This is a genomic window from Mycobacterium sp. IDUB_37 (genome assembly GCF_055419245.1).
In genome coordinates this window covers 743959-801629 of sequence record NZ_JBVAXG010000002.1, presented here as the reverse complement: position 1 = coordinate 801629, position 57671 = coordinate 743959, and the positions used below count along the sequence as shown (strand labels likewise).

General features: G+C 66.0%; 48 protein-coding genes, 2 pseudogenes and 1 riboswitch (1 of these 51 running past the window's edge). Of the genes and pseudogenes, 27 read left to right on the top strand and 23 right to left on the bottom strand.

Features of this window, described 5'->3' with window-relative positions; all coding sequences use genetic code 11:
• Positions 1-1124, bottom strand: the 5' portion of a protein-coding gene (locus tag ACZY1I_RS10380) for a thiolase family protein (RefSeq protein WP_463754249.1). It extends 25 nt beyond the left edge of the window; only the first 1124 of its 1149 coding nucleotides appear in the window; the start codon lies at positions 1122-1124; its stop codon lies beyond the left edge, outside the window.
• Positions 1125-1361: 237 nt separating this feature from the next.
• Between ACZY1I_RS10380 and ACZY1I_RS10375 the strand changes: the two genes are divergently transcribed.
• Positions 1362-1619, top strand: coding sequence for a hypothetical protein (locus ACZY1I_RS10375; RefSeq protein WP_463754248.1), 258 nt, complete (start codon positions 1362-1364; stop codon positions 1617-1619).
• A gap of 14 nt (positions 1620-1633) precedes the next feature.
• Here ACZY1I_RS10375 and ACZY1I_RS10370 read toward each other — a convergent pair.
• Positions 1634-2474: pseudogene (locus ACZY1I_RS10370) on the bottom strand (cytochrome P450); the annotation flags it as partial.
• A 271-nt stretch (positions 2475-2745) separates the two neighbouring features.
• Between ACZY1I_RS10370 and ACZY1I_RS10365 the strand changes: the two are divergent.
• A complete protein-coding gene (locus ACZY1I_RS10365; RefSeq protein WP_463754247.1) occupies positions 2746-4080 on the top strand; it encodes an HNH endonuclease signature motif containing protein in 1335 nt (444 codons plus the stop codon).
• On the opposite strand, the gene ACZY1I_RS10360 is transcribed toward ACZY1I_RS10365, so the two are convergent.
• The 9 genes from ACZY1I_RS10360 to ACZY1I_RS10320 form a co-directional block, all read right to left on the bottom strand.
• The gene (locus tag ACZY1I_RS10360; protein WP_463754246.1) at positions 4019-4321 is read right to left on the bottom strand and encodes a hypothetical protein; all 303 of its coding nucleotides are present in this window, start codon (positions 4319-4321) and stop codon (positions 4019-4021) included. The two genes, ACZY1I_RS10365 and ACZY1I_RS10360, sit on opposite strands and share 62 nt — an antisense overlap.
• Before the next feature lie 12 nt (positions 4322-4333).
• Positions 4334-4789 carry an alpha/beta fold hydrolase gene (locus ACZY1I_RS10355; protein ID WP_463754245.1) on the bottom strand — a complete coding sequence of 152 codons (456 nt, stop codon included), beginning with the start codon at positions 4787-4789 and terminating at the stop codon, positions 4334-4336.
• Positions 4790-4799: 10 nt separating this feature from the next.
• On the bottom strand, positions 4800-6284 hold the full coding sequence (locus ACZY1I_RS10350; RefSeq protein ID WP_463754244.1) for an aldehyde dehydrogenase family protein: 1485 nt from the start codon (positions 6282-6284) through the stop codon (positions 4800-4802).
• Between the two features lie 134 nt (positions 6285-6418).
• Positions 6419-7636, bottom strand: coding sequence for a cytochrome P450 (locus ACZY1I_RS10345; RefSeq protein ID WP_463754243.1), 1218 nt, complete (start codon positions 7634-7636; stop codon positions 6419-6421).
• A gap of 12 nt (positions 7637-7648) precedes the next feature.
• The gene (locus ACZY1I_RS10340; RefSeq protein WP_463754242.1) at positions 7649-8632 is read right to left on the bottom strand and encodes an SDR family oxidoreductase; all 984 of its coding nucleotides are present in this window, start codon (positions 8630-8632) and stop codon (positions 7649-7651) included.
• The gene (locus ACZY1I_RS10335) at positions 8625-9755 is read right to left on the bottom strand and encodes a spirocyclase AveC family protein (protein WP_463754241.1); all 1131 of its coding nucleotides are present in this window, start codon (positions 9753-9755) and stop codon (positions 8625-8627) included. Before ACZY1I_RS10335 ends, ACZY1I_RS10340 begins: the two co-directional genes overlap by 8 nt.
• A 2-nt stretch (positions 9756-9757) precedes the next feature.
• A complete protein-coding gene (locus tag ACZY1I_RS10330; RefSeq protein ID WP_463754240.1) occupies positions 9758-10876 on the bottom strand; it encodes an ABC transporter substrate-binding protein in 1119 nt (372 codons plus the stop codon).
• Positions 10877-10963: 87 nt separating this feature from the next.
• On the bottom strand, positions 10964-11854 hold the full coding sequence (locus tag ACZY1I_RS10325; protein ID WP_463754239.1) for an AAA family ATPase: 891 nt from the start codon (positions 11852-11854) through the stop codon (positions 10964-10966).
• Positions 11855-11962: 108 nt separating this feature from the next.
• The gene (locus ACZY1I_RS10320; protein WP_463754373.1) at positions 11963-13609 is read right to left on the bottom strand and encodes a nitric oxide reductase activation protein NorD; all 1647 of its coding nucleotides are present in this window, start codon (positions 13607-13609) and stop codon (positions 11963-11965) included.
• A gap of 198 nt (positions 13610-13807) precedes the next feature.
• Here ACZY1I_RS10320 and ACZY1I_RS10315 point away from each other — a divergent pair, with 198 nt between their 5' ends.
• The 10 genes from ACZY1I_RS10315 to ACZY1I_RS10270 all read left to right on the top strand — a co-directional run bounded on the left by ACZY1I_RS10315 (position 13808) and on the right by ACZY1I_RS10270 (position 25315).
• Positions 13808-14371, top strand: a complete 564-nt coding sequence (locus ACZY1I_RS10315) for a nuclear transport factor 2 family protein (protein WP_463754238.1) — start codon at positions 13808-13810, stop codon at positions 14369-14371.
• On the top strand, positions 14364-15368 hold the full coding sequence (locus ACZY1I_RS10310) for an SDR family NAD(P)-dependent oxidoreductase (RefSeq protein WP_463754237.1): 1005 nt from the start codon (positions 14364-14366) through the stop codon (positions 15366-15368). Before ACZY1I_RS10315 ends, ACZY1I_RS10310 begins: the two co-directional genes overlap by 8 nt.
• An 11-nt stretch (positions 15369-15379) precedes the next feature.
• Complete coding sequence (locus ACZY1I_RS10305) at positions 15380-16531, top strand: acyl-CoA dehydrogenase family protein (protein ID WP_463754236.1); 1152 nt, start codon at positions 15380-15382, stop codon at positions 16529-16531.
• Positions 16528-17625: an acyl-CoA dehydrogenase family protein gene (locus tag ACZY1I_RS10300; protein ID WP_463754235.1), complete on the top strand. Its 1098-nt coding sequence runs from the start codon at positions 16528-16530 to the stop codon at positions 17623-17625. Before ACZY1I_RS10305 ends, ACZY1I_RS10300 begins: the two co-directional genes overlap by 4 nt.
• Positions 17622-18284 (top strand): nitroreductase family protein, encoded by a 663-nt coding sequence (locus tag ACZY1I_RS10295; RefSeq protein ID WP_463754234.1) that lies wholly within the window; start codon positions 17622-17624, stop codon positions 18282-18284. The genes ACZY1I_RS10300 and ACZY1I_RS10295 overlap by 4 nt, the downstream gene beginning before the upstream one ends.
• A gap of 158 nt (positions 18285-18442) precedes the next feature.
• On the top strand, positions 18443-19705 hold the full coding sequence (locus ACZY1I_RS10290; protein ID WP_463754233.1) for a TetR/AcrR family transcriptional regulator: 1263 nt from the start codon (positions 18443-18445) through the stop codon (positions 19703-19705).
• A 98-nt stretch (positions 19706-19803) separates the two neighbouring features.
• On the top strand, positions 19804-20451 hold the full coding sequence (locus tag ACZY1I_RS10285) for an SDR family oxidoreductase (RefSeq protein WP_463754232.1): 648 nt from the start codon (positions 19804-19806) through the stop codon (positions 20449-20451).
• Positions 20452-20566: 115 nt separating this feature from the next.
• Positions 20567-21850 carry an Rv1453 family transcriptional regulator gene (locus tag ACZY1I_RS10280; protein ID WP_463754231.1) on the top strand — a complete coding sequence of 428 codons (1284 nt, stop codon included), beginning with the start codon at positions 20567-20569 and terminating at the stop codon, positions 21848-21850.
• Between the two features lie 365 nt (positions 21851-22215).
• Positions 22216-22445: riboswitch (cobalamin riboswitch) on the top strand.
• Between the two features lie 100 nt (positions 22446-22545).
• Positions 22546-24873: a 5-methyltetrahydropteroyltriglutamate--homocysteine S-methyltransferase gene (gene metE, locus ACZY1I_RS10275; protein ID WP_463754230.1), complete on the top strand. Its 2328-nt coding sequence runs from the start codon at positions 22546-22548 to the stop codon at positions 24871-24873.
• Between the two features lie 13 nt (positions 24874-24886).
• Positions 24887-25315, top strand: a complete 429-nt coding sequence (locus ACZY1I_RS10270; protein ID WP_463754229.1) for a hypothetical protein — start codon at positions 24887-24889, stop codon at positions 25313-25315.
• An 11-nt stretch (positions 25316-25326) separates the two neighbouring features.
• On the opposite strand, the gene ACZY1I_RS10265 is transcribed toward ACZY1I_RS10270, so the two are convergent.
• Positions 25327-27051, bottom strand: a complete 1725-nt coding sequence (locus ACZY1I_RS10265) for a DUF3556 domain-containing protein (RefSeq protein ID WP_463754228.1) — start codon at positions 27049-27051, stop codon at positions 25327-25329.
• Positions 27052-27180: 129 nt separating this feature from the next.
• On the opposite strand from ACZY1I_RS10265, the gene ACZY1I_RS10260 reads away from it, so the two are divergent.
• Entirely contained in the window at positions 27181-27354 is a 174-nt protein-coding gene (locus ACZY1I_RS10260) for a hypothetical protein (RefSeq protein WP_463754227.1), read from the top strand.
• Positions 27355-27549: 195 nt separating this feature from the next.
• Positions 27550-29682 (top strand): PE family protein, encoded by a 2133-nt coding sequence (locus tag ACZY1I_RS10255; RefSeq protein ID WP_463754226.1) that lies wholly within the window; start codon positions 27550-27552, stop codon positions 29680-29682.
• 6 nt (positions 29683-29688) lie between these two features.
• Here the strand turns inward: ACZY1I_RS10255 and ACZY1I_RS10250 are convergent, their stop codons facing one another.
• Together ACZY1I_RS10250 and ACZY1I_RS10245 are read right to left on the bottom strand one after the other, a co-directional pair.
• Positions 29689-31161 carry a cobyric acid synthase gene (locus ACZY1I_RS10250; RefSeq protein ID WP_463754224.1) on the bottom strand — a complete coding sequence of 491 codons (1473 nt, stop codon included), beginning with the start codon at positions 31159-31161 and terminating at the stop codon, positions 29689-29691.
• A 2-nt stretch (positions 31162-31163) separates the two neighbouring features.
• Positions 31164-31646 carry a MarR family winged helix-turn-helix transcriptional regulator gene (locus ACZY1I_RS10245; protein WP_463754223.1) on the bottom strand — a complete coding sequence of 161 codons (483 nt, stop codon included), beginning with the start codon at positions 31644-31646 and terminating at the stop codon, positions 31164-31166.
• A 95-nt stretch (positions 31647-31741) separates the two neighbouring features.
• On the opposite strand from ACZY1I_RS10245, the gene ACZY1I_RS10240 reads away from it, so the two are divergent.
• The 5 genes from ACZY1I_RS10240 (at position 31742) to ACZY1I_RS10220 (ending at position 34444) form a co-directional block, all read left to right on the top strand.
• The gene (locus ACZY1I_RS10240; RefSeq protein WP_463754222.1) at positions 31742-32365 is read left to right on the top strand and encodes an NADPH-dependent F420 reductase; all 624 of its coding nucleotides are present in this window, start codon (positions 31742-31744) and stop codon (positions 32363-32365) included.
• A 64-nt stretch (positions 32366-32429) separates the two neighbouring features.
• Complete coding sequence (locus ACZY1I_RS10235) at positions 32430-33329, top strand: TIGR03619 family F420-dependent LLM class oxidoreductase (RefSeq protein ID WP_463754221.1); 900 nt, start codon at positions 32430-32432, stop codon at positions 33327-33329.
• Positions 33330-33460: 131 nt separating this feature from the next.
• Complete coding sequence (locus tag ACZY1I_RS10230) at positions 33461-33760, top strand: PE family protein (protein WP_463754220.1); 300 nt, start codon at positions 33461-33463, stop codon at positions 33758-33760.
• Positions 33761-33833: 73 nt separating this feature from the next.
• Positions 33834-34127: a type VII secretion system protein EsxG gene (gene esxG, locus ACZY1I_RS10225; protein WP_463754219.1), complete on the top strand. Its 294-nt coding sequence runs from the start codon at positions 33834-33836 to the stop codon at positions 34125-34127.
• A gap of 26 nt (positions 34128-34153) precedes the next feature.
• Complete coding sequence (locus ACZY1I_RS10220) at positions 34154-34444, top strand: WXG100 family type VII secretion target (RefSeq protein ID WP_463754218.1); 291 nt, start codon at positions 34154-34156, stop codon at positions 34442-34444.
• A gap of 49 nt (positions 34445-34493) precedes the next feature.
• Here the strand turns inward: ACZY1I_RS10220 and ACZY1I_RS10215 are convergent.
• The 4 genes and pseudogenes from ACZY1I_RS10215 to prpD form a co-directional block, all read right to left on the bottom strand.
• Positions 34494-35005 (bottom strand): annotated as a pseudogene (locus ACZY1I_RS10215) (biotin carboxylase N-terminal domain-containing protein); the annotation flags it as partial.
• Entirely contained in the window at positions 35002-36135 is a 1134-nt protein-coding gene (locus ACZY1I_RS10210; RefSeq protein ID WP_463754217.1) for a bifunctional 2-methylcitrate synthase/citrate synthase, read from the bottom strand. The pseudogene ACZY1I_RS10215 and the gene ACZY1I_RS10210, both read right to left, overlap by 4 nt.
• Positions 36132-37049: a methylisocitrate lyase gene (gene prpB, locus ACZY1I_RS10205; protein WP_463754216.1), complete on the bottom strand. Its 918-nt coding sequence runs from the start codon at positions 37047-37049 to the stop codon at positions 36132-36134. The genes ACZY1I_RS10210 and prpB overlap by 4 nt, the downstream gene beginning before the upstream one ends.
• Positions 37046-38554 (bottom strand): 2-methylcitrate dehydratase PrpD, encoded by a 1509-nt coding sequence (prpD, locus tag ACZY1I_RS10200; RefSeq protein ID WP_463754215.1) that lies wholly within the window; start codon positions 38552-38554, stop codon positions 37046-37048. Before prpD ends, prpB begins: the two co-directional genes overlap by 4 nt.
• Before the next feature lie 111 nt (positions 38555-38665).
• Here prpD and ACZY1I_RS10195 point away from each other — a divergent pair, with 111 nt between their 5' ends.
• Together ACZY1I_RS10195 and ACZY1I_RS10190 are read left to right on the top strand one after the other, a co-directional pair.
• Positions 38666-40090, top strand: a complete 1425-nt coding sequence (locus tag ACZY1I_RS10195; protein WP_463754214.1) for a short-chain fatty acyl-CoA regulator family protein — start codon at positions 38666-38668, stop codon at positions 40088-40090.
• A gap of 100 nt (positions 40091-40190) precedes the next feature.
• Positions 40191-41555: a flavin monoamine oxidase family protein gene (locus tag ACZY1I_RS10190; RefSeq protein ID WP_463754213.1), complete on the top strand. Its 1365-nt coding sequence runs from the start codon at positions 40191-40193 to the stop codon at positions 41553-41555.
• 9 nt (positions 41556-41564) lie between these two features.
• Here the strand turns inward: ACZY1I_RS10190 and ACZY1I_RS10185 are convergent, their stop codons facing one another.
• Entirely contained in the window at positions 41565-42737 is a 1173-nt protein-coding gene (locus ACZY1I_RS10185) for a PPE family protein (RefSeq protein ID WP_463754212.1), read from the bottom strand.
• 229 nt (positions 42738-42966) lie between these two features.
• Positions 42967-43128: a hypothetical protein gene (locus ACZY1I_RS10180; RefSeq protein ID WP_463754211.1), complete on the bottom strand. Its 162-nt coding sequence runs from the start codon at positions 43126-43128 to the stop codon at positions 42967-42969.
• A gap of 513 nt (positions 43129-43641) precedes the next feature.
• Between ACZY1I_RS10180 and ACZY1I_RS10175 the strand changes: the two genes are divergently transcribed.
• The 4 genes from ACZY1I_RS10175 (at position 43642) to ACZY1I_RS10160 (ending at position 52429) form a co-directional block, all read left to right on the top strand.
• A complete protein-coding gene (locus ACZY1I_RS10175; RefSeq protein ID WP_463754210.1) occupies positions 43642-44859 on the top strand; it encodes a PE-PPE domain-containing protein in 1218 nt (405 codons plus the stop codon).
• A 92-nt stretch (positions 44860-44951) separates the two neighbouring features.
• Positions 44952-48200 carry a LuxR C-terminal-related transcriptional regulator gene (locus ACZY1I_RS10170; protein WP_463754371.1) on the top strand — a complete coding sequence of 1083 codons (3249 nt, stop codon included), beginning with the start codon at positions 44952-44954 and terminating at the stop codon, positions 48198-48200.
• A gap of 181 nt (positions 48201-48381) precedes the next feature.
• Positions 48382-51117 (top strand): PE family protein, encoded by a 2736-nt coding sequence (locus tag ACZY1I_RS10165; RefSeq protein WP_463754208.1) that lies wholly within the window; start codon positions 48382-48384, stop codon positions 51115-51117.
• A 79-nt stretch (positions 51118-51196) separates the two neighbouring features.
• Positions 51197-52429 carry a PE-PPE domain-containing protein gene (locus ACZY1I_RS10160; RefSeq protein ID WP_463754207.1) on the top strand — a complete coding sequence of 411 codons (1233 nt, stop codon included), beginning with the start codon at positions 51197-51199 and terminating at the stop codon, positions 52427-52429.
• On the opposite strand, the gene ACZY1I_RS10155 is transcribed toward ACZY1I_RS10160, so the two are convergent.
• Complete coding sequence (locus ACZY1I_RS10155; protein ID WP_463754206.1) at positions 52426-52935, bottom strand: DoxX family protein; 510 nt, start codon at positions 52933-52935, stop codon at positions 52426-52428. The two genes, ACZY1I_RS10160 and ACZY1I_RS10155, sit on opposite strands and share 4 nt — an antisense overlap.
• Before the next feature lie 143 nt (positions 52936-53078).
• Here ACZY1I_RS10155 and ACZY1I_RS10150 point away from each other — a divergent pair, with 143 nt between their 5' ends.
• Both ACZY1I_RS10150 and ACZY1I_RS10145 read left to right on the top strand, forming a co-directional pair.
• Positions 53079-54722, top strand: coding sequence for a pyruvate, phosphate dikinase (locus ACZY1I_RS10150; RefSeq protein ID WP_463754205.1), 1644 nt, complete (start codon positions 53079-53081; stop codon positions 54720-54722).
• Positions 54719-55324, top strand: a complete 606-nt coding sequence (locus tag ACZY1I_RS10145) for a helix-turn-helix domain-containing protein (RefSeq protein ID WP_463754204.1) — start codon at positions 54719-54721, stop codon at positions 55322-55324. Before ACZY1I_RS10150 ends, ACZY1I_RS10145 begins: the two co-directional genes overlap by 4 nt.
• A gap of 13 nt (positions 55325-55337) precedes the next feature.
• Here the strand turns inward: ACZY1I_RS10145 and ACZY1I_RS10140 are convergent, their stop codons facing one another.
• Complete coding sequence (locus ACZY1I_RS10140; protein WP_463754370.1) at positions 55338-56561, bottom strand: wax ester/triacylglycerol synthase domain-containing protein; 1224 nt, start codon at positions 56559-56561, stop codon at positions 55338-55340.
• 19 nt (positions 56562-56580) lie between these two features.
• Positions 56581-57486 carry an alpha/beta fold hydrolase gene (locus tag ACZY1I_RS10135; RefSeq protein ID WP_463754203.1) on the bottom strand — a complete coding sequence of 302 codons (906 nt, stop codon included), beginning with the start codon at positions 57484-57486 and terminating at the stop codon, positions 56581-56583.
• Positions 57487-57671: the final 185 nt, after the last annotated feature.

The following is a 57671-nucleotide window of genomic DNA, read 5'->3' as shown; positions in this document are numbered from 1 at the left end:
TTGGCCTGACCGCCGCCTTCACACATCGTCTGCAATCCGTAGCGAATTCCCTTGTCCCGCATGTGGTACAGCAGTGTGGTCATGATGCGGGCGCCCGAGCCGCCGAGCGGGTGGCCGAGCGCGATCGCACCGCCGTTGGGGTTGAGCTTCGTCTCGTCGGCGCCGATGTCCTTGAGCCAGGCCAGCGGAACCGGGGCGAACGCCTCGTTGACCTCGTAGGCGCCGATGTCGCCGATGGACAGGCCGGACCGCTTGAGCACCTTCTGGGTTGCCGGGATCGGCGCGGTCAGCATGATCACCGGGTCGGCGCCGGCCAGCGTGGCGGTGTGCACCTTGGCGATCGGCGTCATGCCAAGTTCTTTCGCCTTCTCCGCGGACATGAAAAGCAGTGCGGCTGAACCGTCGGAGATCTGCGAGGAGTTGCCCGCGTGGATCACGCCGTTCTCCTTGAAGGCCGGCTTCAGCGATGCCAACTTCTCGATCGGAGTGCCGCGGCGGATGCCTTCGTCCTTCAAGACGACGTTGCCGTCCTGGTCTTTGATGCCGACGATCTGGTCATCGAAAGCGCCGGAATCCTGTGCGGCAGCGGCTTTTTCGTGTGAGTCCAGGGAGAACTGGTCCAGCTCGAGGCGGGACAGGCCCCACTGCTCGGCGATCATCTCGGCGCCGATGCCCTGGTTGGGGATCCTGCCGTCGTAACGACTGAGGAACTGCTCCGGGTAGGGCCGGCCGCCGTTAGCCAGGGACGCACCCATCGGGGTCCGCGACATCGACTCCACACCACCGGCGACGACGACGTCATAGTGCCCCGCGACCACGCCGGCCGCGGCGAAGTGCACGGACTGCTGGCTCGAGCCGCATTGCCGGTCGACGGTCACGCCGGGCACGGTCTCCGGCCAACCGGCGGTCAGCAGCGCGGTGCGGCCGATGTCGAGGGCCTGCTCACCGGCCTGCATGACGCAGCCCCAGATGACGTCGTCGACGAGTTCGGGGTCGATGCCGGCCTTGGTGACCAAACCATTGAGGACCTGGGCAGACAGCTCAGCGGGGTGGACTCCGGATAACCCGCCGTTGCGCTTGCCGATCGGGGAACGCACTGCCTCGACGATGACGGCTTCAGCCATGAGAATGTCTCCTTTGACACGTGTTATTTCTTCGATTGTCAACCAACGCGTTGGCCGGGGGCGTAGCGGGGTGCCATTTACCTATAAAACCTATGCTTTTGAACTTGGTTTGTTAGCTCTGTGCACTGTCTGCCCGGCTTGCGAGCCCCGTCTTTTCCAGGTCTTATTCCCGGCGTCCGGCTTTGGTCATGTCTCATTCATTTATCCGCCGGTTTCAGCGAAGTAGGGTGCCGCGATATGACCACCCCCACACCCGCTCACCAGCAGCGATGGGAAACCACCTTCATCTCCCACACCCACGAGTCACTGCAGTCGGTACTGGAAGAGGCGAACCGGGCAGCGAACACCTACGGGGCCCAGGGCTGGGAGATCGTGAACTCTTCGGTGCAGCGCACTCAGGTGTCCCACCACTTCAAGGCCTATGACAAGGGTGGCGACAACTTCTTCGAGTGGAGCATCGTGTCGACGTTGAAGCGGCCGTTGCCGCCTGAGTAACAACCAGCCGACTATCAGATCGGCCTGAAGCCCAGGTGCAGTTCGGTGAGCCCGCGCATCTGCCAGGTGGGTTCGTAGGCGTAGCGGCGCGCGTCGGGTGGCCCGTGCTTGTCCTCGACGAGGACGATGTCGGACATCCGGTCCGGGATGCGGTTGATCGATATCCGACCCTCCGTGCGCGCCAACGGCGCTCCCGGGCAGGAATGACTCCCCCGCCCGAACGCCACGTGTTCTCGCACATTGTGCCGGTCGACCCGAAATTCGTTGGGCTGCTCGAACTTAGGTTCGTCTCGATTACTCGCGCCGGGTAGCAGCATCACCGTGCTGCCGGCCGGAACTTCGACGTCACCCACGGTCACCGAGGTGCGGGCCATCCGGAAGTGGCATTTGACCGGGCTCTCCATTCGGAGTGTCTCTTCGACGAATGCCGGTATACGGCTGCGGTCTTCGCGCAGCTGTGCCTTGTATTTCTGGACGGTCGGCGATCATCCGCAGGCCGAAGCTGAGCAATTTGGTGGTGGTTTCCTGGCCGGCCGCGAAGAGGAATGCCGCGAGCCGGACGACATCGATGACCTCAGGCGTCGAGCCGTCGGGATACTTGGCCTGCGCCAGTTCGGTCAGCACGTCGGAGCGCGGTTCGCGACGGCGTTCGGTGATGTACGTCGAGAACTTGTCATCGAGGTATTCGAGCGGGTTGTGGGTACGGGACAGCGAATCGTCCTCGATGCTGCCGACAACCTTGCCGGAGAACACAGCCCGGAACTCGTCGTGATCCTCGGTGGGCACTCCGAGCAGATCGGCGATGACCAAGCCCGAGAATGGCTGTGCGTACTCGTCGAGAAACTCGCACGTTCCACCGCGGCAGCACCGGGCATTGCGACCGCAGATGGTCGAAATATGGATAAGGATCGGGGATTAGCGTCGGGTCGGCGAAGAAGTCGGCTGTGTCGAAATCACGCGCACTCTGACCGTCACTCGTCACGCCCTCCATTCTCGATCGGAACAAACTTTAGGTCAAGTCAGGAGCCAGTGCGATTCTCATCTGACGCACGAAAAGCTCTGCACCACTTATATTTACGTAGTTGTCAGAAATTAACTTGTCGGTGGCCTTTCGTAGAATTCGGGTATGTCGTGCAGCACGCGTGAGGAGATCGTCGAGGTCTTCGCCGCGTGCGACGCGGCGCGCGATCGTCAGTGTGAATTGTCTTTCGAGTCGCTGACCACCCCGGAACTGCTGCGGGTCCTCGATCGGATGGAACGCGACGAGCGGCGATCGCGGGCGGTCCGGCACGCGGTGATCAATCAACTCGGCTCCCAGGCCACCAACGAAGAACTCGGCGGCACACTGCCCGCCGCGCTGGCCGAGCGGCTGCGGATCACCAAAGCCGAAGCCTGCAGTCGCGTCGCCGATGCCGCAGACCTCGGCCCACGGCGCGCGTTGACCGGGGAGACCCTCGCACCGCTGCTGACCGCGACCGCCGCTGCCCAAGCCGCCGGCCTGATCGGCGACAGCCATATCCGCGTAATCCGCAGCTTCTTCGCCCACCTGCCCGCCCACATCGACCTGGGCACCCGCGAAGCCGCCGAAGCCGACCTGGCCGGCAAAGCCCGCGACTACCGGCCCGAACAGGTCGCCAAATACGCCCACCAGATCATGAACCTGCTCCACCCCGACGGCGACTACAGCGACGAAGACCGCGCCCGCAAACGCGGCATCGTATTGGGCAAGCAGGAATTCGACGGCATGAGCCGCATCAGCGGACTAATCACCCCGGAGTTGCGCGCCACCATCGAGGCCATCTGGGCCAAACTCGCCACCCCCGGCACCGCCAACCCGCACGGCGACACCCCTGAACGCGGTGACACTCGCAGCCAAGCCCAACGTCAACACGACGGACTACTGACCGGCCTGGTGGGGCTGCTCGACTCCGAGACGCTGGGCCAACACAACGGCCTGCCGGTGACGATCGTCGTCACCACCACCCTCAAAGAACTCGAGGCCGCCACCGGCAGAGCCATCACCGGCGGCGGCACCGTGATGCCGATGTCGGATGTGATCCGCTGGGCCGGCCACGCTCATCACTACCTGGCACTGTTCGATGGATGCAAGCCGCTGGCGCTCTACCACAGCAAACGGTTCGCCTCACCGGCGCAACGAATCATGCTCTACGCCAAGGACCTTGGCTGCTCCATGCCGGGCTGCGACGCCCCTGCCTACCACAGTCAAGTCCACCACGTCACCGGCTGGACGAATACCCACACCACCGACATCAACGACCTCACCCTGGCCTGCGGAATCCACAACAGACTCGCCGAAAACGGCTGGACCACCCGCACCAACGCTCGCGGCGAAACCGAATGGCTACCCCCAGCCCACCTCGATCACGGACAACCACGCATCAACACGTACCACCATCCGGAGAAACTGCTGGCACTCGAAGATGATGACGAACCCGATTAGCGGCCAACGCCATGAGCTTCTCGGCGACCCAACCGGGCTCGGTGATCATCATGTCGTGGCCGGTGTCCAGGTCCCAGAGCCTGCCGTTTGCCTTCTGCCGCAGGCTATCTACATCGCGCCATCGCATGTACAGCGTGGTGCACAGGTGCGATTGCGGGATCGATTCCAGCGCGACCTCGTTGGTCAACCGCAACGGTTGCTCGAAACACTTCCACGGATGCGGCGTCAAACGCGCCTTCATCCACTCGACCTGCTACCGATCGCGGACACCGTAGTACGCGAGCATGGCATCGGTTGGGTACAAACACATTTCGACACCGTCGACCATGCGGCCCTCGGCGCGGGCCACCGCCAGCATCGCGGGAGCCACCTCGACGAGTGCCTGGCCGTTGACCGGCGTGGCGGCGTCCAGATAAACGAGGTGACCGACGCGGTCGGCGGCCCGGTCGGCGGCGCCGGTGATCACCATGCCGCCGTAACTGTGTCCAACCAGGACTACGTCACGCAGATCCTCGAAATGCAACAGGTTGACGATGTCGGTGATGTGGCAGTCGAGATCGACATCGCAGCGAAAGAGGTGCGCCCGTTCGCCCAGTCCGGTCAGGGACGGGGCGTAGACCTCGTGCCCACCGGCCCGCAGCAGTCGTGCGACGGCTTGATAGCACCAGCCGCCGTGGCCGCCGCCGTGCACCAGGACGTAGGTAGTCACGGCCGGCGTGTCAGCCGGCGGGGTAACCCACCGTCTTGACCTCGGTGTACTGGTCGAAGCCGGCGATGCCGTTCTGACGGCCCACCCCGCTGTCTTTGTATCCACCGAACGGTGCGTCGGCGGCGTAGGGAGCGCCACCGTTGACTCCCATGAACCCGGCCTTGATTCGGCGGGCGACCGCCAGGGAACGCTCCAGCGAACCCGACATCACATTGCCGGCTAACCCGTAGACGCTGTCGTTGGCGATCCGGATCGCGTCTTCCTCGTCGTCGAACGGGATGACCGACAGCACCGGACCGAATATTTCTTCTTGGGCGATGGTCATCTTGTTGTCGACGTTGGTGAAAAGCGTTGGGCGGATGAAGTATCCCTTGTCGAAGCCGGTCTCGGCACCGGGTCCGCCGACCAGCGCGGTGGCACCTTCCTCGACGCCCTTCTTGATGTAGTCGGAGACGCGGTCGAACTGTCGCTTCGAAATCACTGGGCCGCAGAGCGTTCCGGGATCCTGCGGGTCGCCACAGGTGACGTTGTCGTAGATGCTCTTGAGGATCGCCACACCCTCCTCGTAACGCGACCGGGGCAGCAACATCCGGGTCGGGTTCGCGCACCCCTGACCGGCGTGCATGCACGGGGCGATGCCGATCGCGCAGGCCAACCCGAAGTCGGCATCTTCCAGAACGATGGTGGCCGACTTGCCGCCGAGTTCGAGGAACAGCCGCTTCATGGTCGCGGCGCCCTTTTCCATGATCCGTTTGCCGACCACCGTAGAACCGGTGAACGAGATCAGGTCGACCTTCGGCGACAGTGTGAGCTCTTCTCCGACAAAGTGATCCGATGCGGTGACCACATTGACCACGCCGGCCGGGATGTCGGTCTTTTCGGCGATCAGCCGGCCGAGCCGGGTGGCGTTGAACGGCGTATTGGGCGCCGGCTTGAGCACGATGGTGTTGCCGGTGCCCAGTGCCTGGCCGAGCTTGTTGATGGTTACTTCGAACGGGAAGTTCCACGGCACGATGGCGCCGACGACGCCCACCGGCTCCCGCCAGACCTTGATGCTGGTGTTCGCACCGGTCAGACTGATCACCCGGTCACCGAGGTCGGTTTCCCACGCGTACTCGTCGATCAGCCGGGCCGGATACTTCAGGCCATCCGCCAAGGGAGCGTCCAACTGCGGGCCGAACGTGATGGCACGTGGAGAGCCGACTTCGAGGATGAGCTCCTCGCGCAGCTCTTCCTTCTCAGACTCGATCGCGTCGTGCAGCTGCAGCAGACAACGCTTGCGCAACTCCTTGTTGGTCGACCAGTCCGTCTCGTCGAAGGCCCGCCGGGCGGCGTCGATGGCCCGGTGCATGTCCGCCTTCGACGCGTCGGCGACCTCGCCGAGCGACTCCTCGGTCGCCGGGTTGATATTGGTGAAGGTGCCGGCCTGTCCATCGACGAGTTTACCGTCGATCATCATCTTCGACTCGAACTGGACCTTTACAGTATTTGTCATATTTGTTCAGCTCTCTTTCGACGAGGCGCTGGTTGAAGCGCCGGGACACAAAAAATGGTCGGCGGGCGGGCCGCCCTATAGTGAGCCTTACTGGAAACTAGCCGATTGGCAAGTTGCAACTTCAAAGCACCCCGTTACTGGGGGTCGAACAGCACCGGAACAGACGTCGGCGAGCGGAAAACCTGCCCGCGTACGTGCGGGTCGTCGCCGTCGGGATCCAGTCGCAGGTTCGGCAGCCGGTCCAGCAGCAGGTTGATGGCGGTGCGCATTTCCAGTCGCGCCAGGTGCATGCCGAGGCAGACGTGCACACCGTGCCCCCACCCGAGGTTTGACCTGGCCTGCCGGTGGATGTTGAACGTGTCCGGATCGGGATATCGATCTTCCTGCCGGTTTGCCGAACCCAACATCGGCATCACCGTGGCGCCGGCCGGGATTGCCACCCCGCCGAGTTCGGTATCCCGGGTGGTCACCCGGGTGATGGTCAGCAACGGCGACTCCCACCGCACGCCTTCCTCGATGGCCTGTGGCAACAGCGACCGATCCGCGCGGATCGCCTCCAACTGCTCCGGATCCTTCAGCAATGCGAGCAGCAGGCTGCCCAGCGAGCGATACGTCGTCTCGACGCCGGCCGGCAGCAGCAGCCTCAGGAACGAGAAGATCTCCTCGTCGGCAAGCTTCTCGCCGTCGATCTCGGCCGCACCGAGCGCACTGATCAGATCGTCTTTCGGGTCGGCGCGGCGAGCCTCGAGGATCGGCGCGAAATACTCACACAGCGCCGCCGCTGCGGCGAGGCCACGCTCGGGGTTCATCAGCCAGCTCAGCAACGAGATCGACCAGCGCTGGAATTGTGGGTAGTCCTGCTCCGGGAGACCCAGCAGGCCCGCGATGATCTGGCTCGGATAGTCGAAGGTGAACTCCTTCACCAGATCCGCTTTGCCGTTGGCGGCGAAGTTGTCAATCAGACTGTTCGCCACCCGACCGACCAACTCGTCCTGCCAGCGCGCTAATGACTTCTGCGAAAACGCCTTTGACACCAATGACCGCAGCCGGCCGTGGATCGGCTCATCCATTCCGAGCATCACGCGTTCACCCAGCACCGGACCGAACGCCGCGATGACTGCCGCGGAGGAAAAGGTTTCGTTGTCGCGCAGCATCTGCTGAATGTCCTCGTGGCGGTAAACGATGAACATCGGCAGCGATTCCTCGTGTGGAAGCGCTCCCGAAATGTCAAGCCGCTGAACAGGTTCCTCGCGCCGCAACCGAGCCAACTCGGTGTACGGGTCACGTACGTCTCCGGAGATGGCATCGTCGAAGGCGCCGAAATCTTCCAGATCGTCGAAAAGTTGTTCCATAGTTAGTCCCCTTTACTCCCCGTTGCGGCGTCGTGCCGCGAGTGCCGCCAAGCGCTGCAGCACCGGCTGCGGAAGAACGCGTGCGACAAAAACCATCGCTTTCTGGCTGGACGTCAGTGGCCACGCGCCGTCGCGCATCGAACCCTGCCTCGGTATGCCCAGTACGACTCGGGACATGTGGTGCACGCCCGCCGCCGGAAGAATCCGGTTGGCCACCAAAAGCATTGACGCGTCCGGGCCCACTCCGCGACGGCGAAACGGCTTCTGGTCTGCCAGCGCCTTGAGCAGGCCGTCGGTGAACCGCTCCGGTGGCCTCGCCATTTTCATCGCGAACCGTCCGCGGGTGTTCATGGTGTTGTGCAACCGGGCATAGGGGCCGTCGAACTTGCGGTCGTCGATGGTTCCGGCGTCGGTGATGATGTCGGTGTCATAAGTGCCCGTCACCAGGACAGTGACGCCGAGACCGAAAGGCGCGATCTCGCACGCCAAGGACTCGCCCCACCGTTCCATGGCACCTTTGGACGCTGAGTACGGTGCGGTGGCAGGCTGGCCGCGCACTCCGGCCGTGCTTGCAACCAGCAAGATGCGCCCCTCCCCCGCCGCCCGCATCGACGGCAGCAGTGCCTGGGTAAGGGCAACAGGGCCCATGACGTGGGTGGTGAACATCTTCTGCCACAACGCCATATCCGTCTCCTCCACCATCCCGGCGGCGGAGATACCCGCATTGTGTACCAGCGCATAGGGGGCGCCGACGGCTTCCTCGATCACCTTCGCCGCGGCCGAGATGGACGCGGCATCGGCGAGGTCGAGTTGAACCCCGATCAACCGGTCGTCGTCATCAACTGCCCCAGTTGCGTTCCTTAGCAACGGCATACCGTGTTCAGGTGTCCGCATGGCCGCGACCACGCGCCACCCCTCGCGATACAGTCGCACGGTCGATGCGAAACCGAGCCCACGGGACGCGCCGGTGATGACGACCGTGCGCGGCTCAGCCATTCTTACTCGCACAGGCGCCTTGGCCGGGCGGTGGCGGGTCAACGTGTGGCCGCCCGTTCGGCTCACCGCTCGCCCAGGTCGACCAGATGCCGACCGAGTACGGCCCCGGTGCGCCGGCCTTCTCGTAGAACCCCTGCGGGTCATACACTTTGGCTTCCGGGTAGGGCCACGGGCAGGCCACCGAGGTGGCGGCATGGCTGACCTTGATCGCCCAGAACCAGGTCCCGTAAGCGAAGTACGACACGTTGATGATGGCGAACATCACCAGGAACGTGCCCAGCACGGGCCGACTCGGGAAGATCTTTGCTTTCGCGGCCATCTTCTCCGCCACCGACTTCCCGGTGTCGTCGCGGTAGCACAGGATCGCGGCGGGAACCATCACGAAGGTCACCGAGAACGACTCCCAGATCAGCGGGAACTGGAAAGTGGTGCCGGTGAATATTGAGCCCCAGGGAATCACCTGCGAGTAGATGTACATCCCCCAGTGGATCAACGTGTTCTCCAGGAACGCGTCCATCACAAAGCCGAACACACAGGTGATCAGACCGAGGGTGACCAGCGGATGCCTGGACACGAAATGCTCGGGCCCCTTTTTGGCCTGCCATTTGCGCAACAACCAGACGGCCGGGAAGTAGGGGCCGAAGTAGAACATCACGTAGCCGAAGACCACGAACGGTTCGACCGACGGTGACAACGAAACCAGCGGCCACGACTCCGGCCAGTGGATGAGATCAGGGTTGTAGACCGCGAACGGCGCCCAGTTCATGATCGGGTCCTGCCACACGATCAGCGTGGTGCACAGGAACATCAACATCGCCGGACTGCCCGGATTGCGCCGCCAACCCCTGATGAACACCACGAGCAGTACCACCAACGTGAAGGCGGTCGCAGAATCCAAGAAGGTGATGTAGTCCAGGCCGAACGTGAACGGGACCGGACGTGGCCTGCCCTGCACGTTCGGGTTGGCGACCCGTGGATCGAGGTCGGTGCGGCAGACGGCGATGAACATCAGCGCGAACGCCGCCAGCGCGGTGCCGGCTACCCAAGGGCCCCAGCGGCGCTTTTCGCCTGACCCATGGGTTTTCTTTGCCGCGGCAGGCGAAGTGGATTCTTTGGTTGCCACGTTCAGCCTTCCTCTCCGAAGCGATCGACCAAGTGCGAGTTGATGCCGTCGGCGTCGAGTGTGCGGGCCACCAGGTAGCCGGCCCCCATCCACGCCCGACGGGTCCATTTGCCGAAGGACACCCGAGTGCCGGGCGCGCCCGATGCGGCGGGCATCATCTTGACCCGCTCCAGGGCCTCCTTGACGCCGCGCGGACTGAGCGGATGCGCGTCGCCGAACGCCCGGACCAGGGTGGCGGCGACATCACGGTTCACCACCGTCACGCAGAACTCGGGGCGACTGCCGTCGTACTTCTCCGCGTAAGCGTCCAGGAAGTCCTGCCCGATCTTGTTCGCTTCGTCGTACTGGTCGACACCGGTCCAGCCCATGAATGCGTTCCACATGATCGGGTTGACCCAAGCGTTCTGCCAGGCGGTGGTAGTGAAACGGGGCGGGTCCCAGCCGAGGGCCTCGAGCGCCGGGTTGATGAAGACGATCCCGAACCCGAATCCCAGGTGCACGATCGCCTCGGCTTTGGCCTCATGGAGACTGTGCACCGCGGAGTTGATGTCCTGCGCCGTCTGGGCGATCGCAACTTCGGCCACGATCCGAATGCCCTTGCGCCGGCACGCGCTTCGCAAGTTCTTCAGGTAGCTCTCACCGATGAGGCTTTTTTCCACCAAGACTCCGATCTCCGCGAGTCCCTTCTTGGCGATGAGGTCGGCCAGGAAGATCGGTTCATCGGTCATGGATCCCTGGGGGAATGCGAACGTCCACTCCCCTAGCCAGTCGTCGGTGCCGGTCACGCTGATGGCTGGAACCTTGAATCGGTCCTCGATCGCTTCGCGCAACGGCACGCAGTTGTCGGTGATGTTCGGACCGAAGACCACCAGGCAGCCCTCGTCGACCAGTTCGCCGTACGCGTCGATCACCGCCTTGACCGAACCCTTGGGCAGACCCTCCACCTCGCGATAGATCATCTGCACCGGACGGTCCATCAGGCCCTGCGCGACGGCCTCTTCGAAGATGAGGTCGAAAGTCTGGGTGAACGAGGCGAACAGGTCCTCGGGAAAGCCCGGCGGAAGTTTGAAGTCCATCAGGTAGCCGACCCTGATCGGTTCTGCGGTGCTTTCGTAGGACATCTGACCTCCCGGGTGTCGAGCGCACTCCGTAGCGTGCCCGACCGAATATTTGTTCCGAATCTAACCTCGACGTTTTTGGACCGTCAATCATCGCAAGTCCGCCCTGCTGCTCGCCGACGGTGCGCGCTTGCGATCGCCATCGCCCAGATACAACTCGATCATCTCGTTGAGCGCCCGCCCGACCGCCGCGTCGTCGGTGAGCGGTCCGGCGATCGCGGCCCGCGCCGCCTCCGACCTGGTGAGTCCCTCCGCGATCAACCTGCCGGCCGCGATCAGAACCCTGGTGGACGCGACCTCGCGCAGTCCGCCGGTCTCCAACCGTCGGATGGCCTGGCCGAGCCGCACCAATTCAGCCGCGGTGTCGTCGTCCACACCGGCTTCGTGCTTGACGATCCCTCTTTCGACTTCGGCTGCGGGAAAACCGAATTCGATGGCGACCATGCGCTGCCGCGTCGAATCCTTGAGGTCCTTGAGCACGCTCTGGTAGCCGGGGTTGTAGGACACCACCAGTCCGAATCCAGGTGCCGCATCCAGCGTGATGCCGAGACGCTCGATGGGTAGTTGTCGCCGGTGGTCGGCGAGCGGGTGCAGCACCACGGTCGTGTCTTGCCGGGCCTCGACCACCTCGTCCAGGTAGCAGATCGCGCCCTCGCGGACGGCTCGGGTCAACGGTCCGTCCACCCACACCGTCTCGTCGCCCCGCAGCAGGTAGCGGCCGACCAGGTCAGCGGTGGTGAGGTCGTCATGGCAGGCGACGGTGATCAGCGGCCGGCCGAGATCGTGGGCCATGGCCTCGACGAAGCGGGTCTTGCCACAACCCGTCGGTCCTTTGAGCACGAGCGCCAGACCCTGCCGATAGGCCGCCCGGAAGACGGTCTCTTCGCTGCCGACCGCTTGGTAGTAGGGCCGCAACGATTCCCTTCCGCCCGTATCGGCGGCAGCGCCGTTCCGGTGGACCAGCCCGGGCTCGTTGGCCATAACTTCCCTTCTGTTCACCGCAGCCTAACCGGAACAGATGTTTGTTTCAAGCGCGCTGACGAGCGGTTTTGCGAAGACAAACGTCGAGTCGCGGTCTGCGGCATGGCGTCAGGACACCTTCCGGCGGACCTCTGCCGAGCGCAGCGCGGACCGAAAAAGCGGTCCCACCACGCCCGCGAGCTGCTCGGGACGGGCAATGATCGCGTGTGCGGTATTGCCGAACACCCGCCGTAACGACGGCACATCGGTGCCGGCGCCGATGGTCAGGCACACGCACCCGGTACCTCGACGGCGGGCCTCGGTCAGAGCGCGCCGCGCGTCCGCCGCGCCGTAGTCCCGCTCATAGCCGTGGTCGTAGGCCAGACCGTCGGACAGCACCACCAGCAGGCGCCGCGAGGTGCCGCCGCGCACCTCCAGCACGGCGGCGCCGTGCCGGATCGCCGCGCCGAGGCGGGAGTAGGCACCGGGCTCCAGGCTGTTGAGCCGCCTGAGGACCCGGGAGTCGAGGTGGTCGTCGAAGCGTTTGACGGGGACCATACTCACCGCTCCCCTGCCCTGGGAGTAGTACGCGAAGAGGGCCACCCGGTCACCCAGATCATGCAGCGCGACAGCGAGATTGGCGACGGCCGCGCGTTGCTGCTCATGAACCGTCCGCCCACGTGTTCCGGGCTCCGCGGCCGACCCGGACACATCGAGAAGAAGTAACACGGACAGATCACGTCGGCGCCGCAGGCTGTCCAGGTACACCGCCTCGTCGGGCACCGACCCGGCCCGAATCTCGACGCGGGCTTCCACCGCCGCGTCGATGTCGATGTCGTCGCCCTGCGGTTGGCGGTGGCGGCGGTGCAGGCCCATGCCCAGCCGCGACAGCGGGCGGCGCACGCCGATCGCATCGTCGATGGCTTGGGTCGCGGTGCCCTTGATCCTGGGCTCCACCTCCCGCACCGTGCACCAGTCCGGCCGATAGCGCTTACGCGTCACGTCCCATTCCGGGTACCGCAGGCCGTCCCCGCGTACGTCACCGTCATCGACGTCAGCCCCGGAGGCCGAAGCCAGGGACGACACCGCGTGCCGCCCCCGATTCGCCGAATTGGTGCGGTGCGTGGGGCTGTCCGCACCGGGTGGTCCGCCGCCGCTGCCGGTCTTACGCGCTGATGACAGGAACTTCTTGAACCACTTGCCGATGAAACCGCCGCCGCCGACCGGACTGGTGAACAGGTCCGGGTCGTCGGAGTCGTCGGCCTCGCCGTCGTCGAGGTCCTCGAGTTCTTGCTGGCCCGGTGTGCGCGGCACGTGTTGCGGAGCCGCCTGGTCCTGCTTTTCGGCTTTGGCGCCGACCGCCAACACCTTTGCCGCCCGGATCACCCCGAAGACCGGCGCCGGGTCGTCGATCGGCACTTTCCCGGCCGCGATCTTCAGCGAGCAGGCAGGCGAGTCGCTGTGGCTCGCGATGTCGCGGTCACCCAGCTCCGCCAGCACCGGCGGCAGCAACTCGGCGTTACTGACCAGGGCGCGGTGACCCTCAATCGCCAGATAGCGCCTGGCGAGCCGGCGCTGGCGCACCAAGTCGCGCACGGCATCCGGCTCGAGGCTGCCGGCCGCAATCAAGGACGCCTGTACCGCCAGGGCTCGCAGCGCTTCCAGCCTTGCTCCGTCCCCGTCCACGTAGATGGTTTGACCGTCGGTCCAGGGCAGTTCCCCGGTCGACAACGGGGCAACCGCCACGGGCCGACCCGCGAGTGCCGAAGCGAACATGCCGAATGCCTGGAACAGCTCGCCGGGAGCGTCATCCGCCACCGTCGACCTCCGCAAGTATCGGCGACCATCTTGAACTCGATTGACCAAATATCTGTTCCACCGTAGAGTTCGAATCCATCGCAAGTCAATGCGACGGTCGCGACGCTTGGCGGCGGGCAGCGGCGGATCGTCGAAATAGGCATCAGGACAACACATATGACGGTGGACGGCGGGCTACGAGACCAAATCAGGCGGCTGACCGACCGTGCGGAGATCTACGATTGCATGCAGCGGTACGCGCGCGGAATTGACCGACAGGATCGCGCGCTGCTGCGATCGGCGTACCACGACGGCGCGGTCGACGACCATGTCGGGTTCGTCGGCGTGGTAGACGATTTCATCGACTGGGCACTCGCGTATCACAGCACGCAGACCCGATACCAGCACTACTTGCTCAACCACAGGGTGGACATCAACGGAGACGAAGCCCACGCCGAGACGTACTACCTGTTCGTCGGGACCGACCGCGAACCGGCAAACCACATGACCACCTCGGGTGGCCGCTATATCGATCGCCTGGAACGGCGGGACGGACGCTGGGCGATCACCGATCGCGTCTGCCTGGTGGAGTTCATCAACGAATCAGAGTCGCTGCTCACCGACCAAGCCATCGCGATGGTCCCGGGATCTCGAACCGCGCAGCACGGTACGACGGACCCCTCCTACGATCGGCCTCTTGCCGCGTCACGCACGGTCGCCTCAGGAGCAGAACATGATTGATTTCACCGACCGGGTCGCCGTCGTCACCGGCGCGGGACGCGGACTCGGCAGGCTGTACGCCCTCGATCTGGCGCGTCGCGGCGCTGCCGTCGTCGTCAACGACATCGGCGGCTCCATGCGCGGCGCGGGCAGCGATTCCAGCGTCGCCGACGAAGTGGTCGAGGAGATCAAGACGGCCGGGGGCACCGCGATCGCCTCGTACGACTCGGTCGACAGCCCCGAAGGCGGCCAGGCCATTATCGACACCGCCGTGCAGACATTCGGGCGAGTCGACGCGGTCGTCAGCAACGCGGGGATCTTCGGCAGTGTGGCGTTCGAAGATCTCTCGCAGGACGAGTGGACGCGCATGTTGCGCGTACACCTCGACGGCGGCTTCTATCTGTCCCAGCCTGCGTACCGGGTGATGAAGAACAACGGGGGCGGACGATTCGTGTTCATCTCGTCGTCCGCGGGGATCTTCGGTCAGCCGATGGAGGCGCACTACGCTGCGGCGAAGGCCGGCCTGGTGGGGTTGACGAACGTGATTGCGATCGAGGGTGAGGCGCACGGAATTCTTGCCAATTCCGTTATGCCTAACGGCTTTTCGCGGATGGTCACCGAGACCGTCGGTGACGAGAAGTTCCTCGCCGAATCCGGCTTCATGCAGGCCATCCGGCCCGAACTCGTGGTGCCGCTGGTCAGCTTCCTCGCAAGCAGTGCCTGCACGTTCACCCACCGCAACTATTCGGCCGCCGCCGGACGCTACGCGCGGATATTCGTCGGATTGACCGAGGGCTGGTTGGCTGACGTCGACAGCCGGCCGACGGCAGAAGATATCGAAGCCCACCTCGAGCAGATGTCCTCGACCGACAGATTCATCGTGCCGGCGACGATCGTCGATGAGGTGCTGGAAGTGTGTGCGCGGCGCGGTGTCAGCCCGATGCCAGGGGGCGCCCCCATCGAATTCCCGCCGCCAGAAGGCAGCAGGCTCGAACCCGTCCCCGATGAGCCCAGGTAAAGTCACGAAAAGTGGACTTCTCATACCCCCCAGAGGCGGAGCGATTCCGTACCGAGCTACGCGAATGGCTGTCCGCCAATCTGACCGACGAGCTGATCGCCGCGCGCCGCCCGTCCGGACGCGACGACGCCACGTTCGAAATGCTGCGCGCCTGGAATCGCACGATGGCCGATGCCGGTTGGGCGGCAGTCTCCTGGCCCGAGGAGTACGGCGGTCGTGGGGCGACGGTGCTGGAGCAACTGGTTTACACCGAGGAGACCACACGCGCGCGAGTGCCGATGCCGCTCAACGTCATTGGGCTGAACAACATTGCTCCCGCCCTCATGCAATACGGCACCGAAGCCCAGAAGAAGACGCTGCTGCCACGGATGATGCGTGCCGACGACATCTGGTGCCAGGGGATGTCCGAGCCCGAAGCGGGATCCGACCTCGCTGCACTGCGCACCCGAGCGACACGCGACGGCCCAGAAGGTGGGGACTTCGTCGTCAACGGCCAGAAGATCTGGACATCGCTGGGACACCGGGCCGACTGGTGCCAGCTCTACGTGCGCACCGATCCCGAGGCTCCCAAGCACAAGGGGATCTCGTGCCTGATCGTTGACATGTCGCTGCCTGGCATCGAGGTCCGCCCTCTGGTCACGCTCAACGGCGACACCGACTTCGCCGAGGTCTACTTTCACGACGTACGGGTCCCGGCCGACGCATTACTCGGGCCGCTGAACGCGGGTTGGCAGGTGGCCACCACCACACTGAGCCACGAGCGGGCCGGGGCCGCAAGGCTATACGCGGAGATGCACGTGCGACTGGACGAACTGGTGTCAGACCTCGTCGCTGCCGGTGCGGCTGATGACCCCGTGACTTTGCGGCGACTCGGCGAGATCGCGGTCCGCATCAAGTATCTCGAAGTGCTCTGTCAGCGATCCATCTCGGCGTCGCTGCATGGTGGTGATGCCTTCGGTTCGGCGAGCCTGGCGAAGACCGTGTGGGGTGAGATCGGGCAGGATCTGGCCGCCTTGGCCTTCGACGTGCTGGGCACCGCGATGGGCAAGAGCCAATGGGTGGACTACCGCCTGACCTCGCGGTCGCTGACCATCGCGGGCGGCACCACCCAGATCAACAAGAACATCACCGCCCAACGGGTACTGGGGCTGCCGCGCAAATGAATCTCGAACTGACTGCAGAGCAAGTCGCACTCCGTGACACGGTACGGCGCTATCTTGCTGAGCGAGCACCGATTTCGGGACATGTGCGTCCACTGCTCGACGAACCCACTGGAACCACCGACGCGGTCTGGCGCGGCCTCGCCGACCTCGGCGCGACCGGCCTGCTGGTACCGGAGGAATACGGCGGCGCAGGCTTGACGATGGTCGAGGCCGGCATTGTGGCCGAAGAAGCCGGCGCCGCGTTGCATCCTGGGCCGTGGTTGTCCACCGCGGTCGGCGCGGTACGCATCCTGACCCGACTGGGCAGCGAAGCGGCAGCCGAGATCCTCACCGAGATCGCCGACGGCCGAGCCATCGTCACCCTTGCTCTGGCCGATACCGGCAGCGTGACAGCGGTCGAAAGCACCGATGGCGCCATAGCCCTGACCGGCGAGATCGGCCTTATTCCCGACGCCGCCGCCGCAGACCTGCTACTCGTGTCGGCACAAGATCGCGACGGCACCGGACTGTTCGCGGTCAAGACCGATGCCGCCGGCATCTTGGTGACCGGTGAACGCGGTATCGACAAGACCCGCAAGCAGTTTCGGGTCGAATTAGACGGCGTGGCGGCGCAACGACTCGGGGCGGCGACACCGGAATCCATCCAGGCGGCAACCGATGACGTGCTCATTGCGATGGCGGCCGACGCGCTGGGAGCGGCGCGCTCCCTGCTGGACATGGCCGTCGAATATGCAAAGACGCGAGAGCAATTCGGCCATGCGATCGGATCGTTTCAGGCGATCCAGCACCTGTGTGTCGACATGTACGAGACAGTTGAGTTGGCGCGCAGCGGGGTGATCCATGCGTTGTGGGCGGCTGACCACGCAGACGCCGCCGAGCGCCATCTCGCTGCAGTCCGCGCCAAGGCTTTCAGCGGCCGGTTGGCCGGCGTCGGCGACACCGCGATACAAGTTTTCGGCGGCATTGGTTTCACCTGGGAACACGATGCGCACCTCTATTTCAAACGGCTGCTGAGCTGGAGCGCGTTTCTGGATGGACCGGACCGATATCTCACCGAAGTCGGTGCGTGCCTTGTCAAGAGGGGACAGCAATGACCTCAGTCGATCCGGGCATCTCGTACCTGCTCAACGCCACCCGCTCGGCGCGCAAGTCGCTGGACCTCGATGCGCCCGTCGATCTCGCCGACATTCGCGAATGCCTGGGGATCGGGTTGCAGGCGGCCAACGGCTCGAATCAACAGACCTGGCGCTGGCTGTTGATCACCGATCCCGAATTGCGGAACGAGGTTGCGCGGCTGTACCGCGAGGCGTATCTGCTCAGGGTCGGCGGACAGCTTCTGGCTGAGCTGATGCCGGCCGGCACGCCGGAGACCAGGCTGATGTCGTCGACGGAGTGGCTGGTCGAGAACATGGCATCGGTCCCGGTGCTCGTCATTCCCTGCTATCGGCCGTACCTGCCGCGCATCGAAGGAGACGAGTCCTTTCATCTGGCCACGTTGTACGGGTCGATCTTCCCCGCGGTGTGGAACTTTCAACTCGCGCTGCACACTCGCGGCTACGGCACCTGCATCACCACCTTGCACCTGCACCACGAGACCGCCGTCGGGGAACTGCTGGGAATCCCGCCGGACTATGTGCAGGGCTGTCTACTGCCCGTCGGGCGGTTGCGTGCGGGGCACACCTTCCGGCCGGCCCGCCGGCTGCCCGTCGACGAGGTGGTCGCCTTGAACGGCTGGCGCGGGGGACCCGACTAACCGGGACAGTCGCGACCCGCTGCGCCCATCCCGGCTCCGTACGCAGCGCTTTTGCCGCGATCAGTCTGATAATCTCTGACAAAGATTTGGTTCATCAGGAGGGCGAATCTTCCCATGGTGCCGACACCGCGATCCTCCGGACCAGCGGCCGTCGAACCATGACGGACAGCACTACCGAATCCGGGACACGCCGAACCGAGATCCTCGAAACGGCGGCATCACTCATCGCATCGTCAGGGTTGCGTACCTCACTGCAGGAGATCGCCGAAGCGGCAGGCATCCTGCCGGGTAGCTTGTACCACCACTTCGAATCCAAAGAAGCGATCCTGGTCGAGCTCATCCGCCGCTATCAGGCCGACCTGAACCGCGTCGGGCTCAGCGCCCAAGCCCGTTTGGACGCCCCGGACTCGCGGCCCCCGGCCGATCAGATCATCGAGTTGGGCCAGGCGATCGCCAATTGTGCTGTGCGACACCGTGCGGCACTGCAGATGTCGTTCTTCGAGGGCCCCTCAGCGGATCCCGAGCTGATGAAGCTGACGCAGCAGCGGCCCAACGCAATACAGGAAGCGATGCTGCAAACGCTGCGCGCGGCCCGGTGGAGCGGCTACATCAAGGCCGACGGTGACCTGCCCACGCTGGCCGACCGGATCTGCCAGACCATGCTGCAGGTGGGCCTGGACGTCATGCGGCACAACTCCTCCGCAGATCAGGTAGCCGGGCTGTTGTGCCGAATAATTCTGCAGGGCTTGGCTTCCCGGCCACCCGCAGACAGGGCGCTGGACCGGTCGAAGGCATTCGCGGCGGCCGCCAAGGTGATCGAAAGCTGGGCCGACGACAGCGAAGCAGACCCCAGCGACAAAGCGGCACACCTGCGGGCGGTGGCTCGAACAGAGTTCGGCCGCAAGGGATATGAAGTCACCACAATCAGAGACATCGCGTCGGCGGCCGGCTTGGGCACCGGAACGGTCTATCGGGTGATCGGCTCCAAAGACGAACTGCTGGCGTCGATCATGCGTTCGTTCGGCCAGAAGGTCGAAGCGGGATGGATCGACGTACTGCGTTCGGACGCAACACCGATCGAGAAGCTGGACGCGCTGAGTTGGGTCAATGTCAATGCATTGGACCAATTTTCCGACGAGTTCCGGATTCAGCTCGCCTGGATGCGCCAATCACCTCCCCGGGACACGGTGAACCCGGGCTGGTCGTATACGACGCGGCTGCGTCAGATGAAATCCTTGCTCTCCGAGGGCATTCGGTCGACGGAGATCCGGACTGAAGCACCGTCAGCCACCATGCTCGCCCGGTGCACAATCGGCATGCAGTGGATACCGGAGAACATCCTGCGCGCGGTGGGCACTCGGACGTCGCTTATCCTCGCGCGCGACACGGTCCTGCGCGGTGTCGCCGTACGCGGCAAATAACCCACGGACCGGACCAAACAGATGTTCCGCACGACGTTGCGGTACCCGGTGTCCGGTGCGGTGGGTCACCCGGTCGAGTTCCGCGCTAGCGTCGAAGAATGGCGAACATCATCGTTATCGGCGGCCACGGCAAGATCGCGTTGCAGCTGTCCCGCATCCTGACCGACCGCGGCGAACAGGTGACCTCAGTCTTCCGCAACCCCGACCACACCCAGGACATCGCTGAAACCGGCGCCAAGCCGGTGCCCGCCGACATCGAGAATCTCGCCACGGACGCGTTGGCGGATCTCTTGGCCGGGCATGACGCGGTGGTCTTCTCGGCCGGAGCAGGCGGCGGCGACCCGGCCCGCACCTACGCCGTCGACCGCGACGCAGCGATCCGGGTGATCGATGCGGCGTCCCAGGCGGGTGTGCGCCGGTTCGTGATGGTTTCCTACTTCGGCGCCGGCCCGAACCATGGCGTGCCCGCGAGCGACTCTTTCTTTCACTACGCGGAAGCCAAAGCGGCCGCAGACGCTCATCTGCGATCCAGCGAACTGGACTGGACCGTGCTCGGGCCGGGCCGGCTCACCTTGGAGCCGGCCACGGGGCGGATCGCGGTCGACGAGGACAAAGGTCAGGTGTCGCGCGCGGACGTCGCACTCGTCGTTGCCGCCACGCTGCAAACCGACTCGACCATCCACCGCACCATCAACTTCAACGGCGGCGATGTGCCCATCGCCGAGGCACTCGCGGGAGTCGACTAGTCGGGCCAACACCTGCGGCGCCCGACATCGAGTCTGCGCTGAACGCATCGAGACGAGCGTGCCCGGCAGCAATTGGGCGGGCTGCAACCAGCACATAAGCCCTAAGATCAGGGTCGTGGCAGTGCCGGAACCCTCACCTCGGGTTCAAGAGTTGATTCGCAAGGCGGCGTGGGTCGCGCTGAATCCGAGCCGGGAGTGGCTCGACGAATTCGATCGCAGCGTGCTGCAAACTCTGGCGCCGATCTCCAACGATCCCAGCCTGGCGACAATTGTTTCGCGGGCCAACCGGGCAACCTTGATCTATTTCGCATCCGCGATGCTGCGCAGCCCGGGCGCCCCGGTGCCGCCCAATCTGGGTGTCGAGACCATGCGGATGGCTCGGGACCTGGTGCGTCGAGGATTGGACACTTCAGCGCTCGAGGTCTACCGCGTCGTGCAGAACGTCGCCTGGCGGCGCTGGACGGAAATCGCCTTCGAACTCACTTCCGATCCGGATGAGTTGCGACAGCTGCTCGAGTTGCCCTTCCGGTCGGCCAGCGACTTCGTCGATGACACGGTCGCCGGCATCACCGCGCAAATGCAGCTGGAATACGCCGAGCTGACCCAACACAAGACGGCCCGGCACCGCAAACTCGTCGAGCTCATCCTCAACGGGGCCGCCGTCGACGTGGAGCGGGCCGAACAGCAACTGGGCATCGTTTTCGAGCAGCCGCACACCGCCGCCATCATCTGGTCCGACGGACCCGACATCGACGCGACCCGCCTGGACCAGCTCGCCGAAGCGGTCCAGCAGGCCGTCGACAGCAAGCGCGCGATCACCGTCGTCGCCAGCGCGTCCACCCGCTGGGTGTGGGTCAACGATGTGGTTTGCGTCGACCCCGAACAGCTCCGCGACGTGGTCAAGAATTCACCGGACGCACGAATAGCGCTCGGAAATACCACCGCCGGATTCGAGGGGTTTCGGCGTAGCCACCGCGAGGCGATGACTGCGCAACGCACGCTGGTCCGGCTGCGGTCACGTCAGCAGATCGCCTCCTTCACCGATATCCAGTTGGTCGCCTTGCTCACCGAAAGCCCCGAGGGCGCGGACGAATTCATCAGGGCTACGCTCGGCGACTTCGAGTCGGCAAGCCCGACGCTGCACAAGACGTTGTTGGTGTACATCAACGCGGAATGCAATGCCTCACGCGCCGCCAAACGGCTTTACACCCACCGCAATACGTTGCTGCACCGACTCGACGCCGCCCAACGACTCCTGCCCCGGCCCCTGGACAACAACCTGGTCGAAGTTGCCGCGGCCATCAAGGCCGTGCTGTGGCGCGCGCCGCAATCCGGCGATTTGGCGGAGGTCAACCCTGAACCCTACGACCCCGCCCTGGCACCTGTGCCGGAGCCTTAACAGGCAGACCCAACGTTCCTAACGCTGAAGCGCTAGCGACTTGACGAATTAAGGTTCAGATCGCGCAGTTGTGCTGCCAACTGCTGCGGACGCAGGAGTGGCGCGTTGTGGTCCAGCCCGGGGAGGACGTGCGCCTGTGCGTGCGGCGATATGTCAGCGATAGCGCGTGCGGCGGTGGCGTCAGGACGACCAGCCCAGGCCCGGAACCAATGGTGTCGATGGCGATCGAAGTGCCATCTGCCGAATTGACGAACGACTGCTTGAAATCACGCGCCTTCATTCCAACTCCGATCCGCGGCAAGCGGCCCGCTCAGGCGGGATTTTAGCCGCGACCACCCCGCGGAGTAGCGTTGACCACGCAACTGGTCTGCCGTTGCCCACGTGGTAGCGGCATCGAGCGGCGCATCGAGGCGTCGTGAGAGGGAATCCGGTGAGAATCCGGAACTGTCCCGCAGCGGTATGCAGGAACGAACGCCGTATTCGATATGAAGAAGCACTGGTCTCGATCTTGGGGCTGGGAAGCGACGGCCAGTAGGAGCACCTTCGAAGGTGCGCGCCTGTGAGTCCGAAGACCTGCCAGCTGTGTCGGACGCGCCGCGTCCGGCGGCACATCGCCTCGTGGAATGGGCGTTTGGCCAAGCTGTTTCGGTGGTATGCGGGCTCGAGTACAGAAAGCTGGCGCACCCCCGAACGGAATGGCTGCGCGTCCGCGGGCGGTGACCCACCCGTCAATTGAAGGACGACCAGCAGTGAGCGCTCAACCATTTTCCGCAACCGTCACCGGCTCCCCCCGCATCGGTCCGCGCCGCGAACTCAAGCGCGCGACCGAAGGCTACTGGGCGGGACGCAAAAGCCGATCCGACCTTGAGTCGGTCGCCGCGACTCTCCGCCATGACACGTGGTCGGACCTGGCCGCCGCCGGCCTGGATTCGGTCCCGATCAATACCTTCTCCTACTACGACCAGATGCTGGACACCGCGGTGCTGGTCGGCGCGCTCCCGGACCGGGTCAGCGGTATCTCCGACGAACTCGACCGCTACTTCGCCGCCGCACGCGGCAACGACGACGTCTCACCGCTGGAGATGACCAAGTGGTTCGACACCAACTACCACTACCTGGTTCCCGAGGTCGGACCCGCAACCCGCTTTTCGCTGAACCCCGACAAGGTGCTCTCCGAGCTGAAAGAGGCGCAGGAACAAGGCATTCCGGCGCGTCCCGTAGTGATCGGGCCGGTCACCTTCCTGCTGCTCAGCAAGGCAGTGGACGGTGCGTCTGCACCGATCGAGCGGCTCAAGGAACTGGTGCCCGTCTACTCCGAGTTGCTCTCGCTGCTCGCCGACAACGGCGCACAGTGGGTGCAGTTCGACGAGCCGGCGCTGGTGACCGACATCTCCCCCGACGCACCGGCGCTGGCCGAGGCCGTTTACACCGCGTTGTGTGCGGCGGCGAACCGACCGTCCATTTTCGTCGCCACGTACTTCGGCGACCCCGGCGATTCGCTGGCGGGGCTGGCCCGCACGCCCGTCGAAGCGATCGGCGTCGACCTGGTCTACGGCGCCGACACTGCCCTCGCCGCCGTGCCTGAACTGGCCGGCAAGACGCTGGTGGCCGGCATCGTGGACGGACGCAACATCTGGCGTACCGACCTGGAGGCGGCGCTGGGCAAACTCGCGTCCCTGCAGGGTTTGGCGGCGTCGGTCGCGGTCTCTACCTCGTGCTCCACCATGCACGTGCCGTACTCGCTCGAGCCGGAGACCGATCTGGACGACAACCTGCGTAGCTGGCTGGCGTTCGGCGCCGAAAAGGTCACCGAGGTGGCCACCCTCGCCCGCGCGCTGCGCGAAGGACGCGAGGCGGTCGCCGATGAAATCGCGGCATCCAACGCCGCGGTGGCCTCCCGCAAGGAGGACCCACGTCTGCACAACGACCAGGTTCGGGCGCGCATCGACTCCATCGTCGAGTCCGGCACCCAGCGCGGCGACGCGGCGGACCGTCGGGCCAGCCAGGAGGAGCGGCTGGACCTGCCGGTGCTGCCCACCACGACGATCGGCTCCTACCCGCAGACCTCGGCGATCCGCATCGCCCGCGCGGCGCTGCGTGCCGGGGACATCGACCAGGCCGAGTACGAGCGGCGGATGAAGCAGGAGATCTCCGACGTCATCAAGCTGCAGGAAGAGCTCGGGATCGACGTGCTGGTGCACGGCGAGCCGGAACGCAATGACATGGTGCAGTACTTCGCCGAGCAGCTGGAGGGCTTCTTCGCCACCCACAACGGCTGGGTGCAGTCTTACGGCAGCCGCTGCGTGCGTCCGCCAATCCTGTTCGGCGATGTGATCCGGCAGCAGACGATGACGGTCGACTGGGCCACCTACGCGCAGTCGCTGACCGACAAGCCGGTCAAGGGCATGCTCACCGGTCCGGTGACGATCCTGGCGTGGTCGTTCGTCCGCGACGACCAGCCGCTGGCCGACACCGCAAACCAGGTGGCCCTGGCCATCCGCGACGAGACGGTGGATCTTCAGTCCGCCGGCATCGCCATCATCCAGGTCGACGAGCCCGCGTTGCGGGAGCTGTTGCCGCTGCGTCGCGCCGACCAGGACGAGTACCTGGAGTGGGCCGTCGGGTCTTTCCGGTTGGCCACCTCCGGCGTCGCCGACTCGACCCAGATCCACACCCACCTCTGCTATTCGGAGTTCGGTGAGGTGATCGGCGCGATCGCCGACCTGGACGCCGACGTCACCTCCATCGAGGCGGCCCGGTCACATATGGAGGTACTCGACGATCTCAACGCGATCGGCTTCTCCAACAGCGTGGGTCCGGGTGTCTACGACATCCACTCACCACGGGTGCCCAGCACCGCCGAGATGGCCGAATCCTTGCGCTCTGCATTGAAAGCTGTACCGGCAGAGCGGCTTTGGGTAAATCCCGACTGTGGCCTCAAGACTCGCAATGTCGATGAGGTGACCAAGTCCCTGCAGCACATGGTGGCCGCGGCGAAAGAGGTGCGCGCGGAAAGCCCTTAGGTGTGAATTTCGAATGCGCCTCAGCAAAGCGCCGAGTGCCAACGTCAGGCTGGGCGGTAACGGGGGTGCCGGCGGCAACGGCGCCAATGCCGCCGGACCCGTCAGTGTCAGCGGTAGCGGTAGCGGTGGCGCCGGCGGCCGGGGCGGCAACGGCGGGGACGGCGGCGCGGACACAGCGACAGGCAACGCCACCGCCCCCGGCGGCGGAGCAGGCGGTAACGGCGGGCTGGGCGGCAACGGCACCGGCGGGACCGGTGGAAAAGGCGGCGACGGCGCTACCGGCGGGATCGGCGGCAATGGCGGCGTCGGGGCCGGCGGCGGTACCGGCGGCGGCAGCGGACCGGTCACCGGCGGCGACAACGGCGACGGACCCACCGGTCCGACCGGCGGTGGCGGCGGCACCGGGGGCACCGGCGGCTCCGGCGGGCTAGGTGGCAGCTAACGCCGCGAGCCCTACTCCGACAGCACCTCGACCGGCACATCGTCGGCCCAGGGCTGCCGGGTCACCATGTCGGCCACCCGCACGAACCCGTGCTCGAACTCCCCCGTCGCCGCGTCGACGAGCCGATACCGCTGTGTCTGACGGTGGATCGGTTGGGCATCGAGCAGTACGACCCGCACCTCACCTGGCGCGAACTGGCAACGCCGCTGCATCGCCTGGATCAACTGCTCGTTGTGCATGTGGCCGTCACCGAAATTCCATCCGATGGCGGTACTGCAGATCCGCTCACCGTCGGTGAGGACGTAGTCGTCCTCGTCCTGGTTCGCCATTGCGCGGTGCGCCAAGGTGAACAGCGCCCGGCCGTGAGTGTTGAAGCCGCGGAAGGCATATCCCATAAACAGCGGGATCTGCGCGGCCTCCGGACTGCCGTAGAACCGCTCGAGCTGCGCTTGCGGCATGCTGGCGATCGCCACAATGCCCCGCGATATCTTCTCGCTCGCCGACGGCTTGATGCACCACAGCGTGGTGTCCCAGTTTCCGGCGTAATATCGCATGCCCGGCAGGAACGAGATCTTGCGCGGGAACAGGTTGCCGGCAATCACGATGCTCACCAGCAGGGCGAACAGAATGCCCACCAGCACTGGGTATTTGAGGTCTGTCAGACCCAGCTGGGCATGACCGACGAACAGCGAGAGCACGCCGAACATCATGAAAACATTCCACTCCAGCGGGACGCCCATCGGGATCGCGGAAAGGATCCCGAAGTGGAACAGCAGCATGACGATCGCGGCCACCTTCAGCGGCCAACCGTCGTGGGAGAAGAACAGCACCACCGGCACCACCATTTCGATGAAAGTGCTGATGTGGGCGACGATTCGGGACAGCCGTCCGGGTCGCAGGTCGTCGGGGAACTTCTCGAAGAACAACCGCTTGAGCCATCGGGGGCGCATCAGCGGGTTGTTGGACATCATCGTGGAGATCACGAACGGGAAGTGCTTGTTGAGTTTGGACGTCGCCGCCCCCATCCAGATCACCAGAAACACCAGTTTGGCGGCGATGATCATGTCCACTCCTGGAAGGAGGAACGTCACCGTCAGCGAACCGTAGACCTCCCCGCGGGCGGCCAGGAAGATCACCTTGTCGCGAAGTCCGGCCGCGCCCAGCACCAGCAGAATTGCCACGATCTGCCACGTCGGCAACACCCCGACCGTGGTCCCCAACGCCGGTATCGGGCCGCTGCCATCGGTGAACAACGCCGTCACCAGCAAAACCAGCAGCAGCGCGTACAAGGCGACGTCCAGCGGCTTTCGTTTGGTGCCAAAGGTCATCGGAACACGGTCGGGCCACGGTGGTAGCCGGATGGTGCCGAACCGCAGCCAATACAGGATCGAGCCCAGCGGCGGGAAGAACCGGTTGTTCAGCGGCCCAAAACCGCAGCCGAGCCCGACGACCTCGAACAGCATCGTGTACAGCACGACCTTCTCGACCACGATAGGCTCCGCGTACCACGCCCGAACGTCGGTAAAACCGTCGATCCCTTTGGTAGAGAACACAATCAACCAGGCGAACAAGACGTAGAGCAGGATCTTGACGACATAGAACAGATGCAGCACTACGGGCGTACCGAAGCCCACTTCGGCCCAGTGCCGGGCCATCGGCTGGATCTTTTCACTGCGGGTGCCCTTGCTCCACTCGGCCATGTCGAGTTCTGGCAGTTGGGGCTTGAGAAATCCCATGGTCGAAAGACTAGAACGTGTTCTAACGGCCTGCCCAGGTTCTCGCACAATCCTTTGTCAGCCCGTAAGGCGCTCGATACCGTGAGCTGTGTTGCCGACGGGCGACTTGGGCGGCTGAAGGAACAGGACATGAGCAGACTTCGATACCTCGCCCTGGCAGTCGGTACGCCGCCGCTGTCGCCGGGCGACTCGTGCTTGACGTTGCACGCCACCACCAAAGACGCCACCGGGCGGACCATGTGGTGCAACCCGACGATGACGGGCAGTCACAGCCTGGTATGGCAATGCGGCGGGCCGGCCTAGTAGCGCCGTCAAGTCCGGCGGAGCAGGCGGTCCCGGCGGTGCCGGCGGCCCGGGTGGCTCCTAACAGCGCTCCCCCCTAGGGAATTCGCGCAATTCCGAACAAAAGTCGCCCGCGCCCGCGTAATGTCCGCGGTCTATTTACCTGCGGATGTTCGGGCATGACGCGGGTTGCACTTCTCGGCTGGGGGAGGCCATATGTCATATCTGATCGCAGTTCCTGAGTCGTTGGCGGCAGCGTCGGCCGACCTCGGCGGCATCGCGGCCGCCATCGGGCAGGCCAACGCAGCGGCGTCGTCGTCAACCACGTCGGTGCTGGCTGCCGGTGCGGATGAGGTGTCCGCAGCGATCGCCGCAATTTTCGGCACGCACGCTCAGGAGTACCAAGCGATCAGCGCCCAGGCGACGGCGTTCCAACAGCAATTCGCCCAAACTCTCCACTTGAGCGCTCAGGGATACATGGGCGCTGAGGCGATGAGCATTGAGGACCTCCTGTTTTTCCCGATCAACGCGCCGTCCGAATTGCTGTTCGGCCGACCGGTGATCGGTAACGGCACCAACGGCGCACCCGGCACCGGCCAGAACGGCCAAGCCGGCGGGATCCTGTTTGGCAATGGCGGCAATGGCGGGTCAGGGGCGCCCGGCGGTAGCGGCGGAGCCGGCGGGTCCGCTGGGTTCCTCGGCCGAGGCGGTAATGGCGGCGCTGGTGGAGTTGGTGGTGCTGCGGGCGGACGCGGTGGCAACGGCGGGTGGCTGTTCGGCTCCGGCGGGGCCGGTGGCGTCGGCGGCGCCGGATCGGCAAGCAGCATCAACGGCGGTGTCGGCGGTGCGGGCGGGGCCAACGGCTTCTTCGGTGGGAGCGGCGGCGCGGGCGGTACCGGCGGGAGCGGCGGCACCGGTAACGGAGTCGGCGGAACCGGTGGCGACGGCGGGGCAGGCGGTGCCAACAGGGCACTGATCGGCTGGAACGGCGGACATGGCGGCGCTGGCGGTACCGGCGGAGCAGGCGCGACCGGCGGTGCCGGTCAGACCGGCTTCGCGGGCGGTACCGGCGGCAATGGCGGTGGCGGCGGCTCGAGCTTCCTCGGCACCGGCGGCGACGCGGGCGCCGGCGGCCGCGGCGGGGTGGGCGGCAACGGTGGCGCAGACACCGGCAGCGGCGGAATCGCAGCGCCATCCGGTGGCGCTGGCGGCCTCGGCGGCAACGGCGGCACTGCCGGCACCGGCCTGTTCTCGGCGGGCGACGGGGGTACCGGTGGCGGCGGTGGGACAGGCGGCAATGGCACCAACGGCAACGACTTCAGCGCGGTAGGCGCCGACCGCGGCGGCGACGGCGGCGTCGGTGGGCACGGCGGCAATGGGGGCAACTCGGGTCGCGGCGGCACGAGCGGCTCCAGTGGCGCCGGCGGCGGTGGGGGTAACGGCGGCAGCGGTGGCAGCGGCAACGCCATCGGCCCGACCGCCGCCGCCGGCGGTAACGGCGGAAACGGCGGCGCCGCCGGAACGGCCGGCCGCGGCGGCAGCATCAGCCTGCTGGGTGGTTCGGGCGGAAGCGGGGGCGCCGGCGGCACTGGCGGCAACGGCGCCGATAACTTTGCCGTCAATCAATTTGCCCCGCAGGGCATTGCGGGCGGCAACGGCGGCAACGGCGGCGCGGGCGGCGCCGGCGGTGTCGGCGATCTCGTCGCTACCGGCGGCCTGGGCGGGACCGGCGGCGCCGGCGGAAACGGTGGCACCCCGGATCCGCTCAACGGAGTGCAGGCCATGGGCGGCAAGGGCGGGACCGGTGGTAACGGCGGCACCGGCGGTGCGAGCACCGGCGCGACCGCCACCAACTTCGGCGGACTCGGCGGATTCGGCGGAAACGGCGGGGTTGCCGGCGCCGGCTCTGAGGGGACCAACGTCATCAAACCCGGTGACGGCGGTGTCGGCGGCACCGGCGGGCTCGGCGGAAACGGCGGCAACTCGGCCAACAGCCTCGTCAACACCGGCGGAGCGGCTGGTGTGGGCGGTACCGGTGGCGCTGGTGGCACCGGCGGTGCCTCGCAGAATTCAGGTTTTCCTGGCGGCCTCGGCGGAAAAGGCGGCATGGGCGGCTCGGGCGGCACCGGAGGCACCGCCAGCGGCTTCCTCGGCAACATCGGCGGCCTCGGCGGCAACGGCGGCCCCGGCGGCGGCGGCGGCACCGGCGGTGACGGCAACGGCGGCAATCCGGGCTCGTCGGGCGGCCCAGGCTTCAGTGCCGGACCAGGTGGTCTGCCCGGCGGCAATACCGGCGGGTCACCCGGCACGGGTGGAACCGGGGGCACGGGCGGCCAGGGCGGCTCCTAGCAGCTTCTACGGCGCGCCCGGCGGCAGAAAGGGCAGTCCCACCCGGCACCCGCTCCGGGCCAGGTCGAGCAGGGCACCGACGTCGAGGTGCTGTTCGACGAGGTCGCCCAGCAGGTCGAGGCGGCGTTCGCGCGCGACCGGAAAGCACGCGCCCGACGCCAAATCGAGCGTCTCGCGCAGGAACGCCCCGCGCAGGGCATCGCCTTCCAGCGAGCCGTGCCACATCGTGCCGAACACCCGTCCCTGGCGCACGCCGCCGAGGAACTCCTCAACCGAGTCGCCGGCGGTGATCCGGCCGTGGTGAATCTCGTAGCCCGATGCGGCAACTCCGAGGCCGGATCCCTGGGGTAGCCGCAGCACCTTCTCGGCGCCGAACGTGGTCTCGATGTCCAGCAAACCCAGGCCCGCTACCTCGGCCGCCGAACCTTCGACCCCGTCTGGGTCACGTATCACTCGGCCCAACATCTGAAATCCGCCGCAGACGCCGAGCAGCGGTTTACCCGCCGCGGCGTGCGCCAGCACCGCCCGGTCCAGACCTCGCGCCCGCAGCCAGCCGAGATCGGCGATCGTCGAGCGGGTACCCGGTAGGACGATCAGGTCGGCATCGCCCAGTGCGCGGGGGTCGGAAGCGAACACGACATCCAGATCGGGTTCCAGACCCAGGGCGTCGACATCGGTGAAATTGCTGATCCGTGGCAAACGCACGACAACAACCCGACGCGTGCCCGCTCCGGCGGCGCGCCTGCCCTCCAGGTCGAGTGCGTCTTCGGAGTCCAGCCACAGGTCGGGGTGCCACGGCAGGGTGCCGTACACCGTTCGTCCGGTCAGAAGTTCCAGGTCGCGCAGACCCGGTGTCAGCAGGTCGAGATCACCGCGGAACTTGTTGACCACGAACCCCGCCACCAGCGCCTGGTCCTGCGCCGACAGCAGCGCAACGGTGCCCAAGAATGCCGCGAACACCCCGCCGCGGTCGATGTCACCGACGACGATAGTCGGCAGCCCAGCGTGGCGCGCCAGCCCCATGTTGACGTAATCGCCTGCGCGCAAGTTGATTTCGGCCGGGCTACCGGCCCCTTCCGCGACGACGACGTCGTAGCGGGCGGCGAGATCGTCGAAGGCCCGGTGCGCGGCCTCCCCCAGTGCCCGTCGTCCCTCCAGCCAATCCGCCGACGCCACCTGACCCCACGGTTTTCCCATCAACACCACATGGCTGCGCTGGTCACTGGCCGGCTTGAGCAGCACCGGGTTCATGGCCGGTTCGGGCGTCGCCTTCGCGGCGAGCGCCTGCACCCACTGCGCGCGGCCGATCTCCGCCCCCGAGCCGTCCGGGCCGATACAGACCATCGAGTTGTTGGACATGTTCTGCGCCTTGAACGGAGCCACCCTGACGCCACGTCGGGCCAGCGCCCGACACAGTCCGGCGGTGACGGTGCTCTTGCCTGCATCGCTCGTCGTTCCGGCCACCAGCAAACCCGACATGGCTAGTTGGGCTCACCTTCGCCGGTCGAGCCACCGTCTTCGGCCAGGTGGTGCAGGATTCGTTCGTTGAGGGCGGCGAACATCTCGAGCTCAGCCGGGGTAAGTAGGTCGACGAAGTTCCGGCGGACGTCCGCCACGTGCCCTGGCGCTGCCTTCTCGATGGCGGCGCGGCCTGCCGGTAGCAGGCAGACCATGGTGCTGCGGGCGTCATCGGGGTTGGGCTCGCGGCGGATCATCCCGTCCTTCTCCATGCGCCGCACCTGGTGGGAGACGCGACTCTTCTCCCAGTCCAGGGTGTTGCACAGCTCGTGGGCGGGCATGCGGTCCTTGTCGTGACCGGAGAGCACCGCCAGTACCTCGTAGTCGGCTCCGGATAGGCCCGATTCCTGCAAGCCCCGGTTCAGTTGCACGACGAGCAGATGATGCGCGTGCATGAACGCACGCCAAGCGCGGTCCTCGTGCGGGCTCAGCCAGTTCGGTTCCATCCCCACATGCTACCTAGTTGGTTGACGTATCAACAAACCCCCAATAAGGTAGAGACGTCAACCATTTTCGATCGCAACTCAGGACGGGACATCGAATGAGCAACATCAGCATCATCGGGACCGGGAACATGGCCCGCGCCATCGGCACGCTGGCGGTAGCGGGCGGCAATACCGTCGAGGTCATCGGCCGCGATCAGGCCAAGGCCGCCGACCTGGCCAAGACTCTCGGCGGTGGCGTCACAACGGGAGAGTTCGGCGCCGTCCCGGCCGGGGACATCGTCATCGTGGCGTTGTTGTACGCCAACGTGATTCCGGTCGTCACCCAGTACGGAGACGCACTCGCGGGCAAGGTCATCGTCGACATCAGCAACCCGTTCAATTCCGCTGCCGACGGGCTGGCCATCCCGGACAACACCTCGATCGCGCAGGAAGTTGCCGAGGCGGCCCCGGCCAGCGCCAGGGTGATCAAAGCATTCAACACAATTTTCGGAGTTGTCCTGGCCAAGGGACGGCCGCTCGACGTGTTCATTGCCGGAGACGACGCACCTGCAAAGGCGAGTGTCGCGAAGTTCGTCGAGAGCCTCAAGCTGCGCCCGCTGGACATCGGCGGTTTGCAGATGGCGCACTGGCTGGAAGGAACGGGGCTGGTCATGATGGGTCTTGCCCGTCATGGGATGGGGAACTTCGATTTCGCCCTCGGCGCCTCCGTGCCCGCCTGAGCCGCACGAGCAGGGCCGTCGTACGCCCCGTTGCTTGTTGACAAATCAACGAAAGGTCTTCGCGATGAAGCTCGGTTTCGCAATTCCCATAGTCGGGCCCGCAATTAGCAGCGCCGCTGGTCTCAGCGCGTTCTGCCGAGGACTCGAGGATCTCGGCTACGACACCCTGTGGGTCGGCGATCGCCTGGTCACGCCAGTTGATATGCACAGCACGTATCCGGGCAAAGAGCAGCCGTACCCGCCGCAGATGACCCGTTACCTCGATCCGGTCCTGCTGTGGACGGTCGCCGCGGCGGCGACCAGCCGGATTCGGCTGAACGCCAGCACGCTCAGCACGTTCTACTACGAGCCGGTTCACCTGGCGCGGCTGCTGACGACGCTGGACGTGCTCAGCGACGGCCGCCTCAGCGTCGGCGTGGGAATTGGGTGGATGAAGGACGAACATGACATCGCCCGCAGCGCGGACTGGCGCCGGCGCGGGCAGATGCTCGATGACGTGCTGGCCTTCCTGCACGAGTGGTGGACGACCAATCCGGTGTCCTGGGAGAGCGAGTTCTTCTCCCTGCCGCCGGTCCATGCCGACCTGCGCCCGGTCCAGCCCGGCGGTCCGCCCATCTGGATCGGCGGTGCCAGCGAGGCCGCGATGCGCCGGGTCGGCCGCAGCGGCACCGGCTGGCTCGGCGTCGAGGGGCTGCAGGCCGAGGTCACCGACCACCTGTGGTCGATCGCGCGCCGCGCGGCGCAGGACGCCGACCGCGATCCTGACGCGCTCAAGACGGCCATGCGGATCAATCTCGACCCGGGCACGTCCGTTGACTCAGTTGCCGGCAGACTCGATCACCTCGCCGGGTCCGGTGCCGACGAAGCGATCGTGGACGCATTCGCGCTGTTTCCCACCCTTGACCAGCTGCTTGACTTCGCCGGCCAGGTGATGGATCGATGGAGTGATCGCCGGAAAGCTTGACGGCGCCGCCCAACTCGCAGGGTCAGCAAATCGGCTTTGCGACCCCTGCGAACAGGAATGCGGGCACAATGGATTTCGCCGCCATCGCCTCTCTGCTGATGACGGGCAAACGCAGCAAAGGAGTGTGTGCGATGACGTTGCGAGTGGTACCCGAGGGACTGGCCGGGGCCAGCGCTGCGGTGGAGGCCTTGACAGCGCGGTTGGCGGCTGCGCATGCCAGCGCGGCTCCGCTGATCACCGCGGTGGTGCCGCCGGCCGCGGATCCGGTGTCCCTGGAGACGGCCGCAGGGTTCAGCGCACTCGGCGAGGAGCACGCCGTGGTTGCCGCGCAAGGTGTCGAGGAACTGGGCCGTGCGGGTGTGGGTGTCGGCGAAGCCGGCGCCAGCTACCTCGCGGGCGACGCGGCAGCAGCCGCCACGTACGGCTGGTAGCACGCCGATTTCACAGGACTATCCGTAGAGAAATGAATCACATGTACCCCCAAGGTTCGGAAGGAGAGACGCAATGAGTCTTTTGGACGCTCACATTCCTCAGTTGGTGTCTTCGCAGGCGGCGTTCGGCGCCAAGGCGGGGTTGTTGCGGCACACGATCGGCCAGGCTGAGCAGGCGGCGATGTCGGCGCAGGCGTTCCACCAGGGTGAGTCGGCGGCAGCGTTTCAGGCCGCACATGCCCGGTTCGTGGAGGTGGCCGCGCGGGTCAACACGTTGCTGGATATCGCGCAGGCGAACCTCGGTGACGCCGCGGGTACGTACGTTGCTGCCGACGCCGCTGCCGCGTCGACCTACACCGGGTTCTGAGCCGGAATTCACCAGAGAGGTTTGTTATGTCGCAGATCATGTACAACTACCCGGCGATGCTGGCGCACGCTGGGGAGATGTCGGGCTACGCGGGCACGATGAGCGGGTTGGGTGCCGATATCTCCGCTGAGCAGGCTGCTCTGCAGAACGCGTGGCAGGGTGACACCGGGCTGACGTACCAAGCCTGGCAGGCGCAGTGGAACCAGGCGATGCAAGACCTGGTGCGGGCCTACCAGTCGATGGCGAGCACGCACGAGTCGAACACCATGGCGATGCTGGCCCGGGACGGGGCCGAAGCCGCCAAGTGGGGCGGCTAGCCGCAAGGCTCGTCAACCTCATACTCGAGCAGAATTGACGCGCTCGGGCGACCCGGCGCATGCCACGACCACCACCCCCGGCGACCGCCTTGACGAAGAGCGGGAACGGCATCCGTTCGGCAGCCGCGAGCAACTCCCAACTGACGACGAGGGTGCGCAGGACGCCAGCACCGGAAGCCCCGCCGCCCGCGCCGCATCGATTGCGCGTGCTTTATTGCCGGTCAACTCCAGCACGGACACCGACGGGCCGACGAACGTGATCCCGGCCGCCGCGCAGGCTGCCGCCAATTCGGGCTTCTCCGAAAGGAATCCGTACCCGGGGTAGACGGCATCGGCACCGCACGCCGGCGCCGTCGCCACGATCTCCTCGACGTTGAGATAAGCCCGGACCGGATGGCCGATTTCGCCGATCTGGTACGACTCGTCGGCCTTCGCCCGGTGCGCGGAATTGCGATCCTCCATAGCGAACACCGCAGCCGTGCCGATACCCAACTCGTATGCGGCGCGAAATGCCCGGATCGCGATCTCGCCCCGGTTCGCGACCAGAACTTTCGAGATCACCGGTTCAGCTTGAGCGTTCGTTGCGGCGGTCCGACATACTCGCTGAGCGGACGGATCAACGCGTTGGATGCCGTCTGTTCCATGATGTGCGCGGTCCAGCCGGTGATCCGGCTCATCACGAAGATCGGTGTGAAGCAACCGATGTCGAATCCCATCATGTGATAGGCCGGACCGGTCGGGAAGTCCAGGTTCGGCTTGATGCCGTTGGCGGCCGCCATCCCGCGCTCCAAGACCTCATAGATGTCCAGCCAGCGTTGCCCGTCTCGGACTGCGGCGACTCGTTCCAGCGCCTTCTTCATGGTCGGCACCCGCGAGTCACCGCTCTTGTACACCCGGTGCCCAAAGCCCATGATCTTGTCTTTGCGGTCAATCTTGCCCTGCAGCCACGACAATGCTCGATCGGGAGTGCCGATTTCGAGCATGTCATGCATCACGGCTTCATTGGCGCCGCCGTGCAGCGGTCCCTTGAGCGCGCCGATGGCAGCGGTGACCGCGCTGTAGATGTCGGACTGGGTCGAGGTGACCACGCGCGCAGCGAAAGTCGATGCGTTGAAGCTGTGTTCGGCATAGAGCACCATGGACTGCTCGAAGGCGTCCACGATCACCTGCTCGGGAACATTCCCGAAGCACATGTGCAGGAAGTTCTGTGCGTAGTTCATATGGCTATGCGGCGCAATCGGTTCCAGGCCGCGCCGGCGGCGCATGTCGGCGGCGACGACGGTCGGCAGCACCGCATACATCCGCAGCGACTTGGCGTAATTCGCCTCGACACTGCTGTCGTCTTCCTCGGCATCTTCGGCGCCCAGGTAGCTGATCACAGTGCGCACCACGTCCATCGGGTGACAGGTATCCGGCTGCTTGGCGATCAACGACAGCATCGAACGGTTCAGCCGACGGTTGGCCCGTTCCCGCTGGGTGAACAACGCCAGCTGCGGTTCGTCGGGCAGTTCTCCGTGCCACAGCAGATAAGCCACCTGCTCGAAGCTGCACTGCGCGGCGAGGTCTTGCACCGCGTAGCCCCGGTAGGTCAGCGAGTTGGTCTCCGGGACCACCTTGGAGATCGAGGTGGTGTCGACGACGACGCCGGCCAGGCCCTTATAGATTCTCGGCTGGTCTTCGAGAGTACTCATGCGGTGACTCCTTCAAGCGCGAAGTTGTAGATATCGGAATCGAATTGGTTGTAGTCGGCGTAGCGCAGGAGCTCGTAGAGACGGCGGCGATGTTGCATCCGGTCGAGCAGACCGGATTGTGTTCCGGTGTCGGCGATTTCACGAAGCCCGACCTCGACGGCATGCATGGCCAGTCGCAGCGTGGTCACCGGATAGATCACCGCGTTGTAGCCGATGTCGGCGAGTTGCTGCGCGGTCAGCAGCTGCGATTTGCCGAACTCGGTCATGTTGGCCAGCAACGGCGTGCCGACCGCGTCGCGAAACTGCTCGAATTCAGCTGGCGTGCTGAGGGCTTCGGTGAAGATCAGGTCTGCCCCGGCGTCGGCGTACGCCTTGGCCCGGTCGATCGCCGCAGGGACTCCCTCGAGGCCGGCGGCATCGGTACGTGCGCAGACAATGAAATTCGGGTCCCGCCGGGCAGAGACTGCGGCGCGCAGTCGCTTGACCATCTCGCCGGTGGGAACGACCGCCTTCCCGTCGAGGTGGCCGCATCGCTTGGGGTTCACCTGATCCTCCAAGTGGCATCCGGCCAGGCCGGCATCTTCGAGGACGCTCACGGTGCGCGCGGCGCTCATCGGCTCACCGAAGCCGGTGTCGGCGTCGATTAGCGTCGGCAGGTCGGTCACCCGCGCGACCTGCGCGCCCCGCGTGCTGACCTCGGTCAGGGTGGTCAGGCCGATGTCGGGCAGACCGAGGTCGGCGGAGAGCACCGCGCCGGAAACGTAAACCCCGTCAAATCCGAGCTCGCCGATCAACGTGGCAACGAGCGGCGAGAACGCACCCGGAAGTCGTTGCAGTCGGCCGCTTTCCAGCGCTGTGCGGAATCGCGATCGCTTCTCGGCCGCCGACACGGCGCTGCCGATCAGCCCACTCATCCGAAGATCCCCGACGGGATGGTCGGCGCCTTGTCGAGCACTCGCGGATCTACCAGGATGTTCAGCGCACCCAGGGTGCCGGGTTGTTGCTCTGCCAGCCCTTCGACCACCGACAGGAACCGTTGCTGCTCGGCGTCATCGACGACACCCTCGGCCAGCTCGGTGAACTTGGCGACGTACTGCGTACGTTCAAACGGTCTGGCGCCCAACGGATGCGCATCGGCGACCGCGATCTCATCGACGATAACCTCACCGCTGCGCAGCGTGATCTCGGCACGTGCGCCGAATGCCTTCTCCGCGGGATCGGTTGCGTGATAACGCCGCGTCCATTCCGGGTCTTCCAGCGTGGAGATCTTGTGCCAGAGTTCGACGGTATCGGGCCGGTGCGCACGCTCGGGAGCATAGGAACGTTCGTGATGCCACGTGCCGTCTTGCAAGGCGACCGCGAAGATGTACATCACCGAGTGATCCAGGGTTTCCCGGGACGCGTCCGGATCCATCTTCTGCGGATCGTTGGCGCCGGTGCCGATCACGTAGTGCGTGTGGTGACTGGTGTGCAGCACGACCGTCGCCACCTGATCTAGGTCACCGATCCGCTCGCGTAGCCGGCGGGCCAGGTCGATCAGCGCCTGGCTCTGGTATTCCGCCGAGTGTTCCTTGGTGTAGCTGTCCAAAATGGCTCGCTTCGCCTCGCCCGTTTCGGGGAGCGGCACCTGATAGGTGTGCTCGGTACCCGACAGCAGCCAGGCGATCACCCCGTCTTCGCCTTCCCAGATCGGGGCAGGCGCGCCTTCCCCGCGCATGGCGCGGTCGACGGCCTCGATGCCGACCTTGCCGGCCCACGCGGGGGCGAACGCCTTCCAGCTGGAGATCAGACCTTTGCGGGACTGACGGGTGGACGTCGTCAGGTGCAGCGCCTGACCGATCGCCTGGTAGATGACTTCCTTGTCGAGGCGCAACATCGTCCCCAGGCCGGCCGCCACCGACGGCCCGAGGTGCGCGATGTGGTCGATCTTGTGCTCGTGCAGGCAGATCCCCTTGACCAGGTCGATCTGGATCTCGTACGCGGTGGCAAGGCCACGGATCAGGTCGGCTCCCCCGATCCCGAGGTGCTGAGCCACGGCGACCATGGGTGGGATGTTGTCACCGGGGTGGGAGTACTCCGCGGCCAGAAAAGTGTCGTGAAAATCCAACTCACGTACCGCCACGCCGTTGGCCCACGCCGCCCACTCCGGCGAGTAGTCGCCCTCAATTCCAAACACCTTCGCGCCGCGCCTGGACACCGGGTGGGCCAGCGCCTGTGCGCGGGCCGTCGCGACGGGCCGGCGGATCACCGAGGCCGCCGAAACCGCGGCGTTGTCGATGAGCCGGTTGAGCACCATGGACTCGGTCTCTGCTGGCACGGCTACCGGGTCGGCAGCTACCTCGGCAACCTTGGCGGCCAGATGTTCGCCGCGCGGAAAGTCGTCGGCGCTGCGCCGTGCTCGAACCTCATGAATACGCATAAACCGCACAGTACGCAGACGTGCAAGTAGCGTAAATGCCCTATAAAAGCGTAATTTTGTGTCCTTATCCCAGGGATTTTTGCGAACTTTGCGAAAGGGGTCGGGCGTACCGTGACTCGGGTGGCGAAAACATTCGCCGGTGCGCGGCTTCGGCGACTACGGGAAGACCACGGGCTAACCCAGGTCGCGTTGGCGCGCTCCCTCGGCCTGTCCACCAGCTACGTCAACCAGCTGGAGAACGACCAGCGACCCATCACCGTTGCGGTGCTGCTCACCCTCAGCGAGCGGTTCGATCTTCCGACCCAATACTTCGCGCCGGATTCCGATGCCAGGTTGATCTCCGACCTGGGGGAAGCGCTCGCCGACGCGCCTGCGACCGCGGCGCAGATCGAGGAACTCGTGGCCCGGATGCCGGCGGTCGGCCAGACCTTGGTCAACCTGCACCGCCGTCTGTACGACACCACCGCCGACCTGGAAGCCCTGCACAGTCGCGCGAACATCGAGATGTCTGCAACCGCGCAGCAGCCGATGCCGTTCGAAGAAGTACGCGACTTCTTCTACGACCGCAAGAACTACATCGGCGAACTGGACGTGGCGGCCGAGGATCTGTTCAACCAGAATCGCTTGCGGATCGGTGGACTCGACGGTCAGCTGGCGGAGTTCCTCGACGAGAAACTCGGTGTGTCGGTGGTACTCGACACCGAAATGCTGAATCCCAACTCCAAGAGGCTGTTTCATCCCGAATCAAAGACGCTGTATGTGGCGCGCTGGCTGCATACGGGCCAACGCGCCTTCCAGCTGGCGACGCAGATTGCGCTGCTCACGCAGGGCCGGCTGATCTCCGGAATCATCGCCGCCGACGATCAACTCAGCGACGACGCGCGCGGGGTGGCCCGCATCGGTCTGGCCAACTACTTCGCCGGCGCACTGCTGTTGCCCTACCAACGATTCCTCGATGCTGCGGAAGGCGCACGCTACGACATCGACCAGTTGGCAAGACGATTCGAGGTCGGCTTCGAAACCATCTGCCATCGGCTGTCCACCCTGCAACGCCCCAACGCCCGCGGCGTCCCGTTCATCTTCGTCCGCACCGACAGCGCGGGAAACATCTCTAAACGACAGTCCGCCACTGCATTTCACTTCTCCCGGGTGGGGGGAAACTGCCCGCTCTGGGTGGTCCACCATGCGTTCTCCCGGCCGGGTCAATTCTTGACTCAGGTGGCCCAGATGCCTGATGAGCGAACGTATTTCTGGATTGCGCGGACGACGACGACAGAACCCAGTCGCTACCTCGGTCCTGCCAAGAGCTTTGCCATCGGACTTGGCTGCGATGTGGCCCACGCCGAGAAGCTCATCTACTCCGTCGGTGTCGACCTGGCCGACGTCGAGGCCGTGGTGCCGATCGGCGCCGGTTGCAAGATCTGCGACCGACCGGCCTGCCCGCAAAGGGCATTTCCGTATCTCGGCCACCCGGTGCACGTGGACCCGCACGCCAGCACGGACTTGCCCTACCCGCCGGTGATCTCGCGACAGTGATTGACGCGCTGGACAATTCATAATTTTCCAAACCGTTTCGGCGGTATCGCGATCGGTGTAGCTTGCTGCTGGGGCGTCAGGGGTCACTGAGGAGTCAGGCATGACAGATGTCGATTACTGCGTAGTCGGAGCCGGTTTCGCCGGCCTGTCGGCAGCGTTCCGCTTGAAACAGGCTGGCCACTCGGTCGCCCTACTGGAAGCCCGCGACCGGGTCGGTGGCCGCACATACACCGTCACTCGCGACGACGGGGCGTGGATCGATCGGGGCGGCGCCTGGATCGGCCCGGGCCAGGACCGCATCTATGCGCTGATGCAGGAATTCGGCGTTCCGGAGTACAAGCAGCACAACGACGGCGACGCTTTGATGATCGTCGGCGGCAAGAAGCACCGCTACGGCGGCAAGCTGCCGTGGACCATGAGCCCCTGGGCGACGGCCAATCTCGGCCTCGGTCTGATGTCCGTCGAGCAGATGTGCAAGGCGATTCCGCGCGAAGCCCCTTGGGAGGCAAAGGATGCCGCCGAGTGGGACCGGATGAGTGTCGGCGACTGGCTGGAACGCAACGTGCCGTCCAGGCCGGCCCGCGACATGCTGGACATGGCCCTGGGCGGCACCTACACCTCGACCGCCGGCGAGGTGTCCCTGCTGTGGTGTCTGCTGCAGATGAGCTCGGGCGGTGGCCCCACCTTCGTCATCTCCGGCAAGGGCGGCGCACAGGATGCCCGCCCGGTCGGCGGCATGGGCGCTCTCCATTGCCCGATGGTCGCCGCGTTGGGCGACGATCTGCACTTGTCGCGGCAGGTTCGTCAGATCACTCAGGACGCCGACGGGGTGACCGTCAACGCCGACGGGCTATCGGTACGCGCACACCGGGCCGTCGTCGCGATACCGATGGCGATCGCGGACTCGATCGTCTACGAGCCGAACCTGCCGGTGGATCGCGCATTCCTCAACCAGCGCATGCCCAGCGGCGCCGTCGTCAAGACCTCGGTCATCTACGACGAGCCGTTCTGGCGAGCCCAAGGATTGTCGGGCCAGTCAGCCGCACCCCACACCCCGGCCACGCTGACCATTGACGCCTGCACGGACACCGCAAATCCGGGGATCATGTGCGTCATCACCGAGGGACCCGCCGCGCGACGGCTGACCCAGCTCAGCGCAACCGACCAACGGGAAATCATCGTCGGCCAGCTGGTCGACCGGTTCGGCCAAAAGGCAAGTAACCCTTCGGAATTCCACCTGCAGAACTGGACCATGGAACGCTACTCCGGCGGTGGCATGATCAGCCATACCGCCACCGGAGTGCTGACCCAATACGGCCACGCGCTGCGAACGCCATGCGGACGCGTGCACTGGGCGGGCACCGAAAGCTCGGCCGTCATGTGCGGCTGGATCGACGGTGCAATCCGCTCCGGAGAGCGCGCCGCATCCGAGGTGATTGCGGCCGAAACACCTCGGCCGCAGTGATCTGACCGGTTATCCGATGCCGGTGCGCGGGATCACGCTGGGGCGATTCTGCGTCACGTGCGGGTTGGCCCCGCCGCGACCCATCATGCCGCCGGGCATCCCGCCGCCCCCGGCGCCCATACCGGTAGGCATCGGCATCATCGGCATGCCGCCGCCCGCTGCCGCCGGTTGCGGCATCTCTGGCGTCGGCATAGCGGCCATGCCGCGCATGGCCGCACTGGACATTCCCTTGGGCGTCGAGCCTTCCCAGGTCGGTGGCACCGACATCGCACCAACCAAGCGCGCTTGGCCGCCGAGATCCGCGGACATTCCGCCACCGAGGCCGCCGAGGCCCTTCATCGCGGGGGCGGTATCTCCGACGAACTTGGTCGCATCCGCGCCCAAGCCCTCTGTTGCACCGGCCAACGCAGCGCTACTCGTGCCACCCATTTGAGCCGCCTGCATCAGTGGCCCGATCATCATGCTGGCCGGCTGAGCCGCCAGCGACCCCACTGAGATCACCTGTTGCAACGGCAGCCCCGCTGCCAGGGACTGCACTCCCGTCAGCAAGGCCGGAGCACCCGCCACCAGTTCGGCCACCGGACTGAACGCACCTGACGCAGTGGTCGCCAAACCGGTGACACCGCCGCCCAGGATCGACGTCAACCCAGTCAAGTCGACCGGCGGGAGACTGAACGGCGTCAAGGACTCGGCCACCGCCGTCGCCCCGCCGTGGTAACCGACCATCGCAGCGACGTCCTGCGCCCACATCTCCACGTAGTCGAACTCGTTCGCCGCGATCGCGGGCGTGTTGATGCCGAAGAAGTTCGTCGCGACCAGCGTCGTCAACGACACCCGGTTCGAGGTCACCGCGGCCGGATGCACCGTCGCCGTCAACGCCGTCTCAAAGGCCGTCGCCGCCGCCCGGGCCTGCCCCGCCGCCATCTGTGCCTGCGCTGCCGCTCCACTGAGCCAGCCGACGTACGGCGTCGCCGCAGCCGCCATCGAAGCCGAGGCAGGACCGGCCCACGGTCCGCTGGCCAGGCCGATGATCACCGAGTCAAACGACGACGCAGAGGCCGCCAGGTCCGACGCCAGGCCTTCCCAGGCCGTCGCTGCCATATGCAGGGGACCCGACCCGGCACCGGCGAAAATCCGTGCCGAGTTGATCTCCGGTGGCAACCACGAAAAATCCAGGAACATACCAACCCCAACCAGCCAGCCGCCGCAGCGGAACGAGCAATGCTTGAACACTCTCGTCAATAAACGGGTCGCCAGGTGCACGATTCAGGAAATACTCAGGAAATAAGCAGGCGATCCTCAGACCATATTCACATAAGACGGCCCAATGGGTAAATCACTTCGCTTAGTGTCCTAAACGTCCCTGGCCTGGCACCTTGTGCATCCGGTCCCCCAACCCCGGCCCGTGGAATCACGCTCGGCCGCTGCTGCCCCGCGTGCGACCCGCCGCGTGCCAGCATCCCGCCGGGGCCCCGGCACCCGCTCCGTCCATCGGCATGGGCATCATCAGCATGCCCACCGGGACCGGTCGCGCTGGGAGCTGCGCCGAGCCCTGCCGACTCAGAAAGCTCATCTACATCCTTCTCTCCGACATGCCGGATCAGCGCCATCCCGGGTCCCGGCATTCGTCGTAGCACCAAGGATGCGTGGCAGCCGATTGATTTACGTCAGTCACATCGCGTAAATACGCAGCTCGCGGGGGTCGTAGAAGGGAGGGCGCTGGGGTCGTACGGGCGGCGGAGACAAATGATGCGCACCGAGTCCCGGACCGCACCAAAGTTGTAGGTGCACTGATGCTTTCGGCTGCCCCCGCGGTCGCGCTTCTCGAGCGCGCGTGTCGGTGCGTGACACGCCGCGGCTTGTGTACATCAGAGGGTCTATCGCGCCGTGCCGCAAGCGTGCGCGAGACGCCGGCCGAGCCCAAAACCGCGTATTAAGCCCCGGCCGCCGACTAATCTTCCTTTAACTGGTTTGCGTCGGGGGGTGCCAACACAGCATCGCGTCCCCTGTGCAATGGCCGCGACCCGCTGCGCCCGGCTCCGCCCGGCTTGCGATCGCGACTTGTTCGATCCTCGAGGAGGCTGCTGTGTCGTACGTTGTAGCAACGCCGGATTTGTTGACGTCTGCTGCTAACGAATTGGCCACAATGGGGTCGGCGGTTACCGCGGCGAACACGGCAGCAGCTAATTCGACCACGTCGCTGCTCGCTGCGGGCGCCGACGAGGTATCGGCACGCGTAGCAGCGTTCTTCGGGTCGCATGGTCTTGAATACCAGGCGGTCAGCGCCCAGGCAGCACAGTTTGGCGAACGCTTCGTGAGCGGCTTGGCGGCGAGTGCGAGTGCATATCTGAACACCGACGTCGCCAACGCCCAGACCACTGCGCTGCCGGCAGCAACCACCAGGATCACCCTGCCCGGCGCGGGCCCGCTCTACATGCCGACGTTCCTCACCAACCTGCCGTTCCTCGGACTGGTTTACGGCCAGGGGTTCGCCGAGCCCGCCAACGCCTCGATCCTGCAGGCCTACGACGCGCTCAATGTGGCGATCGGAGCGAAGTGGTTCCCCAACACCGTCGCCCAGGTGGTCAACTACCCGGCCAGTGTCGGCATCTTCAGCGGCAGCCTCTTCGCTCCCACCGCCAACCAGGCCGTCGCTATCGGGCAGCAGATGCTCAACGACCAGATCATGACCGCAGTGACCGGCGGCACTCCGGTTCAGATCGCCGGGCTGTCGATGGGCACCCTCGTGGTCAACCGTGAATTGGCCTTCCTGGCAACAAGTCCGACCGCACCGCCGCCCAACGCACTGAACTTCGCCATGTTCTCCAGCCCAGAACTCGGCTTGGCGAACATCTACCTGCCCAACGGATTCACCGTGCCGATCATGGACTACACGGCGCATGGCCTGTCCAACACCCAGTACCACGTCGACGTCGCATTCGGTCAGTACGACGGCTGGGGCAATCCGCCCGACCGGCCCTGGAATCTGCTCTCTGTGGTGAATTCCCTGTTCGGCACCGTCTACATGCACAACACGCCGGCGCTGCTTCCGTTGTCGGACGCGGTGCAGTTGTCCAGCGTGACCACATCCCTGGGCGGCACGGTCGACACATATATGTTCCCGTCGCCGACCCTGCCGATGTTATTGCCGCTGCAGCAGATTGGTGTCCCGCAACCAATTGTCAACGGCCTCAACTCATTCCTGAAGCCGATCGTCGACGCCGGCTACTCATCTCTCGACCCGGGCGCCGGTCCCTACTTCCAGCAAGGGTCACTGGTCGGCTTGCCTACCGGGCTTTTCTGAGTTCCGGCTGAACTGTTTGTAACCCCCGCCCGTATCTCTGAGTTAAGTCACGGATACGAAAACATCGCCATGAAGGCGGGGGTGGCATGCACCTGAACGAGTCTCTGCCAACGATGACAGCGACCCTGTTGCTCGCCGATGTCGAGCGATCGACGCAGTTGTGGGAGAGCGCGCCTGCGACCCTGGCGGCCGCTCTCGCGCGCCTCGACGACACGGTGTCCCGGATTGTCGCCGCCCACGAGGGTGTCGGGCCGATCGAACATGACGGGCACGACGTCGCCGACGGCTTCATGGCGATCTTCCCGTGCGCCAGCGATGCGTTGGCATGCGCTGTCGATTTGCAACAGGCACCACTGGCTCCGATCCAGTTGCGTGTCGCGCTGCATACGGGAGACGTGCAGTTCGACGACCTCGACAATGACACCGGCCCGGCCCTCAGCCGCGCCGCACGACTGTGCCATCTGGCGCACGGCGGTCAGGTGGTGCTGTCTGGCACCACGCACGATCTGGTCATCGACCAACTACCGGCTGACATCTGGCTGACCGACCTCGGCACCCATCAGCTTGCCGACCTGCCGCGCCCCGAACGCGTCGTGCAGTTGTGCCATCCCGATCTCCGTGTCGAGTTCCCGCCCCTCTACGGCCCGAAAGATGCTGCACTCCTGGGTCTTCCGCAGCACCTGACCCGTTTTGTCGGACGCGACGCGCAGATTCGCGAAGTGCATGAACTGCTCACCGACAATCGGCTGGTAACCCTGGCCGGCGTCGGCGGTGTCGGTAAGACGCGGTTGGCGGCAAGAGTCGGCACCGAAGCGGCGGCCGCCTTCGGTTATGGAGCGTGGTTCATCGATCTCGCACCGGTCAGCGATCCCACGATGCTTCCGCTGACGGTGCTCCGCGCGCTGGATCTGCCGGACCAACCTGGCTGCACCGCGGTGGACTCGCTGCTGCGATTCATCGCGGATCGGAACGCACTGCTGGTCTTGGACAACTGCGAGCACCTGATCGACGCATGCGCCGCGCTGACCGGCAAGTTGCTGAGCACCTGCCCACGGCTGTCTGTCCTGGCCACCAGCCGCGCGCCGCTCGGCCTGCCGGGCGAGCTCACCTGGCGGGTGCCGCCGCTGTCGCCGGCGGACGAAGCGCTCGAGCTCTTCGTCGACCGTGCCCGGCTGGCGCGGCCGGACTTCACCATCACCGCCGCCGACGCGGCCATCGTGGTCGACATCTGCGGCCACCTCGACGGCCTACCGCTGGGCATAGAGCTCGCGGCAGCATCCGTTCGAGTGATGTCACTGACCGAAATCCTCGACGGACTCCGTCACCGTTTCCGTCTAGTCACCAGCGTTGCGCCGGCCGAGCGCGGGCGCACCCTGGGTTCGTCGATCGACTGGTCCCACACCATGCTGGACGAGCCTGAGCGTGTCCTGTTCCGCAGGCTCGCGGTGTTTCGCGGCAGCTTCGACCTCGAGGCCGCGCAAGTCGTGGGCGGCGACAGCGACCAGCCTTCACACGACGTCATCGACCAACTCGCCGTCCTGGTGGACAAATCCCTTGTAGTGGCAGATATTTCCACCGAACACAGCCGCTTCCGGATGCTGCAGACGGTGCGCCATTATGCGTTGCAGAAGCTAGACGAGTCGCAGGAAGCCAATGCGGTCCGTGCCCGCCACCATGACCACTACGCGCGAATGGCCGCACTGCTCGACATGCCCGCCGACACCTGCCACGACTGCTGCATTGAACAGGTGGAATCGGAGATCGACAACCTGCGTGCGGCGTTCGCGTGGTGCCAGGAGCAGGGTCAGATCGCGGCGGCGCTGGAGCTCACGTCGTCGCTACAGCCGCTCTGGCTCACCAGAGGTCGCATTCAGGAAGGGCTGGCCTGGTTCGACGCAGTCATCGCTGATCAAGCCGGGCAGATCTCCGCGGTGGTACGCGGGCGGGCATTGGCCGACAGGGCCGTACTTGACGCATCGCGCAACAGCGGCGACAACCTCGAGCAGGCACAGCGCGCGCTGGAGATCGCGCGACAGATCGACGATCCGGCGCTACTGGCGCGTGCGCTCACGGCGTGCGGTGCGATCAGCGCGTACAGCGTCGACGCAGCGAGCCCGTACCTTTCCGAGGCCATCGGTATTGCCCGCGGCCTCGACGACCGCTGGCGGCTCACCCAAATCTTGACGTGGCAGGCGTACGGCGCGTTCTACGCCGGCGATCCCATCGCCGCGCACGCCGCCGCGCAGGAGGGTCTCGAACTCGCCGAGGCGATCGGCGACCAGTTTCACTCACGCTCCTGCCGGTGGACACTCGGATTATCACAGATGATGAAAGGTGAGGTAGCCGAGGCAATCTCACAGTTCCGCTTGGTCAACGACGACGCCAGTGCGGCCCACGATGTGCTGTTCGAATGGGGCAGTGGACTCGCCCTCGCCCATGCGCTGACCTTCCGAGGTCATACCGGCGCATCGATCGCCGCTGCCAACGCATCCCTGGTGGCCGCTTCTGATTTGTGGCCATACAACGAGGGATTCAGCTACGCAGTGCTGGCCACCGCGGCAGTGGCCGCCGGCGATGTCGCAGCGGCGGCCCGCGCCGGCGAGGCCGCCCAACAGCGGCTGGGTGAGCAGGGCGGACTTGCCGCCGCCAACTTCAATCCAATGTCCGAAATCGCCTATTCGCAAGGCGATCTCGTTGCAGCAGCAAGCTGGGCCGATCAGGAGGTCGCACTGTCGGCGGGTTGGCGGCTGGCCCGTGCACTGACCACGCGTGCCCGCATCGCCATCGCCAGAGGCGAATTCGAGCACGCGGAGCATGATGCGCATCGCGCCTTGGTCTGTGCTTCAGAACACCAGGCGCACTTGATGGTTCCAGATATCCTCGAATGCCTCGGCCGACTGGCCGCAGAATTTCTCAGTCACCGCGACGCCGCTCGACTCTTCGGCGCGGCCGCAGCCCACCGACGGCAGATGGGCGTCGTGCGGTTCAAAATCTACGACACGGAGTGGGACCAAACGGTATCCAAAGTGCGAGATGCTCTGGATAACAACACTTTTGATAAAGCATGGGCGGAAGGCGACAGCCTGTCGCTCGACGCGGCGATCGCTTACGTGCGGCGTGGTCGCGGCGAACGTAAACGTCCCGCCAGCGGTTGGGCAGCACTGACTCCCACCGAGCGCGACGTGGTGCGGCTCGTCGCTGACGGGCTGGCCAACCCCCAGATCGCCTCGCGGCTGTTCGTCTCCCGGCGAACCGTACAGACGCACCTCACCCACGTCTACGCGAAACTCGGCATGAACTCACGCGTTCAACTGGCCCACGAAGGCGCCGCGCGCGGCTGACCGTGCCGGCTCGAGGCCGAGTGTGCGTCCAGCCGCACACCGGGCACCCGCACAACACCGCTGACCAGCAAATATACGACCCCTCCGGGCCGGTATCTACGACTACTGACTGACGTTCTTCTTCCCGACTGACCGCATCTTTGTTCCAACCGAGATGTCGAAAACGACTGGGAGGACGACGATGTCGTATCTATTGGTAGCCCCCGAAATGCTGGCCGCAGCAGTGTCAGATGTGGGAAGCATCGGCTCGGCCTTGAGCGAAGCCAACGCCGTCGCAGCAGCACGCACTGTCGATATCCTTGCGGCCGGCGCGGACGAGGTGTCCGCGGCCGTGGCGTCGCTGTTCTCCGGGCACGGACAGACCTATCAGACGATCAGCGCGCAGGCTGCGGCGTTCCATGAGCAGTTCATGCAGACCATGCGCGCCGGCGGCGCGATGTATGCCAGCGCCGAGGCGGCCAACGTCTCCCCTCTGCAAAGCCTCCTCGACGCGGTCAATGCGCCGTTCCTGGCGCAGACGGGGCGCGCACTGATCGGCAACGGGACCAACGGTGCCGCCGGTACCGGCCAGAACGGCACCGCGGGCGGATGGCTGATCGGCAACGGCGGCGCCGGCGGATCGGGCGCGACCGGCGCCAACGGCGGAACCGGTGGGGCCGGCGGAGCCGGTGGGTTCTTCGGCAACGGTGGCGCCGGGGGTTCCGGCGGGACCGCGACCGCGGTCGCCGGGGTCGGTGGCGCCGGCGGGCATGGCGGAGCCGCCGGGATGTTCGGCGCGGGCGGCACCGGAGGGGTCGGTGGGGCGTCAACGAGCATCACCGGTGGGGCGGGCGGAGCAGGCGGAGCCGGCGGTAACGCCGGGATGCTGCTGGGCCAGGCAGGAACCGGCGGCGCCGGCGGCTTCAGCGCCGGTCAGAACGCCAACGGCGGGGCGGGCGGGGCGGGCGGCGCCGGCGGCGTGTTCACCAACGGCGGCACGGGCGGAAACGGTGGGACCGGCGCCACGGGTGGACTCGGTGGAGCCGGTGGATCGGGCGGGATCTTCGGCAGCGGCGGCACCGGCGGTGCAGGCGCGTTCGGCAACAGCGCAATCGACGGCCACTTCGGCGGGGCTGGCGGCGCCGGTGGAGCTGGTGGGATGTTCGGCGGTGGTGGCACTGGCGGGGCCGGTGGAGGAAGTCTCGTCACCGGTGGCGCCGGGGGTGCCGGCGGCAATGCCGGCATGCTTTCACTCGGTGGCGCCGGCGGCGCGGGCGGCACCGGCGGAGAGGGCCCTGGCAACGGCGAGACCGGTGGCGCCGGTGGCGCAGGCGGCAATGGCGGCATGCTTTTCGGTGACGGCGGCGCCGGCGGTACCGGCGGGTTCGGCGGCTCTACCGGCGGACGCGGCGGCGCGGGCGGCAACGCCGGTCTGCTCGTCGGATCCGGTGGCGCGGGCGGCGCGGGCGGCGTGGGCAGCTTGGCCACCGGGGGTGCCGGTGGCGCCGGCGGGGCTTCCGGGCTCATCGGCGATGGCGGAAACGGCGGCACGGGCGGCTTCAGCACCAAGGCCGGCGGCGCCGGCGGGACCGGCGGCAACGGCATGCTGATCGGCGACGGCGGAAACGGTGGTAGCGGCGGGACTGGCGCAACGCCGGGCAAGGCCGGCGCCGGCGGAATCAGCGGCATGCTGCTGGGCGCAGACGGTTTCAACGCGCCGGCGAGCACGTCACCGCTGCACGCACTGCAGCAACAGGCGCTGAACGCAATCAACACGCCCGTCGAAGCGGTGACCGGGCGTCCGCTGATCGGCAACGGCGCCAATGGAACTCCGGGCACCGGCGCCGCCGGCGGGGACGGTGGCTGGCTGTTCGGCAACGGCGGCACCGGCGGTTCGGGAGGTACCGCTGCGGCAGGCGGGAACGGCGGGTCTGGCGGAATCCTGTTCGGCAGCGGCGGAGCGGGCGGGGCCGGCGGCCTGGGCGCGGCGACGGGCAACGGCGGAGCGGGCGGAGCCGGTGGGGCCGCCTTCTTGTTCGGATCCGGTGGCGCAGGCGGGACCGGCGGAGGCGCCATCGCGACCGGCGACGGCGGGGCCGGCGGTGTCGGCGGCAAGGCGGGCACCCTGCTCGGCGCCGCAGGCCTCGGCGGCGCCGGAGGCGCGGGGAAGGGCCTCGGACACACCGGCGGAACCGGCGGAGCCGGCGGCGCAGGCGGACTCTTCGCCGATGGCGGCACCGGCGGATATGGCGGGTTCGGTCCCACCGGCGGCACCGGCGGGGCCGGCGGCGCGGGCGGAGTGTTCGGCACCGGCGGCACCGGCGGATACGCCGGCGCCGGCGTCACCGCCGGCGGAACCGGCGGGGCGGGCGGGTCCGGCGGGCTGTTCGGCGATGGCGGCACCGCTGGGGCCGGTGGCGCAGGCCTCAACGCAGCGCCGGGCGGGGACGGCGGGACCGGCGGCAACGGCGGCTTGCTCATGGGCTCCGGCGGAACCGGCGGAACGGGTGGCAGCAGTGGCACCACCGGCGGGGCCGGCGGGTCGGGCGGACACGGCAGCATGCTCTTCGGCTTCGGCGGCGCCGGCGGCAGCGGCGGATTCGGCCTCGCCGCCGGCGGTGTTGGCGGCGCCGGCGGCGACGCAGGATTGCTCTACGGATTCGGCGGCGACGGTGGCATCGGCGGCGCCAGCGGAACCACCGGCGGGGCCGGTGGGGCCGGCGGCAAAGCCGGGTTGAACGGCAACGGCGGTGACGGCGGCGCCGGTGGCAGCGGCATCACCACCGGAGGTGCCGGCGGCAGCGGGGGCAACGCCGTCGTGACCGGCGATGGCGGCAACGGCGGAAACGGTGGGATAGGCGCGGCGACAGGCAAGGCCGGCACCGGCGGCACCGGCGGGACACTGCTTGGCGCGGGCGGCCTCAACGGGCTCCCGTGACTGCGCGATTGCCGTAATTGACGCGCCGGTCAGTGGCAGCGGGTAATCTCTCAACCACTGATTGCGTCGGGGGCGAACTGTGTCGTATGTCGTTGCGGTGCCGGATTTGTTGACGGCTGCCGTCGGGGATCTCGCCGCGACGGGATCGGCAGTGACCGGGGCGAGTACGGCGGCCGCCAACTCCACCACGTCGGTGCTGGCCGCGGCCGCCGACGAGGTATCGACCGCCGTAGCGGCGCTGTTCGGCGCGCACGGCCGCGAATTCCAGGCGGCTGCGGCGCAGGCGGCGCAATTCAACGAGCGGTTTGTACGCAACCTGTCGGCGACCGTGAACAGCTACCTCAGCACCGATGTCGTCAGCGCTTCGGCCCTGCCGGCCGCGGCGGACACCAGGATCACCATTCCCGGGGCCGGGCCGCTCTACTTCCCGAAGTTCTTCACTGACCTGCCCTATCTCGGTCAGGTGCTGACTTCGGGAATACCTGGCGCACCGAGTTCGGTGTCCATCCTGCAGGGGTATGACCTGCTGAATCTTGCCGAAGGACAGAACTGGTTCCCCGGCACCGTCGCTCAGGTGGTCAACTACCCGGCCAGTGCCGGCATTTTCAGCGGCAGCCTCTTCGCCCCCACCGTCAACGAGGGCGTCGCCATCGGTCAGCAGCTACTCAACGGCCAGATCATGGACGCGGTCGCCACCGGAACGCCGGTGCACGTTGCCGGCCTGTCCTTGGGAACCATCGTCGCCAATCGCGAGTTGGCCTTCCTCGCCAACAACCCAGCAGCGCCACCGCCCAACGCCCTGCAGTTCGCCCTTTTCTCCAGTCCCGAACTCGGCTTGGCGCACACTTACCTGCCGGCCGGCACGACGATTCCGTTGATCAACTACACCGTGCAGGCCCTATCGAACACGCAGTACAACGTCGACGTGGTGTACGGCCAGTACGACTTCTTCGGCCATGCGCCCGACCGGCCCTGGAACATCCCGGCGTGGGTGAACTCGCTGTTCGGCACCGTCTACGAACACAACACGGCGTCACTGGTCTCGATGTCGGATGCGGTGGAGATCTCGAGTGTGACCGCGCCACTCGGCGGCACGATCACGACGTACATGATCCCCTCACCGACACTGCCGATGCTGCTGCCGCTACAGCAGATCGGCGTCCCACAGCCGATCATCGGCGGGCTGAACTCGCTCCTGAAACCGATTGTCGACGCCGGCTATTCGTCGCTGACGCCTAACGCCGGGCCGTACTTCTTAGAAGGCTCGCTGCAGGGCGTTCCTACCCTGGCCGACCTGCTGCACTCCTTCTAGCCCGCTTCTTTGACCGGCGGCCGGTAGAAGATCAACAGCTGGCCGATGGCCCCGGCAAGGCCGAGGCCCAGCGAGATTGCCAAGCCTTGCCAGCCGTCGAACAAGTTCTTGCCGAAGATCACCCAATCCAGGCTGAGCCGTCCCGCACCCACGGTGGCCACCGCGACCGCGCTGAGCGCCAACACCAGGTTGTACTCCCAGCCTTCCTTGACGATGAAGAAACCGTTGTGACGGTGCACCGTCCACGCCGCGACGATCATCAGCGATACGAAGCCCGCCGCAGGAATCGGCGTGAGCAGCCCGGCCGCCAGGCCCAGGCCTGCCGCCGTCTCGGTGGTCGCGGCGACCGTGGCGTGGAACTTCCCGGGCTTCATCCCGATGTTTTCGAACCAGCGCGCGGTGCCCGGTATGCGGCCGCCGCCGAAAAACTTGTTCAAGCCATGCGCGGCCAAGGTCAGACCCAACGCCAACCGCAGTATCAGTAACCCGACATCGTAGGGAGTCATACGGTCAAAACTAGATCATCAAGTACTGCTAACAACAGGAGCGGCAACCAGTCGAGGCACCTGATGCGTGTGGGACCATTGCGGGCGTTCGGGCGATTAGCCCGCAAACCGCATTAGTTTGCTCGACGGCGAGGGGGTGCATCATGGGTCGCGCCGCGTCCGGCCATGACGTCCCCGACGGCGACCTACAAAGCCCACTGAAAAGTGCCACCGTGCTGCTGGACGGCCGAGCGACTCACCCACGAGAAATCCTCGGCAACAAGGGTCATGGCATCGACACCATGCGCCGCCACAATTTGCCGGTACCGCCGGCGTTCTGCATCACCACCGATGCGGGCCTGCGCTATCTCGCCGAACCCGGGCCGACCATCGACGCGATCTGGGACGACGTCGTTGACCGGATGGGCTGGCTCGAGCAACAAACCTCGCGCACCTTCGGGCGGGGCCCGCGGCCGTTGCTGGTCAGCGTGCGTTCCGGCGCCACTCAGTCAATGCCCGGCATGATGGACACGATCCTCGACCTCGGCATGAACGACGCCGTCGAGGAGGCCCTGGCCGCCCACGACGCCGAGTTCGCCCGCGACACCCGTCGCCGGTTCAACGCGATGTACCACCGCATCGTGGCCGGCGGCGAAGCCAACCCCGACGACCCTCCCGCGGATCCCTATGCGCAGTTGCGCGCGGGTATCGAAGCGGTGTTCGGCTCGTGGAACTCGCCCCGCGCGATCGCCTATCGCGACCATTACGGCCTGGACGGCCATCCCGGTACCGCCGTGGTGGTGCAGGCGATGGTGTTCGGCAACCAGGCGGCGAATTCCGGGGCCGGTGTGTTGTCGTCGCGCAATCCGATCACCGGGGCCAACGAGCCGTTCGGCGAATGGCTGCCCGGCGGCCAGGGCGACGATGTCGTGTCCGGACTTGTTGACGTGCAACCGATCACCGCTCTACGTGACGAACTACCGACCGTCTACGACGAGCTGATGCTGGCTGCGCGCAGCCTCGAGCGGCTCAATTCCGAGGTCCAGGAGATCGAATTCACCGTCGAAGACGGCAGATTGTGGTTGCTGCAAACGCGGGGCGCCGAACGGTCGGCGCAGGCCGCGGTGCGACTGGCGCTGCAACTGCACCGCGAGGGACTCATCGATGACGCCGAGACCCTGCGCCGCGTGACGCCCGCGGACGTCGAAGCGGTGCTGCAGCCATCCCTTCAACCGGAAACACGTTTCGCCGCGCCGCTTTTGGCCAAGGGGCTGCCCGCCTGCCCGGGGGTGGTGACGGGAACCGCGTATACCGACGTCGATGAGGCACTGGACGCCGCCGACCGGGGTGAGCCGGTCATTTTGGTGCGCGATCACACCAGGCCCGAAGACGTGTCGGGCATGCTGGCCGCACAAGGCATCGTCACCGAGGTCGGCGGGGCGGCAAGCCATGCGGCGGTGGTCAGCCGTGAACTGGGCCGGGTCGCGGTGGTGGGCTGCGGACTTGGGGTCGCGGCGTCGCTGGCCGGCAAGCAGATCACCGTCGACGGCTACGAAGGGGAAGTGCGCCAAGGGATTCTCGCGCTGACCGCGTGGTCGGAGGACGGCACACCCGAACTGCGGGAGATGACTGAGATGGCGCTGCAGGTCAGCCCGTTGCGCGCGCACACCAGCGGTGACTACCCCCGACTGGACGACAATGCCGACTCGGCGGTGCGTGCCGCGATGGCGTCGGGAACAACAGACGTCCTGTCCGCGACACCCCTGATCACCATGCTGAACGCGATCCGACTCAAGGCGAACCCATGACCGAATTGGCTGTCCTGCAGGCGATCCGGCTGAAGGGCCGGATCAGCACCGCTGACCTGGCCAAGACCTTGGCCGTCGACATCGCAGAGGTCTCCGAAACGATCGGTCAACTCGCGGCAAACAACTTGGTGATCGAGGGCCCCACCATACGCATCAGCCCCGATGGTCGCGCCCGTCTCGCCGAGTTGCTGGCAACGGAACGGAAGGGCGCTGACTCAGCCACCCTCGCCAAGGCCTATGACGAGTTCCGTTCAGTGAACATCGATTTCAAGGCGTTGGTGACCGACTGGCAACTCAAGGACGGCCAACCCAATAACCACGAAGACAGCGAGTACGACTCGGTCGTGCTGGCCCGACTCGACGCCGTCCACCGGCAAGTCCTGCCGCTCGTCGCGGCGGTTACCACGCAGCTACCCAGGCTCGCCGGGTATCCGACGAAATTGACTGCGGCACTGGAAAAAGTCCAGGCCGGTGAGATCGCCTGGCTGACAAGGCCGCTCATCGACTCTTACCACACCGTGTGGTTCGAGCTACATGAGGAACTAATCCTGGCTGTCGGGCTGACTCGCGAAGAGGCCGCCAGATCCGGTGACGCACAATAGTTTTAACCGGGGCTTACAACACCGCATCGAGCAGGCCGAGGTATGCGTCAACGTCAGCTACGGCCGACTCCGCCGCGTTCACGCTGATCGCAATGGTGTCGCCGATGCCGTGTACGCCGTGCGTCAACCCCATCAGCGGCGACAGTGCCGGGTAGCCCGAAGTAAGCACCACCGGGGCACCCCCGAAACTCAGGTCGGCGGGACCGCGGTGAACACTGGACACCACGGTGTTGCCAGACACCTGGTCGGGCCGCATAGTGGGATCGAATTGATTTATCCCCAAATGTAATAGCGCAGCGGGCACCGCGGCGAAGGCCCGATCGGATGCTCGGGTGGCAGGATGCTGAAAACGGCGCCGACCATTGGCCAGGTCGGTGGCGATCCGTTGCATGCGCTCATCGTGCCCTAGGGCCGGGTACAGGCCGACTACAACGTTCCCGAAATGGTTGTAGCCAAGCGGTTCACCGGGTTTGGCCATGGGAACCTCCGCACCCAGCGAATCGGCATGCGCGCCAAGCAGATGCGACAGGGCAGCCGCGACTGCGGCCAGTACCCCAATGGTGACCGTGGGACCAGGCAACTGTTCGCGCTTGCGCACCAGCGTGCGGATCATCCGGGTGCCTTCGGGCCGGGCGTTGGTTGCCAACAGCGGCCGCGTGCCCAATCCCGGCGCCAGCAGTCCGGCTTTGGTATCGCGGACGAAGCTGCGGTGGGCGCGTGCCGCGGCCACACCCCGCCACGGCAGCAATCCCGCCCGCGCCCGCGCCGTCGGTACCGGCGATTGCCGACCGAACAGCCACCCGGCGATCGCCGCGCCGCGGACACCGTCGGCGAACGCATGCGCGATCTGCAGTACCGCGACGGTACCCGGGCCGCTGACCCCCGGTACGCCCTGAACGGGCGTGAAAACGTGTAATTGCCATGGCTTCCGGCGAATGTCGAGCTGGTGACTGGCCAGCGCGACGACGGCGTTCAGACAATCCGACCACCCGTTGTCGTCCAGTTCGCGCCGGACCACCCGCTCGGGTTCGACCGGCACCCGCAGCCAGCGTGGATACGTCAGCGGGCTGCCGTCCTCGACAACCAGGCCCAGTTCCACCGAAGCGCGGGCACGCCGTCGAATCTGATCCATCGCACGCTCGAGATCCGCAGGTTCTCCGTCGAACGCATAAAGCAAAAACTCATCGCTGGGGATCTTGGCCGACATCCAATAGAACTGCGCGTCGACGGCCGCCATCCGATGGCCGGCCGCCACCTCAGCCCGGCGTACCGATGAAGTTCAGGACCAGGTCGGCGACCGCGTCGGGCTGCTCGAGTTGCAGGAAGTGACCGGCATTCGAAACGAGGGACACCTCGCTGCCGGCGGGTAAGACTTGTTCCACCCAGTGCGCGAAAGCCGCTGTCATGCAACCATCTTGGCGGCCATGTAGGTACTGACTCGGCAGGTGCGGAACCTGCAACCAGTACCGGTCGAGTTCCGCGTATTGCGCCGGAGGCCGGGTGTTGCGCAGCACGGCGCGGTAGGGCCCCAGCGCCGCGTGCCAGCTTTCCGGGGTGCCGATCGCGGCGTCGACGTGACGCAGATCCTCGTCGGCGTGATAGCCCGGTGACCATCGTCGCCACAGAAGCGGCACCACCCAGGATGACGAACGTTCCGGCAGCGCGGGCAATTGGAAATAGCTCATGTACCAACTGCGGACCAGCTGACCAGGTAACTGCCGGATCAACCGCAGCTTGTTGGGCACACCGCCGAACGGACGAAATGCCGCGGAGACCGGCACCGACATGATCACGGCCTTGGTGAACGAACTTTCAGGCATCGCGGCGAGGCCGGTCGCGGCCATCGCACCCCAGTCGTGGCCGATCACCACGTCGGCCTCGGAGCCGCCCGCGGCCTCTCGCACCCGCAAGGCGTCATCCATCAATGCACCGATGTGGTAGCTGCCGTCCACCGGAATAGACGACGGCGCATACCCGCGCATGAACGGCGCGACCACACGCCAACCGGCCTCGGCCAACAACGGGGCGATCTTGCGCCATCCGTAAGCGGTGTCGGGAAAGCCGTGCAGGCACAAGGCCATCGGGCCCTTGTCGGGTCCCCAGGTCAGGGCTTTCAGATCGCCATTGGCGCTCTTCACGTCGATCCAGCGTGGTCCAGACAACTCGACTCCTGTTCGCCATCTCCCATCCCGCACAGTCCAACGTAGCCGCCGTGGCGATCGCAAGCCCGGGCTGTGCCCGGGCGCAGCGGGTCGCCACCATCGACCCCCGTGGCGATCGCAAGCCCGGGCTGTGCCCGGGCGCAGCGGGTCGCCACCATCGACCCCCGTGGCGATCGCAAGCCCGG

What these genes read in the sequence shown, in the direction of transcription:
- ACZY1I_RS10375 (WP_463754248.1), top strand. Translation starts at nt 1,362, where the DNA reads ATGACCACCCCCACACCCGCTCACCAGCAGCGATGGGAAACCACCTTC.
- ACZY1I_RS10365 (WP_463754247.1), top strand. Translation starts at nt 2,746, where the DNA reads ATGTCGTGCAGCACGCGTGAGGAGATCGTCGAGGTCTTCGCCGCGTGC.
- ACZY1I_RS10360 (WP_463754246.1), bottom strand. Translation starts at nt 4,321, where the DNA reads ATGAAGGCGCGTTTGACGCCGCATCCGTGGAAGTGTTTCGAGCAACCG.
- ACZY1I_RS10350 (WP_463754244.1), bottom strand. Translation starts at nt 6,284, where the DNA reads ATGACAAATACTGTAAAGGTCCAGTTCGAGTCGAAGATGATGATCGAC.
- ACZY1I_RS10345 (WP_463754243.1), bottom strand. Translation starts at nt 7,636, where the DNA reads ATGGAACAACTTTTCGACGATCTGGAAGATTTCGGCGCCTTCGACGAT.
- ACZY1I_RS10340 (WP_463754242.1), bottom strand. Translation starts at nt 8,632, where the DNA reads ATGGCTGAGCCGCGCACGGTCGTCATCACCGGCGCGTCCCGTGGGCTC.
- ACZY1I_RS10330 (WP_463754240.1), bottom strand. Translation starts at nt 10,876, where the DNA reads ATGTCCTACGAAAGCACCGCAGAACCGATCAGGGTCGGCTACCTGATG.
- ACZY1I_RS10325 (WP_463754239.1), bottom strand. Translation starts at nt 11,854, where the DNA reads ATGGCCAACGAGCCCGGGCTGGTCCACCGGAACGGCGCTGCCGCCGAT.
- ACZY1I_RS10320 (WP_463754373.1), bottom strand. Translation starts at nt 13,609, where the DNA reads ATGTTCGCTTCGGCACTCGCGGGTCGGCCCGTGGCGGTTGCCCCGTTG.
- ACZY1I_RS10315 (WP_463754238.1), top strand. Translation starts at nt 13,808, where the DNA reads ATGACGGTGGACGGCGGGCTACGAGACCAAATCAGGCGGCTGACCGAC.
- ACZY1I_RS10310 (WP_463754237.1), top strand. Translation starts at nt 14,364, where the DNA reads ATGATTGATTTCACCGACCGGGTCGCCGTCGTCACCGGCGCGGGACGC.
- ACZY1I_RS10300 (WP_463754235.1), top strand. Translation starts at nt 16,528, where the DNA reads ATGAATCTCGAACTGACTGCAGAGCAAGTCGCACTCCGTGACACGGTA.
- ACZY1I_RS10295 (WP_463754234.1), top strand. Translation starts at nt 17,622, where the DNA reads ATGACCTCAGTCGATCCGGGCATCTCGTACCTGCTCAACGCCACCCGC.
- ACZY1I_RS10290 (WP_463754233.1), top strand. Translation starts at nt 18,443, where the DNA reads ATGACGGACAGCACTACCGAATCCGGGACACGCCGAACCGAGATCCTC.
- ACZY1I_RS10285 (WP_463754232.1), top strand. Translation starts at nt 19,804, where the DNA reads ATGGCGAACATCATCGTTATCGGCGGCCACGGCAAGATCGCGTTGCAG.
- metE (WP_463754230.1), top strand. Translation starts at nt 22,546, where the DNA reads ATGGCTGCGCGTCCGCGGGCGGTGACCCACCCGTCAATTGAAGGACGA.
- ACZY1I_RS10270 (WP_463754229.1), top strand. Translation starts at nt 24,887, where the DNA reads ATGCGCCTCAGCAAAGCGCCGAGTGCCAACGTCAGGCTGGGCGGTAAC.
- ACZY1I_RS10265 (WP_463754228.1), bottom strand. Translation starts at nt 27,051, where the DNA reads ATGGGATTTCTCAAGCCCCAACTGCCAGAACTCGACATGGCCGAGTGG.
- ACZY1I_RS10260 (WP_463754227.1), top strand. Translation starts at nt 27,181, where the DNA reads ATGAGCAGACTTCGATACCTCGCCCTGGCAGTCGGTACGCCGCCGCTG.
- ACZY1I_RS10255 (WP_463754226.1), top strand. Translation starts at nt 27,550, where the DNA reads ATGTCATATCTGATCGCAGTTCCTGAGTCGTTGGCGGCAGCGTCGGCC.
- ACZY1I_RS10250 (WP_463754224.1), bottom strand. Translation starts at nt 31,161, where the DNA reads ATGTCGGGTTTGCTGGTGGCCGGAACGACGAGCGATGCAGGCAAGAGC.
- ACZY1I_RS10245 (WP_463754223.1), bottom strand. Translation starts at nt 31,646, where the DNA reads ATGGAACCGAACTGGCTGAGCCCGCACGAGGACCGCGCTTGGCGTGCG.
- ACZY1I_RS10240 (WP_463754222.1), top strand. Translation starts at nt 31,742, where the DNA reads ATGAGCAACATCAGCATCATCGGGACCGGGAACATGGCCCGCGCCATC.
- ACZY1I_RS10235 (WP_463754221.1), top strand. Translation starts at nt 32,430, where the DNA reads ATGAAGCTCGGTTTCGCAATTCCCATAGTCGGGCCCGCAATTAGCAGC.
- ACZY1I_RS10230 (WP_463754220.1), top strand. Translation starts at nt 33,461, where the DNA reads ATGACGTTGCGAGTGGTACCCGAGGGACTGGCCGGGGCCAGCGCTGCG.
- esxG (WP_463754219.1), top strand. Translation starts at nt 33,834, where the DNA reads ATGAGTCTTTTGGACGCTCACATTCCTCAGTTGGTGTCTTCGCAGGCG.
- ACZY1I_RS10220 (WP_463754218.1), top strand. Translation starts at nt 34,154, where the DNA reads ATGTCGCAGATCATGTACAACTACCCGGCGATGCTGGCGCACGCTGGG.
- ACZY1I_RS10210 (WP_463754217.1), bottom strand. Translation starts at nt 36,135, where the DNA reads ATGAGTACTCTCGAAGACCAGCCGAGAATCTATAAGGGCCTGGCCGGC.
- prpB (WP_463754216.1), bottom strand. Translation starts at nt 37,049, where the DNA reads ATGAGTGGGCTGATCGGCAGCGCCGTGTCGGCGGCCGAGAAGCGATCG.
- prpD (WP_463754215.1), bottom strand. Translation starts at nt 38,554, where the DNA reads ATGCGTATTCATGAGGTTCGAGCACGGCGCAGCGCCGACGACTTTCCG.
- ACZY1I_RS10190 (WP_463754213.1), top strand. Translation starts at nt 40,191, where the DNA reads ATGACAGATGTCGATTACTGCGTAGTCGGAGCCGGTTTCGCCGGCCTG.
- ACZY1I_RS10185 (WP_463754212.1), bottom strand. Translation starts at nt 42,737, where the DNA reads ATGTTCCTGGATTTTTCGTGGTTGCCACCGGAGATCAACTCGGCACGG.
- ACZY1I_RS10180 (WP_463754211.1), bottom strand. Translation starts at nt 43,128, where the DNA reads ATGAGCTTTCTGAGTCGGCAGGGCTCGGCGCAGCTCCCAGCGCGACCG.
- ACZY1I_RS10165 (WP_463754208.1), top strand. Translation starts at nt 48,382, where the DNA reads ATGTCGTATCTATTGGTAGCCCCCGAAATGCTGGCCGCAGCAGTGTCA.
- ACZY1I_RS10155 (WP_463754206.1), bottom strand. Translation starts at nt 52,935, where the DNA reads ATGACTCCCTACGATGTCGGGTTACTGATACTGCGGTTGGCGTTGGGT.
- ACZY1I_RS10150 (WP_463754205.1), top strand. Translation starts at nt 53,079, where the DNA reads ATGGGTCGCGCCGCGTCCGGCCATGACGTCCCCGACGGCGACCTACAA.
- ACZY1I_RS10145 (WP_463754204.1), top strand. Translation starts at nt 54,719, where the DNA reads ATGACCGAATTGGCTGTCCTGCAGGCGATCCGGCTGAAGGGCCGGATC.
- ACZY1I_RS10140 (WP_463754370.1), bottom strand. Translation starts at nt 56,561, where the DNA reads ATGGCGGCCGTCGACGCGCAGTTCTATTGGATGTCGGCCAAGATCCCC.